Origin of the sequence: Streptacidiphilus sp. ASG 303 (genome assembly GCF_020991365.1) — a bacterium.
GTDB lineage: Bacteria > Actinomycetota > Actinomycetes > Streptomycetales > Streptomycetaceae > Peterkaempfera.
In genome coordinates this window covers 1-57,671 of the sequence record NZ_JAJLRA010000014.1, presented here as the reverse complement: position 1 = coordinate 57,671, position 57,671 = coordinate 1, and the positions used below count along the sequence as shown (strand labels likewise).

The 57,671-nt window shown below is 78.0% G+C and carries 40 protein-coding genes and 1 pseudogene (1 of these 41 running past the window's edge); 26 read left to right on the top strand and 15 right to left on the bottom strand.

The features are described from left to right. From LO771_RS18500 to LO771_RS18460, 7 genes are all read left to right on the top strand, one after another. Nucleotides 1-24, top strand: the final stretch of a protein-coding gene (locus tag LO771_RS18500; RefSeq protein ID WP_230653867.1) for a molybdopterin-dependent oxidoreductase. The gene continues 2,274 nt to the left of window position 1, outside the view; the window shows 24 of its 2,298 coding nt (coding positions 2,275-2,298); the start codon falls outside the window, past its left edge; the stop codon is at nt 22-24. A gap of 139 nt (nt 25-163) precedes the next feature. Then, nucleotides 164-433 (top strand): hypothetical protein, encoded by a 270-nt coding sequence (locus tag LO771_RS18495; protein WP_230653864.1) that lies wholly within the window; start codon nt 164-166, stop codon nt 431-433. 328 nt (nt 434-761) lie between these two features. After that, a complete protein-coding gene (gene pgm, locus LO771_RS18490) occupies nt 762-2,408 on the top strand; it encodes a phosphoglucomutase (alpha-D-glucose-1,6-bisphosphate-dependent) (protein ID WP_230653862.1) in 1,647 nt (548 codons plus the stop codon). After that, the gene (glgA, locus tag LO771_RS18485; protein WP_230653859.1) at nt 2,405-3,652 is read left to right on the top strand and encodes a glycogen synthase; all 1,248 of its coding nucleotides are present in this window, start codon (nt 2,405-2,407) and stop codon (nt 3,650-3,652) included. Before pgm ends, glgA begins: the two co-directional genes overlap by 4 nt. Before the next feature lie 130 nt (nt 3,653-3,782). After that, on the top strand, nt 3,783-5,000 hold the full coding sequence (glgC, locus tag LO771_RS18480; RefSeq protein ID WP_230653856.1) for a glucose-1-phosphate adenylyltransferase: 1,218 nt from the start codon (nt 3,783-3,785) through the stop codon (nt 4,998-5,000). Between the two features lie 198 nt (nt 5,001-5,198). Next, entirely contained in the window at nt 5,199-6,662 is a 1,464-nt protein-coding gene (locus tag LO771_RS31105) for a serine/threonine-protein kinase (RefSeq protein ID WP_304944836.1), read from the top strand. Between the two features lie 266 nt (nt 6,663-6,928). Further along, nucleotides 6,929-8,467 carry an ATP-dependent DNA ligase gene (locus tag LO771_RS18460; RefSeq protein WP_230653853.1) on the top strand — a complete coding sequence of 513 codons (1,539 nt, stop codon included), beginning with the start codon at nt 6,929-6,931 and terminating at the stop codon, nt 8,465-8,467. A gap of 66 nt (nt 8,468-8,533) precedes the next feature. On the opposite strand, the gene LO771_RS18455 is transcribed toward LO771_RS18460, so the two are convergent. After that, nucleotides 8,534-9,739, bottom strand: coding sequence for a spore photoproduct lyase family protein (locus LO771_RS18455; protein ID WP_230653851.1), 1,206 nt, complete (start codon nt 9,737-9,739; stop codon nt 8,534-8,536). 339 nt (nt 9,740-10,078) lie between these two features. On the opposite strand from LO771_RS18455, the gene LO771_RS18450 reads away from it, so the two are divergent. Together LO771_RS18450 and LO771_RS18445 are read left to right on the top strand one after the other, a co-directional pair. Beyond that, complete coding sequence (locus LO771_RS18450) at nt 10,079-10,501, top strand: hypothetical protein (protein ID WP_374228195.1); 423 nt, start codon at nt 10,079-10,081, stop codon at nt 10,499-10,501. Nucleotides 10,502-10,728: 227 nt separating this feature from the next. Then, nucleotides 10,729-11,154: a secondary thiamine-phosphate synthase enzyme YjbQ gene (locus LO771_RS18445; protein WP_230653846.1), complete on the top strand. Its 426-nt coding sequence runs from the start codon at nt 10,729-10,731 to the stop codon at nt 11,152-11,154. Nucleotides 11,155-11,305: 151 nt separating this feature from the next. On the opposite strand, the gene LO771_RS18440 is transcribed toward LO771_RS18445, so the two are convergent. Further along, nucleotides 11,306-11,800 carry a MarR family winged helix-turn-helix transcriptional regulator gene (locus tag LO771_RS18440; RefSeq protein WP_230653844.1) on the bottom strand — a complete coding sequence of 165 codons (495 nt, stop codon included), beginning with the start codon at nt 11,798-11,800 and terminating at the stop codon, nt 11,306-11,308. A gap of 122 nt (nt 11,801-11,922) precedes the next feature. On the opposite strand from LO771_RS18440, the gene LO771_RS18435 reads away from it, so the two are divergent. Together LO771_RS18435 and LO771_RS18430 are read left to right on the top strand one after the other, a co-directional pair. Next, on the top strand, nt 11,923-13,422 hold the full coding sequence (locus tag LO771_RS18435; protein ID WP_308188937.1) for an MFS transporter: 1,500 nt from the start codon (nt 11,923-11,925) through the stop codon (nt 13,420-13,422). A gap of 418 nt (nt 13,423-13,840) precedes the next feature. After that, nucleotides 13,841-17,593 carry a S8 family serine peptidase gene (locus LO771_RS18430; protein ID WP_230653841.1) on the top strand — a complete coding sequence of 1,251 codons (3,753 nt, stop codon included), beginning with the start codon at nt 13,841-13,843 and terminating at the stop codon, nt 17,591-17,593. Nucleotides 17,594-17,846: 253 nt separating this feature from the next. On the opposite strand, the gene LO771_RS18425 is transcribed toward LO771_RS18430, so the two are convergent. Beyond that, nucleotides 17,847-18,473 carry a glyoxalase gene (locus LO771_RS18425; RefSeq protein WP_230653838.1) on the bottom strand — a complete coding sequence of 209 codons (627 nt, stop codon included), beginning with the start codon at nt 18,471-18,473 and terminating at the stop codon, nt 17,847-17,849. An 831-nt stretch (nt 18,474-19,304) separates the two neighbouring features. On the opposite strand from LO771_RS18425, the gene LO771_RS18415 reads away from it, so the two are divergent. The 3 genes from LO771_RS18415 to LO771_RS18405 all read left to right on the top strand — a co-directional run bounded on the left by LO771_RS18415 (nt 19,305) and on the right by LO771_RS18405 (nt 21,677). After that, complete coding sequence (locus tag LO771_RS18415) at nt 19,305-19,679, top strand: amphi-Trp domain-containing protein (protein WP_230653835.1); 375 nt, start codon at nt 19,305-19,307, stop codon at nt 19,677-19,679. A 710-nt stretch (nt 19,680-20,389) separates the two neighbouring features. Next, nucleotides 20,390-21,223 carry a class II glutamine amidotransferase gene (locus tag LO771_RS18410; protein WP_230653833.1) on the top strand — a complete coding sequence of 278 codons (834 nt, stop codon included), beginning with the start codon at nt 20,390-20,392 and terminating at the stop codon, nt 21,221-21,223. Nucleotides 21,224-21,269: 46 nt separating this feature from the next. Next, complete coding sequence (locus LO771_RS18405) at nt 21,270-21,677, top strand: DUF3224 domain-containing protein (protein WP_230653830.1); 408 nt, start codon at nt 21,270-21,272, stop codon at nt 21,675-21,677. A 103-nt stretch (nt 21,678-21,780) separates the two neighbouring features. On the opposite strand, the gene LO771_RS18400 is transcribed toward LO771_RS18405, so the two are convergent. The 3 genes from LO771_RS18400 to LO771_RS18390 form a co-directional block, all read right to left on the bottom strand. Further along, nucleotides 21,781-22,053 (bottom strand): hypothetical protein, encoded by a 273-nt coding sequence (locus LO771_RS18400; protein ID WP_230654052.1) that lies wholly within the window; start codon nt 22,051-22,053, stop codon nt 21,781-21,783. 66 nt (nt 22,054-22,119) lie between these two features. Continuing rightward, the gene (locus tag LO771_RS18395) at nt 22,120-25,149 is read right to left on the bottom strand and encodes an AAA family ATPase (protein WP_230653827.1); all 3,030 of its coding nucleotides are present in this window, start codon (nt 25,147-25,149) and stop codon (nt 22,120-22,122) included. After that, complete coding sequence (locus LO771_RS18390) at nt 25,146-26,315, bottom strand: exonuclease SbcCD subunit D (RefSeq protein ID WP_230653824.1); 1,170 nt, start codon at nt 26,313-26,315, stop codon at nt 25,146-25,148. Before LO771_RS18390 ends, LO771_RS18395 begins: the two co-directional genes overlap by 4 nt. 345 nt (nt 26,316-26,660) lie before the next feature. Between LO771_RS18390 and LO771_RS18385 the strand changes: the two genes are divergently transcribed. The 4 genes from LO771_RS18385 to LO771_RS18370 all read left to right on the top strand — a co-directional run bounded on the left by LO771_RS18385 (nt 26,661) and on the right by LO771_RS18370 (nt 30,757). Beyond that, on the top strand, nt 26,661-27,266 hold the full coding sequence (locus LO771_RS18385) for an NUDIX domain-containing protein (RefSeq protein WP_230653821.1): 606 nt from the start codon (nt 26,661-26,663) through the stop codon (nt 27,264-27,266). A gap of 352 nt (nt 27,267-27,618) precedes the next feature. Continuing rightward, nucleotides 27,619-28,413 (top strand): SGNH/GDSL hydrolase family protein, encoded by a 795-nt coding sequence (locus tag LO771_RS18380; RefSeq protein WP_308188936.1) that lies wholly within the window; start codon nt 27,619-27,621, stop codon nt 28,411-28,413. A 139-nt stretch (nt 28,414-28,552) separates the two neighbouring features. Next, nucleotides 28,553-28,969, top strand: coding sequence for a glyoxalase (locus LO771_RS18375; protein ID WP_230653818.1), 417 nt, complete (start codon nt 28,553-28,555; stop codon nt 28,967-28,969). A 183-nt stretch (nt 28,970-29,152) separates the two neighbouring features. Continuing rightward, nucleotides 29,153-30,757, top strand: a complete 1,605-nt coding sequence (locus LO771_RS18370) for an acetyl-CoA carboxylase carboxyltransferase subunit alpha/beta (protein ID WP_230653815.1) — start codon at nt 29,153-29,155, stop codon at nt 30,755-30,757. 122 nt (nt 30,758-30,879) lie between these two features. Here the strand turns inward: LO771_RS18370 and LO771_RS18365 are convergent, their stop codons facing one another. After that, nucleotides 30,880-32,712 carry a long-chain fatty acid--CoA ligase gene (locus LO771_RS18365; RefSeq protein WP_230653812.1) on the bottom strand — a complete coding sequence of 611 codons (1,833 nt, stop codon included), beginning with the start codon at nt 32,710-32,712 and terminating at the stop codon, nt 30,880-30,882. A gap of 326 nt (nt 32,713-33,038) precedes the next feature. Beyond that, nucleotides 33,039-34,307 carry an APC family permease gene (locus LO771_RS18360; RefSeq protein ID WP_230653810.1) on the bottom strand — a complete coding sequence of 423 codons (1,269 nt, stop codon included), beginning with the start codon at nt 34,305-34,307 and terminating at the stop codon, nt 33,039-33,041. Between the two features lie 223 nt (nt 34,308-34,530). Here LO771_RS18360 and LO771_RS18355 point away from each other — a divergent pair, with 223 nt between their 5' ends. The 3 genes from LO771_RS18355 (at nt 34,531) to LO771_RS18345 (ending at nt 39,713) form a co-directional block, all read left to right on the top strand. Next, nucleotides 34,531-35,367, top strand: coding sequence for an undecaprenyl-diphosphate phosphatase (locus LO771_RS18355; RefSeq protein ID WP_230653808.1), 837 nt, complete (start codon nt 34,531-34,533; stop codon nt 35,365-35,367). 255 nt (nt 35,368-35,622) lie between these two features. Further along, entirely contained in the window at nt 35,623-38,352 is a 2,730-nt protein-coding gene (locus LO771_RS18350) for a glycoside hydrolase N-terminal domain-containing protein (RefSeq protein ID WP_230653805.1), read from the top strand. 341 nt (nt 38,353-38,693) lie between these two features. After that, nucleotides 38,694-39,713: a sigma-70 family RNA polymerase sigma factor gene (locus LO771_RS18345; protein WP_230653802.1), complete on the top strand. Its 1,020-nt coding sequence runs from the start codon at nt 38,694-38,696 to the stop codon at nt 39,711-39,713. Nucleotides 39,714-39,835: 122 nt separating this feature from the next. On the opposite strand, the gene LO771_RS18340 is transcribed toward LO771_RS18345, so the two are convergent. From LO771_RS18340 to LO771_RS18315, 6 genes and pseudogenes are all read right to left on the bottom strand, one after another. Continuing rightward, nucleotides 39,836-40,273 carry an STAS domain-containing protein gene (locus tag LO771_RS18340; protein WP_230653799.1) on the bottom strand — a complete coding sequence of 146 codons (438 nt, stop codon included), beginning with the start codon at nt 40,271-40,273 and terminating at the stop codon, nt 39,836-39,838. Nucleotides 40,274-40,506: 233 nt separating this feature from the next. After that, nucleotides 40,507-43,602, bottom strand: a complete 3,096-nt coding sequence (locus LO771_RS18335) for a S8 family serine peptidase (RefSeq protein ID WP_230653796.1) — start codon at nt 43,600-43,602, stop codon at nt 40,507-40,509. A 134-nt stretch (nt 43,603-43,736) separates the two neighbouring features. Next, the gene (locus tag LO771_RS18330) at nt 43,737-44,795 is read right to left on the bottom strand and encodes a hypothetical protein (protein ID WP_230653793.1); all 1,059 of its coding nucleotides are present in this window, start codon (nt 44,793-44,795) and stop codon (nt 43,737-43,739) included. 104 nt (nt 44,796-44,899) lie between these two features. Beyond that, nucleotides 44,900-45,478: pseudogene (locus tag LO771_RS18325) on the bottom strand (SigE family RNA polymerase sigma factor); the annotation flags it as partial. Nucleotides 45,479-45,970: 492 nt separating this feature from the next. Next, nucleotides 45,971-46,813: a DUF3800 domain-containing protein gene (locus LO771_RS18320; protein WP_374228194.1), complete on the bottom strand. Its 843-nt coding sequence runs from the start codon at nt 46,811-46,813 to the stop codon at nt 45,971-45,973. 59 nt (nt 46,814-46,872) lie between these two features. Then, a complete protein-coding gene (locus LO771_RS18315) occupies nt 46,873-48,432 on the bottom strand; it encodes a glycosyltransferase 87 family protein (protein WP_230653788.1) in 1,560 nt (519 codons plus the stop codon). A 238-nt stretch (nt 48,433-48,670) separates the two neighbouring features. On the opposite strand from LO771_RS18315, the gene LO771_RS31100 reads away from it, so the two are divergent. From LO771_RS31100 to LO771_RS18300, 3 genes are all read left to right on the top strand, one after another. Beyond that, a complete protein-coding gene (locus LO771_RS31100; protein WP_308188935.1) occupies nt 48,671-50,245 on the top strand; it encodes a GAF domain-containing protein in 1,575 nt (524 codons plus the stop codon). A 64-nt stretch (nt 50,246-50,309) separates the two neighbouring features. Then, nucleotides 50,310-51,833, top strand: a complete 1,524-nt coding sequence (locus LO771_RS18305) for an aldehyde dehydrogenase family protein (RefSeq protein WP_230653786.1) — start codon at nt 50,310-50,312, stop codon at nt 51,831-51,833. A gap of 249 nt (nt 51,834-52,082) precedes the next feature. Continuing rightward, nucleotides 52,083-52,418: a DUF779 domain-containing protein gene (locus LO771_RS18300; protein ID WP_230654026.1), complete on the top strand. Its 336-nt coding sequence runs from the start codon at nt 52,083-52,085 to the stop codon at nt 52,416-52,418. A gap of 66 nt (nt 52,419-52,484) precedes the next feature. On the opposite strand, the gene LO771_RS18295 is transcribed toward LO771_RS18300, so the two are convergent. After that, a complete protein-coding gene (locus LO771_RS18295) occupies nt 52,485-53,381 on the bottom strand; it encodes a DMT family transporter (protein ID WP_230653782.1) in 897 nt (298 codons plus the stop codon). Between LO771_RS18295 and LO771_RS18290 the strand changes: the two genes are divergently transcribed. After that, nucleotides 53,380-54,870: a PLP-dependent aminotransferase family protein gene (locus LO771_RS18290; protein ID WP_230653780.1), complete on the top strand. Its 1,491-nt coding sequence runs from the start codon at nt 53,380-53,382 to the stop codon at nt 54,868-54,870. The two genes, LO771_RS18295 and LO771_RS18290, sit on opposite strands and share 2 nt — an antisense overlap. Nucleotides 54,871-55,083: 213 nt before the next feature. After that, complete coding sequence (locus LO771_RS18285; protein WP_230654024.1) at nt 55,084-57,510, top strand: Tex family protein; 2,427 nt, start codon at nt 55,084-55,086, stop codon at nt 57,508-57,510. The last annotated feature ends 161 nt before the right edge of the window (nt 57,511-57,671 follow it).

Genomic DNA, 57,671 nt, shown 5'->3' with positions numbered 1-57,671 from the left:
CACACCGCGGGTGCGGACGCGTGAGCGCCCCACCCGCCCCTGACGGCACAGCAGTTGCGGCCGCACGGTACGGTGACCAATCACAGGGACGGTTGTATGACGGCCGCCCCGCACGGGTAGTCTTCGCCCACGGCCCTGGCGCCTGGTAGGGGTGGGAAGTCTCATGGAACAGATGCATGTGCGCAGCAGGGCCCGCGTGCCGGCCATCCAGTGCGGAGCCGGCGCAACGGGTCGGCGCATCGACCGCCACCTGGCGGTCCTGGGCGCGCCCGCGCTCCCGGCGGTCGACACCGCCGACGCGGCAGGCCTGATAAGGGAGCTCACGCCGCGCGGCGTGAGCACGCCGGCAGCCCCGGGCCGCGGCAGCGCCCGGGTCTCGCTCCTCGCACCGCTCCGGCGGCTGCGGCGCAGCCTCTTCGGAGGCCGCGGCTGACTCCCCGCACCTCGGCGAGGGCCCGGCGGACACCCGTCCGCCGGGCCCTCGCCGTCCTGTGCGCGCCCCTGAGGCGCTGCACACGCCCCCTCCGCGCCGCACCTGGCCCCCGCGGCGCGCCCGGGACCGCCTTCCGCGGCAAAGCGGCCCCCCGCAGGAGTCGATCCTCCCCGGGCTGGGCATGGATCACGGCGCGGGCCGCCCCGCGCCGCGGCCCGGTGCCCCGGCCCCACGCCGCGGCCCGGTGCCCCGGCCGCGTACCGGCCGCGACCGCCGGGCAGGTGCCAGTGACGGACGGCCCCCCGGGGACCCCGAGCGAGGAGACACGATGGTGCACGAGCGGGCCGGGCAGCCGGCGCAGCCCGGAGACCTGGTGGACGTGGCGCGGCTGGTGACGGCCTACTACGCCCTCCACCCCGACCCGGCCGACCCCGCGCAGCGGGTCGCCTTCGGCACCTCCGGCCACCGGGGCTCCTCCCTGAACGCGGCCTTCAACGAGGACCACATCGCCGCCACCAGCCAGGCGATCTGCGACCACCGCGCCGCGCAGGGCATCGACGGCCCGCTCTTCCTCGGCGCCGACACCCACGCCCTGTCCGAGCCCGCCCGGGTCACCGCCCTGGAGGTGCTGGCCGCCAACGGCGTCACCGTGCTGGTCGACTCCGCGGACGGCTACACCCCCACCCCCGCCGTCTCGCACGCGATCCTCGCGCACAACCGCGGCCGCACCTCCGGCCTCGCCGACGGCATCGTGGTGACGCCCTCCCACAACCCGCCCGCCGACGGCGGCTTCAAGTACAACCCGCCGAACGGCGGCCCGGCCGCCTCCGACGCCACCTCCTGGATCCAGGACCGCGCCAACGCCCTCATCGAGGGCGGCCTCAAGGAGGTCCGCCGCATCCCGTACACCCGGGCGCTGGCCGCCGACACCACCGGCCGCCACGACTTCCTCGGCGCCTACGTCGACGACCTGCCCGCCGTCCTCGACCTCGACGCCGTCCGCGACGCCGGGGTGCGGATCGGCGCCGACCCCCTCGGCGGCGCCTCCGTCGCCTACTGGGGCCGCATCGCCGAACGCCACCGCCTCGACCTCACCGTGGTCAACCCGCTCGCCGACCCCACCTGGCGGTTCATGACGCTGGACTGGGACGGGAAGATCCGCATGGACTGCTCCTCCCCGTACGCGATGGCCTCCCTCATCGCGCAGCGCGACGCCTACACCGTCTCCACCGGGAACGACGCCGACGCGGACCGGCACGGCATCGTCACCCCCGACGGCGGCCTGATGAACCCCAACCACTACCTCGCCGTCGCCATCCGCTACCTCTTCTCCCACCGCGACGGCTGGCCGGCGGGGGCCGGGATCGGCAAGACCCTCGTCTCCTCCTCCATGATCGACCGGGTGGCGCAGGACCTCGGCCGGCGGCTCGTCGAGGTCCCGGTCGGCTTCAAGTGGTTCGTCGACGGCCTCTTCGACGGCAGCATCGGCTTCGGCGGCGAGGAGTCCGCCGGCGCCTCCTTCCTGCGCCGCGACGGCGGGGTGTGGACCACCGACAAGGACGGCATTCTGCTGGCCCTGCTCGCCTCCGAGATCACCGCCGTCACCGGCAGCACCCCCTCGCAGCACTACGCCGAGCTCACCGCCCGCTTCGGCGACCCCGCCTACGCGCGCGTCGACGCCCCCGCCACCCGCGAGGAGAAGGCCGTCCTGGCGAAGCTCTCCCCGGACCGGGTCACCGCCGACACCCTGGCCGGCGAACCGGTCACCGCCGTCCTCACCGAGGCCCCCGGCAACGGCGCCGCCGTCGGCGGGCTCAAGGTCTGCACCGACAGCGCCTGGTTCGCCGCCCGGCCCTCCGGCACCGAGGACGTCTACAAGGTCTACGCCGAGAGCTTCCGGGGGCCCGAGCATCTCGCCCGCGTCCAGGACGAGGCCAGGGCCCTCGTCGCCGCAGCCCTCGGCGACGCCGGATGACGGCCGCCGGGGGGAGCGCCGAGGGGGCCCGCGGCGGCGCCGCCCGGCGCCCGCGGGTCGCCCTGCTGACCCGCGAGTACCCGCCGGACGTCTACGGCGGCGCCGGGGTCCACGCCGAGTTCCTCGCCCGCGAGCTGCGGCGCCTCACCGACCTGGAGGTCCACTGCTGGGCCGTCGCCGGGCAGGACGGCCACGCCGTCCACCGCGCCGCCCGCGAGGGCGTCCACCGCCACCCGGTGCCCGCCGACCTCGCCGCCGCCGACACCGCCCTGCGCACCTTCGGCGTCGACCTGGCCATGGCGGACGCCGTCGCCGGCCGCGACCTGGTCCACAGCCACACCTGGTACACCAACCTGGCCGGGCACCTCGCCAAGCTCCTGCACGGCGTCCCCCACGTGGTGACCGCCCACTCGCTGGAGCCGCTGCGGCCCTGGAAGGCCGAGCAGCTCGGCGGCGGCTACGCCCTCTCCTCGTGGGCCGAGCGCACCGCCGTGGAGGCCGCCGACGCCGTCGTCGCCGTCTCCCACGGCATGCGGCGGGACCTGCTGGACTGCTACCCGGCGCTGGACCCGGCCCGGGTGCACGTCGTCCACAACGGCATCGACACCGGCCTGTACCGGCCCGACCCGGACACCGGCGTGCTGCGGCGGCACGGCATCGACCCCGGCCGCCCCACCGTGGTCTTCGTCGGCCGCATCACCCGGCAGAAGGGCGTGCCCCACCTGCTGCGCGCCGCCCGCGCCTTCGAGCCCGGCGTGCAGCTGGTGCTCTGCGCGGGCGCGCCCGACACCGAGGCGCTCGGCGACGAGTTCCACGACCTGGTCACGGAGCTGCGGCAGCAGCGCGAGGGCGTCTTCTGGATCCCCGAGATGCTGCCCCGCGAGGACGTCGTCCAGCTCCTCACCCACGCCACCGTCTTCGCCTGCCCCTCGGTCTACGAGCCGCTCGGCATCGTCAACCTGGAGGCCATGGCGTGCGGCACCGCCGTCGTCGCCTCCGACGTCGGCGGCATCCCCGAGGTGGTCGACCACGGGCGCACCGGCCTGCTCGTGCCCTGCCGGGAGGACGACCCGGCCGGGTTCGAGGCCGGGCTCGCCGCCTCCGTCAACGCCCTGGTCGGCGACCCGGAGCGGGCGGCGGCCATGGGCGCCGAGGGGCGGCGCCGCGCGGAGGAGGAGTTCGGCTGGGACGCGGTGGCCCGGCGCACGGTCGCGCTCTACGAGGAGCTGCTGGCCGGGCGCTGAGGCCGCCGACGGACCCGGGGCGGTACCGGAACCGGCCCCGGGTCCGCCGCGGCGCGGCACGGAACGCCGCGGCACGGCGCGGGAAGGCGCCGCACGCATCGGTGCGGCGCAGGGCGGGAAGGAGCGCAGGATGCGCGGTGGACCATCGGTGCTGGGCGTCGTACTCGCGGGCGGGGAGGGCAAGCGGCTGATGCCGCTGACCGCCGCCCGCGCCAAACCCGCCGTGCCCTTCGGCGGCGCCTACCGGCTCGTGGACTTCGTCCTCTCCAACCTCGTCAACGGCGGCATCACCCGCATCTGCGTCCTCACCCAGTACAAGTCGTCCTCGCTCGACCGCCACCTGGCCACCACCTGGCGGCTCTCCGGCCTCACCGGCGACTACGTCACCCCCGTGCCCGCGCAGCAGCGCCTCGGCCCCCGCTGGTACCTGGGCAGCGCCGACGCCATCTACCAGTCGCTCAACCTCGTCCACGACGAGCAGCCCGACCACATCGTGGTGTTCGGCGCCGACCACGTCTACCGCATGGACCCGCAGCAGATGCTGCAGGCCCACATCGAGTCCGGCGCGGGCGTCACCGTCGCCGGGATCAGGGTGCCGCGCGAGCAGGCGTCCGCCTTCGGCGTGATCTCCACCGCCTCCGACGGGCGGCGCGTCTCCGACTTCCTGGAGAAGCCCGCCGACCCGCCCGGCCTGCCCGGCGACCCCGGCCGGGTGTTCGCCTCCATGGGCAACTACGTCTTCTCCACCAAGGTCCTCGTCGACGCCCTGCAGCGCGACGCCGAGAACCCCTCCTCCCGCCACGACATGGGCGGCGACATCATGCCGATGCTCGCCGGCAGCGGGCAGGCGATGGTGTACGACTTCGACGACAACCACGTGCCCGGCGAGACCGAGCGCGACCACGGCTACTGGCGGGACGTCGGCACCCTGGACTCCTACTACGAGGCCCACCTGGACCTCATCTCGATCCACCCCGTCTTCAACCTGTACAACCGGCAGTGGCCGATCTTCACCCACCCCGCGCAGCTGCCGCCCGCCAAGTTCGTCGCGGGCGGCATCGCAAGCGAGTCCATGGTCAGCGCCGGGTGCATCGTCAGCGGGCAGGTCACCCAGTCGGTGCTCTCACCGGGCGTCGTCGTCGAGGAGGGCGCCGTCGTCCAGGGCTCGGTGCTGCTGGACGGGGTGCGGATCGGCCGCGGCGCGGTGGTCCGCCGGGCGATCCTCGACAAGAACGTCGTCGTGCCGCCCGGCGCCACCATCGGCGTCAACCCCCAGCGCGACCGCGAGCTCTACACCGTCTCGGCGGCCGGCGTGGTGGCCCTCGCCAAGGGGCAGCGGGTCGACTGACCGCGGGCGGGGACGGCCGGGGGCCGGGTTCCGGCCGTCCGCCGCGGCGGCGGCATCCCGGCGGGATGCCGCCGCCGGACCGGGGTAGGGGAGCGGGGCACCGCCGAGGCATGCGGGCCCGCGACTCCCACCGGTTGTTCATCCGGCCCCGGCAGACTCCCGCAGAACCCGGCAGACCCCGGCAGAGAGGACCCCGTGATGACGGCCCAGACCGAGGAGGCGCAGACCCAGGCCCCCACCGCCGGTCTCCCGCCCGCCCCCTACGCCGGCCGCTACCGGCTCCAGGGGCTCCTCGGCAGCGGCGCCACCGCCGACGTCCACCGGGCCGTCGACGAGCGGCTGGGCCGCCCCGTCGCCCTGAAGGTCTTCCGCCCCGAGTGCGGTCCCGAGGCCGGCGCCCGGTTCGCCGGCGAGGCACGGCTCCTCGCCCGCCTCGACCACCCCGGCCTGGTGACGGTCTACGACTACGGGCACTGCGACGGCCGGTCCCACCTCGCCCTGGAACTCGTCGAGGGCCGCTCCCTGCGGGACGTGCTGCGCGACGGTCCGCTGCCGCCCGCCGACGTGGCGCCCTTCGGCGCCGCCCTGGCCCGCGCCCTCGCGCACGTCCACGCCCGGGGGGTCGTCCACCGCGACGTCAAGCCCGCCAACGTCCTCGTCGACCGGGAGGGCTCCCCCCGCCTCGCCGACTTCGGCGTCTCCCGCCTGGTCGACGGCGGCGGCATGACCGCCACCAACAAGGTGGTCGGCACCGCCGCCTACCTCGCCCCCGAGCAGGTGCGCGGCCTCGGGGCCTGCCCGGCCTCCGACGTCTACGCCCTCGGGCTGCTGCTGCTGGAGTGCCTGACGGGCCGCCGGGAGTACCCCGGGCCGCCGATGGAGTCCGCCGTCGCGCGCCTCCACCGCTCCCCGGCCGTCCCCGGCGGCGAGGCCCGGCTCCCCACCCTCCTGCGCCGGATGACCGCCGAGCGGCCCGAGGACCGCCCCGACGCCCGGACCTGCGGCCTCCTGCTCGACGAGGCCGGTACGGCCGAGGCGGAGGCCGCCGTCCCCGCCCCCCGCCGCCCGCACCGGCGCCCCGTGCTCGCCGTCGCCGCCGGGCTCGCCTGCGCCGGACTCGCCTGCGGGGGCGCCACCCTGGCGGCCTCCGGCGGTGCGGACCGGGCGTCCGCTCCGGGCGGGCCCTCCGCCCCGGCGGCCGGCGGGCCGTCCGCGCCCGCCGCCCACGGGTCCGGACCCGCCCGGACCGCCGCTCCCCGCACCCCGGCCCTCCGCACCTCCGCCCCCGGGGGCGTCGCCCCCGTGTCCGCCCGGATCCGCCCCGGAGCCCCCGCGGCGGCCCGTACGGCCTCCAAGGCCGCGGCCTCCGGCGCGGCCAAGGGCCATGCCCGCCAGAAGGGCGGCGGCAAGGCCAAGGGCGCCGAGGGCAAGGCCAAGGGTGCCGAGGGCAAGGGGGAGGGGGAGGGCAAGGGCGGCGGGGGCAAGGGGCACGGGAAGGGCAAGCCGAAGGGGGAGGGCAAGGGCGGCGGGGGCAAGGGGCACGGGAAGGGCAGGCCGAAGGGGGAGGGCAGGCCGAAGGGCGGGGCCGAGGGGCACGGCGGGGGAGTGCGCCCGGGCCCGGGCGGCGGCCCCGTCGGTGTCCGCGGCCACGGCCCCCGCTGACTGCCCCGGTCCCGCCCTCAGCCGCCCGTCCGGGGCTCCGCGCCCTGGGACACCGGCCCCGCGGACCCGCAGGCCCCACCCTCCGCAGACCCGCAGGCCCCCCGCAGACCCCCGAGCCCACCCCCGCGGACACGTCCCCGGCCCCCCGCCCCGCCCGCCGGGTGGCGCGGCGGCCCCGGTGGTGGCCGCGCCCCCCGGCCGGGTAGGGATCCGGGCAGGTCCGCCGGGTCCCCGGCGGCGCCCCGCCCCGTCCCGGAGACCCGCGCATGCTCCTGCACCGCCTGGCCCTCGCCTCCCGCGCCGCCGCCGAGGAGCCGGCCCGCAACGCCAAGACCGCCCTGCTCGCCGCCTGCCTGCGCGAGCTGGGCCCGGAGGAGGCCCCCGCCGCGGTGGCGCTGCTGTCGGGCGAGTCCCGGCGGCAGCGGATCGGGGTCGGCCCGGCCGCCCTGCGGGACCTCCCGCCCCCGGCGGACCGCCCCTCCCTCGGCGTCCGCGAGACCGAGGACGCCTTGGCCGTCCTCGCCGCCGTGCACGGCGCGGGCGCCCAGGCCGAGCGCCGCCGCCTGCTCCACGCCCTCCTCGGCCGCGCCACCGCCGAGGAGCAGCGCCTCCTCACGGGCGCCCTGGTCGGCGAGCTGCGCCAGGGCGCGCTGGACGCCGTGGTGGGCGACGCCGTCGCGAAGGCGGCGGACGTACCGGCGGCCGACGTGCGCAGGGCGCTCATGTTCCGCGGTTCGGCACGGGCCGTCGCCGAGGCCGCCCTCACCGGCGGCGCCCCCGCGCTGCGCGCCTTCGGCCTGGAGGTCGGCCGTCCGGTGCGGCCGATGCTCGCCGCCTCCGCGCCCGACGTCGCCGCCGCCCTGGAGCGGATCAGCCCCGCGGCCCTGGAGTGGAAGCTCGACGGCATCCGGGTGCAGGTGCACCGCGACGGGGACGACGTGGCGGTCTTCACCCGCAGCCTGGACGACATCACCGCCCGGGTGCCGGAGGTGGTCGAGGCCGCCGCCTCCCTGCCGCTGCGCAGCGCCGTCCTCGACGGCGAGGCCCTGGCCCTCGCCCCGGACGGTCGGCCCCGCCCGTTCCAGGTCACCTCCGCCCGCACCGCCTCCCGGCAGGACCCGGAGCGGCTGTGCGCCGAGGTGCCGCTCCACGTCCTCTTCTTCGACCTGCTGCACCGCGACGGCGAGGACCTGCTCGACCTGCCCGGCGGCCGCCGCTGGGACGCCCTCGGCCAGGCCCTGCCGTCCGGACTGCGGGTGCCGCGCACGGTCACCGGCGACCCGGACGAGGCGCACGCCTTCCTCCGCGGCGCCCTGGGGCGCGGCCACGAGGGCGTGGTCGTCAAGGACCCGGACGCCCCGTACGCGGCCGGGCGCCGGGGCGCGGGCTGGATCAAGGTGAAGCCCCGCCACACCCTCGACCTGGTGGTGACGGCCGCGGAGTGGGGGAGCGGGCGCCGCCGCGGCCTGCTGAGCAACCTCCACCTGGCGGCGCGCGGCGGGGAGGCCGACGGGCTGGGCCCGTGGGTGATGCTCGGCAAGACCTTCAAGGGCCTCACCGACGACCTGCTGGCCTGGCAGACCCGGGAGCTGCTGGCCCGCGAGGTCGACCGCTCCGCCTCCACGGTGCACGTCCGCCCGGAGCTGGTGGTGGAGATCGCCTTCGACGGCCTGCAGCGCAGCCCCCGGTACCCGGCGGGGCTGGCGCTGCGGTTCGCCCGGGTGCTGCGGTACCGCGACGACAAGGGACCGGCGGAGGCCGACACCGTCGCCGCGGTGCGCGAGCTGGCCGCCGAGGGGCTGTAGGCACCCCCGGCCCCCGGGCACGGGCCCGGGAGGGTCCCGAAGGACTCGGAAAGGGCTCGGAAGGGCTCAGAAGGCGTAGCGGACGGTGAGCCAGGGCGCGTGGGCGGCCACCAGCTCCCGCATCCGCTGCACCGCCGGGCCCTTCACCCCGGCGCGGTAGCGGACGTTCCACGCGCCGTTCTCCGAGCGCTTGCCCTCCTGGAGCCCCGGCCGCCACAGCACCTCCTCGGCGCGCGGGTGCCAGCCCAGGTTCACCTCGTGCAGCTCGCGGTTGTGGGTCAGCAGGATGACCTCGGCGGCGGCCTGCGCCTTGACGGCGGCCGGGAGCACGTCGTCCATCCGGCGCAGCAGGTCCGCCCAGGCGTCCTCCCAGCCGGGCCGCAGCACCACCGGCGAGAGGTTGAAGTGGACCTCGTACCCGGCCTCCAGGAAGTCCCCGGCCGCGGCGATCCGCTCGGCCACCGGGCTGGTGCGCACGTCGAGCAGCCGGGAGTCCTCCGGCGGCATCACCGAGAAGCGGATCCGGGTCCGGCCGCGGGGGTCGAGGTCCAGCAGGTCCCGGTTGACGAACTTGGTCGCGAAGGACGCCTTGGCCGTCGGCCAGCCGCGGAAGGCCCGCACCAGGTCGGCGGTGTTGTCGCAGATCAGCGCGTCGACCGAGCAGTCGCCGTTCTCGCCGACGTCGTACACCCAGGCGTCCGGGTCGCACTGGTTGGGCTCGGGCTTGGGGCCCTGGCGGGCGACGTGCCGGTCGAGGTGGGCGACGATCCGGTCGATGTTGGTGAAGACGGTGACCGGGTTGGCGTACCCCTTGCGGCGCGGGACGTAGCAGTACGCGCACGCCATGGCGCAGCCGTTGGAGGCGCCGGGCGCGATCCAGTCCGCGGAGCGGCCGTTGGGCCGGGTGGTGAGCGTCTTGCGGACGCCCAGCACCAGCGTCTCCGTCTTCACCCGCACCCAGCGCTCGACGTTGCCCTCGTTGCCGTGCAGGCGGGGGATCCGCCAGTGCGAGTCCACCTCCACCAGCCGGGCCCCCGGGAACCGCGCCAGCACCTGGCGGCCGCGCGGCGAGGCGGCGGCCTCCGGCTCCGCGTAGACCTCCCGCACGTCGAACAGGCGGGCCGCGGCGGCCGGGGCGCGGTGGCCGCCCGCGGGGGCGGGCAGCACGTCCTCCAGCGGGAAGAGGCCCTCGGGCTCGGGGCCCGGGCCGTCGGGCCGGCGGACTCCGGAGCGCGGGCCGTCGGACCGGGGGTCCTCGGACTGGGGTCGCATGCGGGCTCCGGTGGTGCGGGGCGGTACCGCCGGTCAGCCTAGCGGCCGGCCCGTACGGATGGCGGCAGCGCCGGGCCGGGGCACGGGCCCGGATCCGGGGTAGGCGGTGCACGGGCCGGCGCGGACCCGCCGGGCGTGCCCGCGGCCGCACGGCGGACGGCGGCAGGACGCGGACGGCAGGACGCGGCGCGCCGGGGCCGGGCACGGCAGGACAGGGAACGGCAGGGCGTGCGGAGGCGCGCCCGGCGACGACCGGGAGGCGGCGTGGACCAGCGGGACGGGACGGCGGCGGTGGACGGAACGGCGGGGGGCGCGGCGGGCGCGGGCGGCGCGGCGTCCGTGGACGCCGCGCACAGCCGCCCGCCCGGCACCCCCGACGCCGCCGTGGAGGCCGCCGGCCGCTTCTCGGAGGCGCTGGAGAGGCTGGAGCGGGCCCGCGGGGCCCTGTACGACTTCCACCAGCTCGTCGGCCGGGCCGACGCGATGCTCGACGACGTGGTGGCCTCCCTGGAGGCGCTGGGCCGCGACCGCCTCGCCGCCGAGGTGCGCGAACGCCTCGTGGGCCGCAACGTCCTCCAGGGGCGGTGGACCTTCCAGGTCGTCGAGGAGTTCGACGACGGGTACTACGCCCTCTTCCGCGAACTGGAGGAGAGGACCCGTCAGGAGCTCGTCGGCGGACGGCGGCACGTGTACGAGGCCGAGATGAAGCAGCGCCGCCGCACCGCCGGGCACCCCGGCCACGAGGCCGCGCCGGGCGCCTGACCCGCCGCAGCAACGGCCGGACGCCCTCCCGCGACGGGTCGGGCGTCCGGCCGGGCCCGACGGCCGCACGGCACCGACCCGCACGGCACCGACCCGCACGGCACCGACCCGCACGGCACCGACCCGCACGGCACCGACCCGCACCGCACCGACCCGCACCGCACCGCGGCGCGCCCGGACCCGCGGGGCGTGCCGCACCGGCGGCCCCGGACCGGCACGATGGGTCCATGGCCGACACCTTCCTCACCCGCGCCTTCGACCTCACCACCGGCTCCCGGGAGGCGGCGGTGGACATCACCGACCGCTGCGCCGCCTTCCTCGACGAGACCGCCGGCGGCCGCGACGGCCTGCTGAACGTCTTCGTCCCCCACGCCACCGCCGGGATCGCGGTCATCGAGACGGGCGCGGGCAGCGACGACGACCTGCTGGCCGCCCTCCGGGACCTGCTGCCCGCCGACGACCGGTGGCGCCACCGCCACGGCAGCGCCGGGCACGGCCGCGACCACGTCCTGCCCGCCCTCGTCCCCCCGCACGCCACGCTGCCCGTGGTGGAGGGCCGTCTGGCGCTGGGCACCTGGCAGTCCGTCGTGCTGGTCGACACCAACCGCGACAACCCGCGCCGCACCGTCCGCCTCTCCTTCCTCGGGGGCTGACCGGCCGACCGCCGCGCCGCCGGCCCGGCCCTGCTGTGCGGTCCGGCGGGCTCCGGGTGCCCCGCGGACACGGGGAGGGGCTGCGGTGCGCCCGTGTCCGGGCGCGCGACGCCCGGCCTCCCGTGGGACGGGTCGCGGCCGGCGCCGCGGGCTAACTGCGCTGGCGGGCCCGCCGTGCCGTGCCCGCGGGGGCGGGGGAGGGGGTCCCCAGGTGGCCGGTGGCCAGGCTGGTCAGGGCGCGCAGGAACGTGGCGCGGTCCTTCTCCGGAAGGGCGGCGAGGGCCTGTTCGTGGACCGCGTCCACGATCCGCCGGCTGCGCTCCGCGACGCGCGCGCCCTCCTCCGTGACCGCGATGATCCGGGCCCGCCGGTCGGTGGCGGAGGGGCGGCGCTCGGCGAGCCCTGCCTGCTCGAGGGCGTCGACGGTCACCACCATCGTGGTCTTGTCCATGTCGCCGATCTCGGCGAGCTGGGCCTGGGTGCGCTCTTCCTCCAGCGCGTGCACGAGCACGCAGTGCATGCGTGCGGTGAGCCCGATCTCGGCGAGCTCCGCCGCCATCCGGGTGCGCAGCACGTGTCCGGTGTGGTCCAGGAGGTACGACAGGTCCGGCTGGGTGCGGTCGGGCGACGGCGACATGGCGGTCATGGGTCCAGCGTAGTCCACAACTGCATCCGAAAAATATAGTCTGCAACGGGACTATCTGCTACGGTCCTTCTGTCGCGCCGCCCGGCGCGCCGCCCGCACACGCTGCGACAGGAGGGGCCGCCGTGCCTCTGCCCCCTTCCGGATCCCCCCGTCCACCGCGCCGCGGCCTCGCGCTCGGCGTCATCGCCGCGAGCACGCTGATGACGGTGCTGGACGGTTCCGTCGTCACCGTGGCCATGCCGGCCGTCCAGCGCGACCTCGGCCTCGGCCCCGAGGGCCTGACCTGGGTCGTCAACGCCTACCTCGTCGTCTTCGGCAGCCTGCTGCTGCTCGCCGGCCGGCTCGGCGACCTCCTCGGCCGCACACGGGTGTTCGTCGCCGGCACGGCCGTCTTCACCGCCGCCTCGCTGCTGGCCGGCCTCGCCGCGGGACCCGCCGTCCTGATCGCTGCCCGCCTCCTGCAGGGGGCGGGCAGCGCCATGACGGCGGCCGTGGGCCTCGGCATCCTCGCCGCCCTCCACCCCGAGGGCCGCGAACGGGCCCGCGCCCTCGCGGTCTTCGGCTTCACCGGCGCCGCCGGGGCCTCGGCGGGACAGGTGCTCGGCGGGGTGCTCACCGACGTGCTGGACTGGCACTGGGTCTTCCTGGTCAACCTGCCCGTCGGCGCCGCCGTCCTCGCCCTGGCGGGGCCCGCGCTCCCCGCCGACCGCGGGCTCGGGCTCCGCGCCGGGGCCGACCTGTGGGGCGCGCTCCTGATCACCGCGGGCCTCATGGCCGCGCTGTACGGCATCGTCGGCGCCGCGACGTACGGGTGGGCTGCGCCACGCACGCTCGTCCCGGTCCTCGCGGGCGCGGCCCTGGTCGCGGCCTTCCTCCTGCGCCAGTCCCGCGCCCGTACCCCCCTGCTCCCGCTGCGCGTGCTGCGTCCGCGCGCCGTGGCCGGCGCCAACCTCGTCCAACTCCTCCTGGTCGCGGCCCTGTTCGCCTTCCAGGTCCTGGTGGCGCTCTACCTGCAGAACGTCCTCGGCTACGACGCGACCCGCACCGGACTGGCGATGCTGCCCGCCGCCCTCGCCATCGGCGCCGTCTCGCTGGGCGCCTCGGCCCGGCTGATCGCCCGGCACGGGGAGCGTGCCGTGCTGCGTGCCGGGCTCGTCCTGCTGACCGGTGCGCTCGCCCTGCTCGCCAGGCTGCCCGTGCACGCCGACTACGTCCGTGACGTGCTGCCCTCCATGCTGCTCGTCGCCGGGTTCGGCCTGGCGATGCCCGCGCTCACCGCACTGGGCATGTCCGGCGCCGACGCCGGGGAGGCCGGACTCGTCTCGGGCCTGTTCAACACCACCCAGCAGATCGGCTCGGCGCTCGGCGTGGCACTGCTGTCCGCCCTGGCGGCCACCCGCACCGACGCCCTCGTACGCCAGGGCGGCTCCCGTCCCGGCGCGCTCACCGGGGGCTACCACCTCGCCTTCGCCGTCGGAGCGGGGCTGCTCCTCCTGGCGCTGTCGGCCGCGACGGTCCTGCTCCGGCGGCACCCGGCGCCCCGCCCGCCCGCGGCACCGGGGCCCGCGAGCGCGCGCAGGCCCGGCCGGCGGCCCGAACCGGCCGCAGGTCCGGCCTCGTGATCCGGCACCCCGGCCCGACCGCGTGACGACGATCCTCAGGTGAGGCGTTCCGCCACGGCACCCGCGCCCCGGACCGCCGACGCCGTGGCGGACCGCCGACCCGGCGGACGGGCCGCCGTCGCCCCGGCCCGCCCGGCGCGGGACGGCTCCAGCCGCCACGCCCCGCACCACGACCGGGTGCGCCCGCGTCCCCGGACCCCGGTCCACGGCGCGCCGCCGGCGGTCCCGGAGCGCGGGTGCACGGTGCCCCTCGGGCCGGAACGCCGCACCGGCGAGGGGCTTTCGGGCACACTTTCCGTCCGCTCCTCACCGTCCCTTCCCGCACCAGCGGGGCCCGGCACAGACTGACGCGCGATCATGTGCCGGCGCTCCCGGAGGAACGGCCCTCCCCGCCGGCACCGCCGACGAAGGGCCCCCCTTGCCACTTCCCCGCCCCTCCAGGCCGGCGCTGACGGCCGTCGGTGCCGCCCTCGCGGTCCTGGCCGCGATCACGCCGGCCACCGCCGGCGCGGCACAGCCGCCGCCCCCCGGCTCGTCCCCCCCGCCCTCCGCCGCGGCGACCGCACGGCGCGACGCGGCCCCGCACACGGTCACCCTGATCACGGGCGACCGGGTCACCGTGACCCGGACCCCGGACGGGCACGCCACCACGACGGTGGACGCCCCCGGCGGCGGCCCGGCGGGCGCCCACGTGATGACGGTGGGCCGGAGCACCTATGTCTATCCGGACTCGGCGCTGCCCTACCTCGCCTCCGGAGCGCTCGACGAGCGCCTCTTCGACGTCACCGGCCTCATCGAGTCCGGCTACGACGACGCGCACACCGACCAGCTTCCGCTGATCGTCACCTACACCGACGCTGCGGCCCGGTCGCGCAGCCAGGCGGTGCCGCAGGGGGCGCGCCGGACCCGGACGCTGAGCAGCATCCAGGGCGCGGCCCTGGCCGAGAGCCGCTCCCGGGCGGCGGACTTCTGGGGCGCCCTGACCGGCGGCCGGAACGCCGCAGCGGGCCGCCGCACCGCCGCCCCCGTCCTGTCCTCCGGCATCGCCAAGGTCTGGCTGGACGGCAAGGCCAGGGCGCTGCTGTCCGACACCACCGCGCAGATCGGCGCCCCCGCGGTCTGGGCGTCCGGGAACACCGGCCAGAACGTGGACGTCGCGGTCCTCGACACCGGCATCGACGACGCCCACCCGGACTTCTCGGGGCGGATCGCCGCCGAGGCCAGCTTCGTCCCCGGTGAGGACACCACCGACCGGGTGGGCCACGGCACCCACGTCGCCTCGACCGTCGCCGGCACCGGCGCCGCCTCGGCCGGCAGGGAGCGGGGCGTCGCCCCCGGTGCCCGGCTGCACATCGGCAAGGTGCTCGACGACAACGGCACCGGCCAGGACTCGTGGATCGTGGCCGGCATGGAGTGGGCCGCCCGGGAGCAGCACGCCAGGGTCATCAGCATGAGCCTGGGCGGCGATCCCGGTGAGGGCGCCGACCCGCTGGTCCAGGCGGTCGACCGGCTCAGCGCGGAGACCGGGGCGCTCTTCGTCATCGCCGCCGGCAACGCGGGCCCGGCCCCGTTCAGCGTGGGCTCGCCCGGGACCGCGGACGCCGCGCTCACGGTCGGCGCGGTGGACACCTCCGACCGGCTGGCGGGCTTCTCCAGCCGCGGCCCGCGCCGGGGCGACAACGGTCTCAAGCCCGAGATCACCGCCCCCGGTGTCGCCGTGACCGCGGCCCGGTCGCAGTACGCCCCGATGGGCGAGGGCTCCTACCTCACCCTGAGCGGCACCTCGATGGCGACGCCCCATGTCGCCGGCGCCGCCGCCCTGCTGGCCGCCGAGCACCCGGACTGGACGGGCCCGCAGCTGAAGGACGCCCTGGTCAGCACCGCCAGGGCCACCCCGCAGTACAGCCCGTACGCGGGCGGGAGCGGGCGGCTGGACGTCGCGTCGGCCGTGCAGGCCGACGTGTTCGCCACCGCGACGGCGTTCGCCTCGGCGCACTGGCCGTACTCCGCGGGGCAGACCGTCCGCAAGGACGTCACGTACACCAACACCGGCTCCGGTGCGGTCACCCTGGACCTGGCGCTGCAGGCCCCGGGCGTGCCCGCCGGGCTCCTCACGCTGACCTCTCCCCGGGTGACCGTACCCGCCCACGGCACCGCCACGGTGGGCGTGGTGAGCCACCTCGACGCGGCGGACGACGACACCGGCTACAGCGCCGCGCTCACCGCCTCCGGCCCGGACGGCGCGGTGCGCGCCCGGACGCTGGTGGGCGTCAACAGGCAGAGCCGGCGCATCACCCTCTCCGTCCGGGCCCAGGACCGCGACGGCTCCGCCCTGCCCGGCATCCTGGTGCTGAAGGACGTCGCCCGGGACACGCTCCCGAGGGTCGTCCAGATCGACGCGTCCGGCACGGTGGACCTGACCCTGCGTCCGAGCACCTACGCGGCCTGGATGTACGCCGACGTCCGGGGCCTCGACAGCCCCCACTCGCTCAGCCGCGCGGTGCTCAGCGCCCCCGAGGTGGTCGCCGACCAGGACCGGACACTGGTCCTCGACGCCTCCGCGCTGCGCAGGGTCCGCGCCGTCACCCCGCGGGCCGGCACCCAGAGCTTCCTCCGGGTCGACCAGTACCGCTCCTACGGCACGCTGCACCGCTTCGTCGACAGCTACCAGCTCGAACCCTGGCTGTTCGACAGCCTCTGGGCCACCCCGACGCGCAGGGTGACCCAGGGCTCGTACACCTTCGCCACCCGCTGGCGCCTTGTGCAGCCCCCGCTCACCGTCTCGGCCGGCGGGGAGGGCTACGGCAGCGTGCACCTGCAGAGCCTCTCCCCCAAGCCCGCCGAGGGCACCGGCAGGTACCCGCTGGCCTGGGCCGGGGACGGCTCGGCGGCCGAGTTCGCCGGGATCCGGGTCCGGGGCGGGATCGCGGTCGTCCGCCGCAGTGGCACGGTGGCCGCGACCGAGCAGGCCGCCGCGGCCGCCAGGGCGGGCGCACGGCTGCTGCTGATCCTGAACGACGGCTACGGCCCGCTGGACGCCTGGGCCGACCTCCCCATGGAGCAGGCCCCGTCGCTGCCGGTGGCCTCGCTGGACACCGACGACGGCGCACGGCTGCTCCGCCGGATCCGCCACGGCCTGACGGGGCTCGAGCTGTCCGCCCACCCCTATCCGCACTACCTCTACGACCTCGTGCGGCACCACGACGGCGCGATCCCCGCCGACCCGGGCTACCGCCCCGGCCCGGGCGAGCTGGCCCGGATCGACGAGTCGGTGCGCGACACCGGCCCGGGAGAGGCCGTGGACGTCCGCTACGACCTGTCCACCGACCTCTCGTGGGCGATGGGCGCCGCGACCACCCAGGTCCGGGCGCAGGGCGCGTACACGGTCTGGCTCACCGCCGCTCCCGGCGTCGAGTGGGTCACCCAGGTGGCCGTCCCGGACCTCACCGAGACCGGCCGCTCGCTCTCGTACCGGCCCCGCAGCACCACCGCGGAGGCCTGGCTCGCCCCCGTGCAGCACCCCCGGCTGCTGAGCGACAGCGCCATGGCGACCCCGCCCTCGCGGATCGGCGACATCATCGGGGTCTACGCCATGCCGGTCTGGGGCGACTCGGAGGGCCACACCGGCATCGTCTTCGACGGCGGGACGACCCAGCAGACCTCGCTCTACCAGGGCGACCGGCTGGTCGCCGAGGGCGGCTACTACGTCTTCGCCGACGTGTCACCGGACCCGCTGCCGTACCGGATGGTGGTGGACGCCACGCGTGACCTGCCGAACCGGCCCTACTCCACGCGCACGCACACCGAGTGGGCGTTCACCTCGGCGTTCCGCGACTACACCACACAGGTGCCGCTCTCCCTGGTGCAGCTGGACTACGCGGTGGCGACCGACCTGGCGGGGCGGGCCCGCCGGCACACCGCACTGACGGTCACCCCGTCGCACCTGCCGGGCGCCACCGGCACGGGCCGGATCGGGGACGTCACCCTGGAGGCCTCCTACGACGACGGGAGGACCTGGCACCCGGTCCGGCTGCGCCGCACCGGTCCCGACTGGAAGGGCCGCCTGGACGCACCAGCCGGGGCCCGGTGGGCGACGCTGCGGGCGGCGGCCCGGGACACCGCGGGCAACTCCGTGAGCCAGACGGTCGTCCGGGCGTTCGGCCTGAGGTAACCGCCGGAGCCGCACGCCCTCCGGCGGCCGTCAGGGGCGGGGTGCCCGGGCACCCCGCCCCTCGCCGTCCGCCCGGGCGGACGGCCGGGCCGGGGCTTCGCGGGATGCCGCGGCTGCGGGCGGCCCCGGTGCCGTGCACCGTGCCGGACGGGGCCGGTGCCGCCCGGACCGACGTGCGGAGCGGGTGCCCCCGTCCCGGAGGCCGGGGGAGGCACGGCCCCGGCGACCGGGCGGGGCGGGCGGCGGTGGCGCGTCAGGGCGTGGGGGCCGGCGCCGCGGCCTCCCAGGCGAACCCGTCCGGGTCGGTGAAGGGCCCGGCGTCGCCGCCGATCGTGAGCCGGTGCGACCCGGTGCCGTCGGGGGAGACGCCGACGTCCTTGGCCAGGGCGCGGCGCCTGTACAGCGCCAGCTTGACGGGGCTCGACCCGGCGGCGAACTCGGTGTACACGCGGCCGAAGCTCTTCGCCACGGCAAGGCCCCGGTCGACGTAGAACCGCCTGCTCGCGGCCACGTCGGCGACTCCCAGCAGGAGCACGACCTCGTCGATCCGCCGGGTGGCGGGCCCGGTGTCCTTCTTCGCCGAGGTCGCGACCTTCCAGATCGTCCCGTCCGGGGCCCGGACGACACCGCCGTAGCCCCAGAGCGACTTCGCGGCGGGCTTCAGCAGCGTGGCGCCTGCGTCGACGGCGGCGTCGACGAGGCCGTCGACGGTGGACGGCTGGGACACCGTGAGCGCCAGCGTGAACCCGCGGAAGCCGGTGGTGGGCTCCTCCGAGGCCCGCAGGCCTATCCGGGTGCCCAGGCCGAAGGCGGCGGTGTGGAAGCGGTCGGCGGCCGCGGGGTCGGCCACGCCGAGGGTGACGGATGCGATGGAGGTCATGGCCCTCACGCTAGGTGCGGCCCGGTGACCGGCGCTTCTCGATTCCTGACCGATCCCGCCGCCCGTCCCGCCCCGCCCGTCCCGCCCCGCGCAGTCACGTCCCCGCCGTCCCCGCCGTCCCCGCCGTCCCTGCGCACCGCAACGCGCCGCGCCGCCCGGGACCGCCTCGACCGCCTCCCCGGTGACCACGGACCGGGACACCATCTCCACCCTCGGCCCCCCGCACGCCGCACCGCCCGTGGTGGAGGGCCGCCCGGCCCTGGGCACCTGGCAGTCCGTCGTGCTGGTCGACACCAACCGCGCCGGGCAGCGCCGCACCGTCCGCCTCTCCTTCCTCGGCGGCCGGCCGCCGAGCCGGGGCCTCGCCGGCCTCCCGGGAGGCCGGCCCGGCACGCCCGAAGTGCGGCGGGCACGACTCCGGCGCAGTCTGGATACGGACGGGACACCGGGTACGGCCGGACCGTCGGTGTGCGGTTCGTGTCCGGGGCAGGGCCTCGTCGCCGTCCGGCGCCGCGGGAGACGTCCCCGGGAGCCCCGGGCCGCCCTCCGGTCGGGGACGGGCGGTCGTCCGGGACCGCGGCCTCGGCCTCCTGTGCGACGCAGACCTGCGGTCGGTCCGGTCTGCGCCGACCGGCCCGGCCGCGCCGTCCCCTCGCCTTCCCCGCCCGCCGGCCGAAACCCGGTGGAGGCCTCCTCTTCTCTTCCCCGGCCCGTCGGCGGACACCGTCCGCCGGCGCAGGCGGTCGGACTCCGCCGGCGGCCGGTCAGGAACCCCGGCCCGGGACCCGGCTCGGCCGCCGTCCGCCCCGAGGCCCGAAGCGGAGGAGGAACATGAAGGACCTGAAATTCACGCAGAAGCGTCCCGTCTCACGCCTCGAGGCCGCGGAGCGGCTCATGGCGCTCGCGAACGCCCTGAAGGGCGAGGGGGAGATCGAGTGGGACACCGGCCACGGCCGGCTGACCCTGCGCGTCCCGGGCGAACTGCAGAGCGAGGTCGAGATCGAGGTGGGGGAGGGCAAGGTGGAGTTGGAGATCGAACTGGAGTGGTCGACCACGGACCCTCGCCCGGCGCCGCGCAAGGCCGTCGGAGGGAGGGAGGAGAAGGCGGTCCGGCGCAAGGGCTCCCCGCGTGATCCCGCGTCGGGGCGCGCCGGCCCCGGCACCCCCGGGAGCACGTCCGCGAAGCGCCCCGCCGAGCCGTCCTGATCCCGGTCCGCGGTCCGGCACCCGCCCGGCCGCACCGGAGGAGACCCTGCCCCCGGCCCATGGGGGCCGGACGGGCCGATCCGAAAGAGGGGAAGCCGCCATGGGCCTCGCCGTGCACAGGTTCAGAGGCAGGATCAAGGAGATCGCCGGAAAGGCCGTCGGCAGTGAGCGGCTCGAGGCCGAAGGCAGGACGGACCAGGCGAAGGCCGGGATCCGCAGGGCGGCGAGGAACGCCCGTGAGCGCGCCCGGGGCGTCAGGGACTCATTGAGGCGGGGCCGCTCCTGACCCGTGTCCCGGGTGGCCGCGAACGGCGCGCGGCAGACGGGGCATCTCGCGGCCCTTCCTGCAGCGGGTCGGACGGGCCCGGGGCCCGGGGCCACGGACGGCCCGCCGCGCCCCTCGTCACCGGCACCGCCCCCGGTGCCCGGCCGCCCGGGACGGGCGACCCGGGCGCGGCCCGTGCGGGCCGGGCGGCACCGCCCGCCGACCGCGGCCGTCCGGCACCGCCGGGCGTACGCGTGGCGCCCCCTGCCGAGGAGGCCGACAATGGGAGGCCTGGACGGGACCGCCCCCGCGCCACCCGTGGAACGGCGCGGGAGCACGGAAGGCCCCGCCGGGCACGCGGACCGGCCACGGCCCGGCGACGGAGCGGTCACCGGCAGGACCGTCCGGTCCCCCCGCAACACGGCAGGCATCCAGGTGGTGACGTATGTGCCGATGGCTCGCCTACTCGGGCACCCCCGTCCTGCTCGACACCATCCTCTACAAACCCTCGCACTCCCTGATCGACCAGAGCCTGCACGCGAAGCTCGGCGTGGAGACCACCAACGGCGACGGATTCGGTGTCGGCTGGTACACGGAGGGCAACGACTCCCCGGCGCTCTTCAGGGACGTCGGCCCCGCCTGGAACAACCGCAACCTGCGGGAGATGGCGGACCACGTCCGCTCCTCGCTGTTCTTCGCGCACATCCGGGCGTCGACCGGGACGGCGGTGCAGCAGTCCAACTGCCACCCGTTCCGGCGCGGCCGCTGGATGTTCATGCACAACGGCGCCATCGCGGGATTCCACCTTCTGCGCCGCGACCTCACCCTGCTCGTCGACCCGGCGCTGTACGCGGACATCGAGGGGACGACGGACTCCGAGGTCATGTTCCACCTGGCCCTCACCTTCGGCCTCGAACAGGACCCGCCCGCCGCCGTCGCCCGGATGGCGGGGACCGTGGAGCGCGTCGGCCGCGAGCACGGCGTGGAGTCCCCCCTCCAGATGACGCTCGCCGTCACCGACGGCGAGAGCACCTGGGCCTTCCGCTACTCCAGCGGGCACGCGTCCCGGTCCCTGTTCTACAGCAGCCGCGTCGACACGCTGCGCAGACTGCACCCGGACGTCGCGTTCCTGCGGGACGTCTCCGAGGAGACCCGCCTCATCGTCTCCGAGCCCCTCGGCGACCTGCCCGGCGCGTGGAACGAGGTGCCGGAGAGCACCTACGCCGTCGTCCGGCCGGGCGCCGACGAGATGCGCCCCTTCGCCCCCGCGGCGGTCTGACGCCGGCGGGCGGACGCGGGCGTGCCGCGCCGGTACGCTCGGCGGCATGAGAGCTGACGGGACGTTCGCCGTGAAGTCCTTCGCCCCGGCGGAGCTGGTGCCGGACCCGGTGGTGCCGACGGGGGTTCCGGTGGGGGTCGCGACGATGGAGAAGCACTTCGAGGGCGGTGTCGCCGGGCGTTCGGCGACCCTGTTCACCGCGGCGTACGACCAGGCGGCCGGGGTGGGCACCTACGTGGCGATGGAGTCCTTCGAGGGCTCGCTGAACGGTCGGGCGGGCGCCTTCGCCTTCGCCCACTCGGCGACGACGACCGGCGTCGACCGCACCGCGGAGTTCCTCGTCATCGTGCCGTCGAGCGGCACCGGGGAGCTGGCCGGGATCACCGGCACCGGCGGGATCACGGTCGACGCCGACGGCACCCACCGCGTCTGGTTCGACTACGCGGTGGACTGAGGCGCCGGACCGCCCGGCCGTCCTCCCCGCCCACGCCCCGGAGGGCCGGCGCGGTGTCGTCCCGGCGGTCCGGGAGGCGGCGTCGCCCGTCCCGGGGACGGCGTCAGCCCGAGCAGGCGGTGCGCTGGGCCTGCTGCCAGGTGCAGAGCGCGCACAGGGGCGTGCCCGGTTCGGCGGCGGGGTGCCCGGTGGGCTCCCCGCACCGCACGCAGTCGGCGTACGGGCCCGGCCCGGCCGCGCCGTCGGACGGGGCGCCGTCGGACAGGGCGGCGGTGTCCACCGGGGCGGCGCCCGGACAGACCGCCCCCGCGTCCTCCCCGGCGACGGGGACGGCAGCGGGGCCGGCGACGGGACCGGTGGGGTCTGCGGCGGTCACGGGGTGCTCCTCCCGGTCGGGGACGGCGGCCGGGTCACGGCGCGTCCGGGGCGCGGCGCGGCCCGGTCACGGCGCGTCCGGCCCGGTCAGCTCCAGCGTGGACCCGCGGCGGCCCTTGCGGACCAGCAGTTGCGCCGGGACGCGGTGCCGCAGGTCGGCGACGTGGCTGACGATGCCCACCGCGCGGTCCCGCTCCCGCAGCCCGTCCAGGACGTCGAGGACCTCCTCCAGCGCCTGCTCGTCCAGCGTGCCGAAGCCCTCGTCGATGAAGAGCGTGTCCAGCGGCATGCCGCCCGCCTCGTCGGTCACCACGTCCGCCAGCCCCAGCGCCAGCGCCAGCGAGGCGATGAAGCTCTCGCCGCCGGAGAGCGTCGCGGTGTCCCGCTCGGTGCCGGTCCAGGAGTCCACGACCCGCAGGGACAGCCCCGAGCGCCGGTTGCCCGCCGCCTTCCCGTCGCTGTGCACCAGCGTGTACCGGCCGCCGGACATCCGGACCAGCCGGCCGCTCGCCGCCGCCGCCACCTGCTCCAGGCGCGCCGCCAGCACGTACGACTCCAGCCGCATCCGCAGCCGGTTGTCGCTGCTCGTCCCGGAGACCAGCTGCGACAGCCGGGAGAGCCGGGCCTGCTCCGCGAGGGCCGGGCCGAGGGCGGCGGCCCGCCCGGCGAGCAGGCCGCCCAGCCGCCGCAGTTCGGCGCACCGCCGCCGGGCGGCGTCCTCGGCGGCGGCCGCGGCGCGCAGCCGTGCCGTGGCCCGCTCCAGCGCGGCGTCCGCGGCGGCGGGGTCGGCGGGGGGCAGGGCCGCGGCGGCGGCCAGGGCGCCGTCGGCGAGCAGCGCGCGGACCTCGGCCCGCGCCCCCTCCCAGCGCTCCAGGCGCTCCTCGGCCCCGCGCAGCTCCTCGGGGGACGGCAGGGCGTCCTCGGCGGCCGCCGCGTCGGGGAAGCCGGCCCGGACGGCGGCGTCGGCCACCGCGGCGTCGGCCTCCTTGAGCCGGGCGGCGGTGTCGGCGGTCCGCCGCGCGGCGGCGGCGGCCGCGGCCAGCCGGCCCGCGCGGACGGCCAGGGCGGCCTCCCGCGCCGCGACCGACGGCGCGCCGCCGCGCGCCGCGGCCAGCCGCTCCGCGAGCGTCCGCTCCTCGGCGGCCAGGGCGTCCTGGCGGGCGCTGCACGCCGCCTCCCGCCGGTCCGCGTCCTGCTGCTGCTCCAGGCACTCGGCGCGCTGCCGGGCCAGGCGCTCCAGGGCCTGTCCGGCGGCGGCGAGGTCCTCGGCGGACCGCAGCGCCGCGGCCAGCTCCCCCTCCCGGGCGGCCAGGTCGGCGGCGACCGCCTCCGCCGGGTCCTCGCCGGCGAGGGCCGCGGCGGCGGCCGCCTCCTCGCGCAGCGACCGCAGCCGGTCGGCGGCCCCGCGGCCGGCCTCCTCCGCCCGGCGGAAGGCCGCCTCGGCGGCCTGCTCGTCGGCCCGGGTGACGCGGCCCCCGGCGGGCCGGGCGGGCGCCGGGTGCTCCGGCGACCCGCAGACGGCGCAGGGCTCGCCGTCGCGGAGCCGCTCGGCGAGTTCGGCGGCCATGCCGTCGAGGCGTCGCTCGCGCAGGTCCAGCCAGGCCGTGCGGGCCGCGGCGGCCTCCTCCCGCAGCCGGTCCGCCTCCTCCCCGGCCTGCCGGGCCCGCTCCCGCAGGCCGTCCCGGCGCCGGGCGGCGTCCAGCCGCCGCCCGGCCTCCTCCCGCAGGGCGGCGGCCTGCTCGGCGCGGGCCGCGCCCTCGCGGGCGGCGGCCAGCCGGCGGTCCAGCTCCTCCTCCTCGGCGGGCAGCGCGGCCAGCCGCCGCCCGGCCTCGCCCCGCTGCTCGTCGACGGCGCGCTGCTCGGCCTCCAGCCGCCGCAGTCCGGCGGCCACCTCCGCCAGGCGGCGCTCGTCGTCCCGGGCGGCCTCCAGCCGCACCAGGTCGGCCCGCACCTGCCGCTCGGCCTCCTCCATCCGCTCGGCGGGGGCGTCGGCGTCGGCGCCGAGGGCGGCCCTGGCCTGCCGCTCGTCGTGCTCGGCCCGCCGGTGGGCGTCGTCCGCGGTCCGGCGCAGGCGCAGGGCCGACGCCACGGGGGCGGCGGCGCGGGCGGCGGCCAGCCGCAGCCGGTCGGCCTCCCGGGCGGGGGCCTCGGCCTCCAGCTCCGCGCCGCGCCGCTCCGCCTCCCGGTGGCCGCGCTGCTGCTCGGCCAGTCGCCGGACCCGCCCGGCCCCGTCCTGGGCCTCCCGCTGGTCCTCCTCGGCGAGCCGCAGCGCCGACGCGGCCGCCGCCCGCCGCTCCTCCGCGCCGCAGCGCAGCACCGCGGCCCAGAGGGGCGCCCGGCGGGCGAGGTCGGCGACGGCGGCCGGGCCGCCGTCCTCGGGCAGCCACTCCGAGGCGGGCTCGGCGCCCTCGCCCGCGGCCTGGTCCAGCCGGGCGGTCAGCTCCCGCAGGCCGTCGTGGGCGGTGCGCATCCGCTCCTCGCCGGACCGCCGCCGCTCGGCCAGCCACTCCTCGACCCGGCCGAAGCGGCCCGTCTCGAAGAGCCGGCCCAGCAGCTCGCCGCGCTGGGCGGCGTCGGCCCGCAGGAACCGCGCGAAGTCGCCCTGCGGCAGCAGCACCACCTGGCAGAACTGGTCGCGGCTCATGCCGACCAGCCGGGCGACCTCCTCGCCGACCTCCTGGTGGGACCTGCTGGCCGCCCTCCAGCCGGGCGGGTCGCCCGCGCTCCACTCGCGCAGCAGCGTCTGCGCCTTCTCCGTGGTGAAGCCGCCGCCGCGCTTCTTGGGCCGCGGCTGCTCGGGGCGGCGGGTGATCTCCAGCCGGCGGCCGCCGAGGGTGACCTCCAGCACCACCTCGGTCATCCGCTCCGGGTCGGCGTGGTCGCTGCGCAGGCGGGCGCCCTGGCGCGCCCCGTCCTGCCGGGCGCCGGGCACCGAGCCGTACAGGGCGTAGCAGACCGCGTCCAGCACGCTGGTCTTGCCCGCGCCGGTCGCGCCGCGCAGCAGGAAGAGGCCGGAGGCGCCCAGCGCGTCGAAGTCGACCCGCTCGGTGCCCGCGAACGGGCCGAAGGCGGTGACGGTCAGGCTGTGCAGTCTCACCGCGCCGCCTCCTCCCTGCGGTCGGCGTCCTGCCGCACCGCCTCGAACGCCTCGCGCAGCCAGCCGGTCTCGGCCGCGTCGACCTCCGTGCCGGGGCGCACGTGCCGGACGAAGCCCTCGGCGACCTCCAGGTCGCTGCGGCCGCGCGTCCGGGCGGCGTACGAGGGCAGGCCGTCGCCGGCGGGCCCGTCGGGCTCGAAGAGCAGCTGCAGCGTGTGCGGGAAGCGCTGCCGCAGCCGCTCCATGGGATCGGCCGGGCGGCCGGGGTCGGTGAGCGTCACCTGCACCCAGGAGTCCTGGTGCTCCGTCAGGTCCGGGTCGGCGAGCAGGTCCTCCAGACGGCCGCGCAGGCAGGCCAGCGGCCGGGGCACCGGGCAGTCGACGCGCCGGGCGTCCACCGCGCCGTCGGCGCCGAGGTCGACCAGCCACACCGACTTGCGCTGCCGGGCCTCGGAGAAGGAGTACGCGAGGGGCGAGCCGCTGTAGCGCAGCCGCTCGGTGAGCGTCTGGCAGCCGTGCAGGTGGCCCAGGGCCGCGTAGTCCACCCCGTCGAAGACGGAGGCGGGCACGGACGCCACCCCGCCGACCGTGATGTCCCGCTCGCTGTCGCTGGGCTCGCCCCCGGTGACGAAGGCGTGCGCCAGCACCACCGAGCGGGTGCCCGCCGGGCGCGCGGCCAGGTCGGCGCGGACCCGGTCCATGGCGGCCCCCAGCACGGCCGCGTGGCCGCCGCGCGCGACGCCCAGCTCCTCGCGGACCAGGGCGGGCTCCAGGTAGGGCAGCCCGTACACGGCCACCGGGCCGTGCCCGTCCTCCAGCAGCACCGGCTCCGCGCAGCCCGCCGGGTCGGTGTGCAGGTGGATCCCCGCCCGCCGTATCAGCCCGGCGGCCACGCCCAGGCGGCGGGCCGAGTCGTGGTTGCCGCTGATGAAGACCGCCGGCACGCCGAGGTCGGCCAGCCGGTGCAGCACGTCGTCGAAGAGCGCCACCGCCTCCAGCGAGGGCAGCGCCCGGTCGTACACGTCGCCGGCGACCAGCACGGCGTCCACCCGCTCGGTCCGGACCGTCTTCACCAGGTGGTCCAGGAAGGCGCGTTGGGCGTCGAGCAGGCCCTCCCGGTGGAAGGACCGGCCCAGGTGCCAGTCGGAGGTGTGCAGCAGGCGCATGGGAACCGACCCTAGCGGGGGCCGCCGACGGGCGGCGTCCCGGGCGGCTGCCGCGGGGGCGGCGGGGCGCACTCCGCCGCGGCGCGCCCCGCCCTCCCGCAGGCGCGCCCCCGTCCCTGCGCCCGTCCCTGCGGTGCGCCGCCCTCCCGCGGCAGGACCCCGGCCGGACCCGGCCGCCCGGCCGCCGGACCCGGCCGCCGCCCCCGGGCCCGACCGCCGCCCCCTCCGGGCCCGTGTACGGCCCCGAGTGGGCCCGGAACGGACGCCGGGGCTGGTCAACGCCCCGGTCATCCGGGAAGATCACCACACCGGAGGTGTGGAGAGGGCCAGGTCAGGAGGGAACGCGTGGGCGGCATACGGTACAGCGCCGAGATAGCGGACCTCCTCGGCCGCGTCCGCCGCCGGGCGACCGCGGAGTGGCCGTGGCACCCCGGCGAGCCCGTGCCGGGCCGGCTGCCGGTCAAGCAGTGCTGGGGCTGGCTCTTCGCCCCCGACGGCCGCGTCCTCACCCTGGTCAACCCCCGCGACGGCGTGGTGGGCCTGCCCGGCGGCTCGCTGGAGCCGGAGGACCGCGGCGACCCGGCCGCCGCCCTGGCCCGCGAGGCGGCCGAGGAGGCCCAGGCGGTGATCGCCGGGCCCCGCTACCTGGGCTACCTGTACGACCGCGTCGGCGCCACCAACGGCGGCCGCCCCTGCGCCCGGGTGCGGATGGCGGCGGCCCTCCGCTCGGTGGGCCCCACCGCGCCCGACCCGGCCTCCGGGCGCCACTACCGGCGGCTGCTGGTCGCCCCCGGGCTCGCGGTGGAGCTGCTCGGCTGGGGCGAGCCGGGGGTGCGGCAGGCCCGGGAGGCGGTGCGGACGGCGGTGGCGCACCTGCGGGTGCCCGCGCGGGCCGACGAGGCGATAGAGGAGCTGCCGGCGGGCGGCTGCGCCTTCCGCCCCTGCGCCTGACCCGCGGCGCCCCGCGCCCGGCCCGGGGCGTCCGGCCCGCCCCCGCCGCCCGGCGCGCGTCCGCTGCCCGGCCCGCGCCCTGCGGGCCGTCCGCCCCCGCCGCCCGGCGTGCGTCCGGCATCGAGGGCCCCGCCGCGGGGCATCCCGTACACGGCGGCCCGCGCACTCCGCCCTGCGCCCGGCACACAGTTCCGTTCAGGAACGGCGGCCTTTGCGCCCCTTCGGCGGAGCATTTTCCCCCTCAGAGGTGAAGTTCCGAAGATTTCGAGGATGACCATTGTCATGGTCACTGTCTCACCGCGGGCGGCGCTGCTATCAACGGGGTGTCCAATCCGGATCCGTGGAGGCCCCCGTGCGTCCTTACCGAGTCGCGTCCGCCGTCCTGGCGGCTCTGATCCTGTCATTGGCAACCCTCTTCACCGCCCCCGCCGCCGGCGCAGCCGGCATCCAGTACGTCGCCCTGGGCGACTCGTACTCCTCCGGGGTCGGTGCCGGAAGCTACATCAGCGCGAGCGGCAGCTGCTACCGCAGCACCAAGTCCTACCCCTACCTCTGGAACGCGGCCCACGCCCCGTCGTCCTTCGCCTTCGTCGCCTGCTCCGGGGCGAAGACCGACGACGTGATCAGCGGTCAGCTGTCCTCGCTGAGCTCCGCCACCACCCTGGTGAGCATCAGCATCGGCGGCAACGACGCCGGGTTCGCCGACACCATGACGACCTGTGTGCTCTCCTCCGACAGCGCCTGCCTGAGCGCCGTCTCCGCCTCCCGCACGTACATCAACAACACCCTCCCCGGGAAGCTGGACACCGTCTACGCGGACATCCGCGCCAAGGCGCCCAACGCCCACGTCGTCGTCCTCGGGTACCCGCACATGTACAAGATCGGCGGCTCCTGCCTCTTCGGGATCGGCGACACCAAGCGCAGCGCCATCAACGCGGCCGCCGACGACCTGGCCTCGGTCACCGCCAAGCGGGCCGCCGACGCCGGCTTCACCTTCGTCGACGTCCGCGGGATCTTCACCAACCACGAGATCTGCTCCGGCTCCGCCTGGCTCAACAGCACCAAGCTCACGGTCTTCGAGAGCTACCACCCCAACAGCTCCGGCCAGGCCTACGGCTACCTCCCGTCCTTCTCCTCCGCGGCCTGACCCCTCCCGCCGCCCGACGCACCACCACCGGCCCACCGCGTGTCGCGGTGCCGCGCGGCCGCCCGGCCACCCCCGGGCGGCCGCGTCCGCCGTCCCCGGGCCGTTGCCCGGCCCGCGGCGGACCCGGTAGGAAGGCCGCGTGCACCGCGACCTCTTCCACCACGTCGAGATCTGGGTCGACGACCTGGCCGCCGCCGAGCGCCAATGGGGCCCCGTCCTGCTGGCGCTCGGCTGCGAGCCCTTCCAGCACTGGGAGGCCGGGCGCAGCTGGCGCCTCGGCGGCAGCTACCTGGTCGTCGAGCAGTCGCCCGCCCTGCGGCCCGGCGGCCACGACCGCCTGCGGGCGGGCCTCAACCACCTGGCCGTGCACGGCTCCCGGGACGCCGTGGCCGCGGCCCTCGGCGCCGGGTGGACGGTGCGCACCGACACCGGCACCGCCGTCCACCTGCTCGACTCCCAGGGGTTCGAGCTGGAGGTCGTCGTCGGCGCCGACGATGCCGACGGCGCAGACGGGACGGTCGGCACGGTCTGCGCGGACGGTGCGGGCGGCGGCTGAGGGCCGCCGCCCCGAGAGGTCCTGACGGGCCCCGGCGGGACCGCCCCGCGGACGCCTGCGAGCAAGGTCACGTCGACACGGCGCCCCCGCCCCCGGAATCATGGACCGCACCCCGCCGGGGCCGCCCGGCCCCGGGCGGCGACCCCGTGGACGGGCCCCGAGCGACGGAGTGGTGACTGGCGCATGGACGGTTCCGCCCGCCCCGCGGGGGCGCCCTCGGTCCGGCTGATCGGGTCCGTCGTCGACCCCGGCACCTGGCGCAGCTGGGACGAGCCGGTCACCGCCCTGCCGCAGGACCCCGCCTACCGCGCCGACGTGCTGCGGGCCCGTGCCCGCACCGGCCTGGACGAGTCCGTGGTCACCGGCGAGGGCGCCGTCCACGGGCACCGGGTGGCGCTGGTCGCCTGCGAGTTCGGCTTCCTGGCCGGGTCCATCGGCGTGGACGCGGGCGAGCGCCTGGTACGGGCCGTGGAGCGGGCCACCCGCGAGCGCCTGCCGCTGATCGCCTCGCCCGCCTCCGGCGGCACCCGCATGCAGGAGGGCACGGTCGCCTTCCTGCAGATGGTGAAGGTGGCCGCCGCCGTCACCGACCACAAGGCGGCCGGGCTGCCGTACCTGGTCTACCTGCGCCACCCCACCACGGGCGGGGTGCTCGCCTCCTGGGGCTCGCTGGGCCACCTCACCGCCGCCGAACCGGGGGCGCTCATCGGCTTCCTCGGCCCGCGCGTGTACGAGGCGCTCAACGGCGAGCCGTTCCCCGAGGGCGTCCAGACCGCGGAGAACCTGCTGGCGCACGGCCTGGTCGACGCCGTCCTGGAGCCCGGCCTGCTCGCCGGGGCGGCCGCCCGCGCCCTGCGGGTCCTCGACGCCGGCAACGCCGCCGCCCGGCCGCGGCCCGCCGCCCCGCCCGCCGCGGAGCCCGGACCCGGGACGGCCGCCCCGCCGCCGGCCTCCGTGCCGTCCGCCCCCGCGCCGTCCGCCCCCGCGCCGTCCGCTCCTCCCGCGCCGTCCGCGTCCGCGCCGTCCGCCGCCGAGTCGATCCGCCGCTCCCGTCGCCCCGACCGGCCGGGCCTGCGCGCGCTGCTGGCCGCCGCGGCCGAGGACGTGACGCCGCTGAGCGGCACCGGTGCCGGGGAGCGCGACCGCGGCCTGCTGCTGGCGCTGGCCCGCTTCGGCGGGCGGCCCTGCGTCGTCGTCGGCCACGACCGCGAGGCCCGCACCCGCAGCGGCCCCTTCGGCCCGGCGGGGCTGCGGGAGGCGCGGCGCGGCATGCGGATCGCCGCGGAGCTCGGACTGCCCCTGGTCACCGTCGTCGACACCCCCGGCGCGGCCCTGTCGCCCGCCGCCGAGCAGGGCGGCCTCGCCGGGGAGATCGCCCGCTGCCTCGCCGAGCTCACCGCGCTGCCGTGCCCCACCGTCTGCCTGCTGCTCGGCGAGGGCGCGGGCGGCGGCGCGCTCGCGCTCCTCCCGGCCGACCGGGTGGTCGCCGCCCGGCACGCCTGGCTCTCCCCGCTGCCGCCCGAGGGCGCGTCGGCGATCCTGTACCGCACCACCGCCCGGGCCGACGAGGTCGCCGCCCGCCAGGGCGTGCGCTCCCACGACCTGCTGGCGGCGGGGATCGCGGACCGTGTCGTGGCGGAGGAGCCGGACGCCGCCGACGCGCCGGCGGCGTTCCTCGCCCGGACGGGCGCGGCCGTGGCGGAGGAGCTGGCGTCCCTCGCGGACCTGGACGCCGCCGCCCGCACGGCCGCCCGGCGGGACCGCTACCGCCGCCTCGGCCTGCGCTGACGTCCCGTCGGATCCGTGGACCCGTCGCATCCGTCGGGCCGCCGGATCCGCGGGGGTCGCCGGGGCCGCCGCGCCGACGGAGCGGCGGGCCGCGCCGCGGGACCGGCGGGGGAGGGGCCCGGTCAGGCGGTGTACAGCTCCTCGATGTCGGCCGCGTACGCCTTGACGATCGCGCCGCGCCGCAGCTTCAGCGAAGGCGTCACCAGCCCCCGCTCCTCGGTGAACTCCTCGGGGATGATCCGGAACGCCCGGATCGACTCCGCCCGCGACACCGCGGTGTTGGCGGTCACCAGCAGCCGCTGGATCTCCTCCTGCAGGTCCGGGTCGCGCAGCACCTGCCGGGGCTCGGCCTGGGGCTTGTGCCGCACCCGCTGCCAGTGCGCCAGCGCCTCCGGGTCCAGGGTGACCAGCGCCCCCGCGTACGGCCGGTCGTCGCCCACCACCAGGCACTGGGAGACCAGCGGGTGGGCGCGGACCCGCTCCTCCAGCACGCCGGGGGCGATGCTCTTGCCGCCGCTCGTGACGATGATGTCCTTCTTGCGGCCGGTGATGGTGAGGTAGCCCTCGTCGTCCAGTTCGCCGAGGTCGCCGGTGGCCAGCCAGCCCCCGCGCAGCACCTCGGCCGTGGCGCCGGGGTTGTCGAGGTACCCGGCGAAGACCGTGCCGCCCCGGACCCACACCTCGCCGTCCTCGGCGATCCGCACCGTGCAGCCCGGCACCGGGCGCCCCACCGTGCCGTACCTGACGCGGCCCGGCGGGTTGACCGTCACCGCCGCGGTGCTCTCGGTCAGCCCGTAGCCCTCGACCACCGTGATGCCGGCGCCCGCGAAGAAGAGGGCGACCTCCCGGCTCAGCGCCGAGCCGCCGCACACCGCGTGCCGCATCCGGCCGCCCAGCACCGCCCGCACCCGCGCGTAGACCGTCATGTCGTACAGCTGGTGCTGGAGCCGCAGCGCCGCGCTCGGCCCGGCCCCCTCGCCCAGCGCCCGCCGCTCGGCGGCCTCGGCCCAGCGGACCGCCACGTCGGCGGCCTTGGCGAAGAGGTCGCCCCGGCCGGCCTCCTCCGCGGCCTGTCTCGCCCGGCGGTGGATGCGCTCGAAGATGTAGGGGACGGCCAGCAGGAAGGTGGGCCTGAAGGAGGCCAGGGCCGGCAGCAGCTGCTCCGGCGACGTCTCCGCCTGGTGGCCGAGGGCGATGCCGCCGCGCAGCGAGGCGACCTGCACCATCCGCGCGTAGACGTGGGCGAGGGGCAGGTACAGGAGCGTGGAGGCCTGCTCGCCGCCCCGGCCGGCGAACACCTCGCTCCAGCCGGTCACCAGGTTGTCGCACTCGGCGGCGAAGTTGGCGTGGGTGAGCACGCACCCCTTGGGACGGCCGGTGGTCCCGGACGTGTAGATCACGGTGGCGGCGGAGCCGGGGGTGACCGACCTGCGGTGCCGGTGGACCAGCTCGTCGGCGACGGCGACGCCGTCGCCCATCAGCTCGGTGGTGCAGCCGCTGTCGAGCTGCCAGATCCGCCGCAGCGACGGGAGGGAGTCGCAGACCGCGCCGACCGTCATCGCGTGGTCCTCGTGCTCGACGACGCAGGCGACCGCCCCGGTGTCGGCGAGGATCCAGCGGACCTGCTCGGGCGAGGAGGAGGGGTACACGGGCACGGGCACGGCGCCGACCGACCAGAGGGCGTAGTCGAAGAGCGTCCACTCGTAGCGGGTGCGCGACATCAGCGCGACCCGGTCCCCGAGCCGGATGCCGTTGGCGAGCAGGCCCTTGGCGAGGGCCAGGACCTCGTCGCGGAAGACCGCCGCGGTGACCTCCAGCCACTCCCCGTCCCGGGCGTGCTCGCGGCGGCGGAGCTGGACCAGGTGGGGGTCCTCCTCGGCCACCAGGTAGACGGAGTCGGCCAGGCCGCCCGTCCGCGGTGCCTCGACCAGGGGCGGGACGCCGAACTCGTGCATGCTGCCTGAATCCCCTTCCGGAGCCAGTGGGGTTACCGCAAGTTACCCCCGGCTCCGGTGCGCTGCCCAGAGGGCGTCCGACCATCCGGTCGGCCCCGGCATATCGAGGCGAAGACGGCATAAGGGCGGAGCGGAGTGCCTGCTTCGCCTGCCTTCGCGGCTTTCCGGCCCGCGGCCGGCCGCCGGGCTCCCCGACCTCTGCACGGGGGTCGCGAGGAACCTCCACGCGATGTGCACCCCGCCCGCCGGGACCCCGGCGGGTGGGACGCCGGACGTCCGGACGGCCTCCGCCGGCCCCGGACGGGCGGCCCCCGGGCCGCCCCGCGTCAGCGGCGGACCGCCCGCCGCACCCCGTACACGGCCGCCCCCAGCGCCAGCACCCCCGCGCCCGCCGCCACCGACGCGCCCGGCAGCGCGAGAGCGAGCAGCAGGCAGCCGGCCAGTCCGACCGGCGGCACCGCCCGCGGCGGCCGCCCCTCCCGCGGACCCAGCCGCCACGCGGACGCGTTCGCCACCGCGTAGTAGGCGAGCACCCCGAACGACGAGAAGCCGATGGCGCCGCGCACGTCCGCGACGGCGGCCACCGCCGCGACCACCGCGCCGACCGCCGCCGCGGCGCGCCGCGGCACGTGCGCGCCCGGGTGCACCGCCGCCAGCGCGTGCGGCAGGTGCCGGTCGCGGGCCATCGCCAGCACCGTCCGCGAGACGCCCAGGACCAGCGCCAGCAGCGACCCCAGGGCCGCCAGCGCCGCCCCCGCCCGCACGGCCGGCGCCAGCGCCGGCGCCCCGGCCGCCCGTACCGCGTCCGCCAGCGGCGCGGCCGACGCCGCCAGCCGCTCCGGGCCCAGCACCGCGAGCAGCGCCGCGGCGACCGCCGCGTACGCCGCCAGGGCGATCCCCAGGGCCAGCGGCACCGCCCGCGGGATCGTCCGCCCCGGGTCGCGCACCTCCTCGCCGAGGGTGGCGATCCGCGCGTAGCCGGCGAAGGCGAAGAAGAGCAGGCCCGCGGCCCGCAGCACCCCGCCGGGGGAGGAGTCCGCGCCCGGCAGCAGCCGCCCCGCGTCCGCCGCGCCCGAGGCCAGGCAGGCCGCGGCCACCGCCGCCAGCACGGCCAGCACGGCGGCGACCACCGCCCGGGTGAACCAGGCCGCCTTCCGCACCCCCGCGCAGTCCAGGGCGGTCACGGCCGCCACCGCGGCCACCGCCACCGCGTGCGCCTGCCCCGGCCACAGGTAGGAGCCGGCGGTCAGCGCCATGGCCGCGCAGGAGGCCGTCTTGCCCACCGTGAACGCCCAGCCCGCCAGGTACCCCCAGAACGGGCCCAGCCGCTCGCGCCCGTACACGTACGCCCCACCGGACTCCGGATGGCGGGCGGCCAGGCGGGCGGTGGACGTCGCGTTGCAGTACGCGACCACGGCCGCGGCGGCCAGGGCGGGCAGCAGCGCCGAGCCCGCCGCGGCCGCCGCCGGGGCGAAGGCCGCGAAGACGCCCGCCCCCAGCATCGCGCCCAGCCCGACCACCACCGCGTCGCGAAGTCCCAGGCCGCGCCGGAGCGCTCCCTCCTGCGCCGCCGCCTCCCGCGGTGTCCCGTCCACGCCTGCTCCCGCCCGGGTCCCGGCGGCCCCCGCGGCCGCCGGAGGGGCACCCTAGTAGGGCGTGCCGGGCGGCGGCCGGTGCGCGGGTGTTCACCCGGTACCCCTACGCTGTGCACGTTCCGGTCCGCACCCTCTCCCCGGTCGCTCGCCGACACCCGCCAGGGGGGACCTCGCACGCAGTCCGGCGCCCGTCACGTCACACACCGCAGGGATGGATATTTCAGTGAGCGCGATCAGTGTCGGCCAAGCCGTGGTCCTGGGGGTCGTGGAGGGGGTGACCGAGTTCCTGCCGGTCTCCTCCACCGGCCACCTCAAGATCACCGAGGGGCTGATGGGCATTCCGGTGGACGACGCCTCGGTGGTCGCCTTCACCGCGGTGATCCAGGTCGGCGCGATCGCCGCCGTCCTCGTCTACTTCTTCCGCGACATCGTGCGGTTCGTCTCCGCCTGGGGCCGCGGCATCGCCAACCGCGAGCTGCGCCAGGAGCACGACTACAAGTTCGCCTGGTGGGTGATCTGGGCCACCGTCCCGATCGTGGTGGTCGGCCTGGCGGCCAAGCCGCTCATCGAGGGGCCGCTGGCCTCGCTGTGGGTGGTGGCGGGCTCGCTGATCGGCGGCAGCGCCGTGATGTGGGTGGCCGAGCAGATGGCGCGCTTCAAGCGCGGCGAGGCCGACGTCACCTTCAAGGACGCCATGTACGTCGGCAGCTCGCAGATCCTCGCGCTGCTCTTCCCCGGCTTCTCCCGCTCCGGCGCCACCATCTCCACCGCGCTCGTCCGCGACCTGGACCGGGTGGCCGCCACCCGCCTGTCGTTCTTCCTCGGCCTGCCCGCGCTGACCGGCGCCGGCCTGTACGAGCTCAAGGACGCGCTCGGCGCCGGGGTCGGCACGGCCCCGCTGGCCGTGGGCACGGTGATCTCGTTCGTGGTGGCCTACGCCTCGATCGCGTGGCTGCTGAAGTTCGTCGCCAAGCACTCCTTCAACGTCTTCGTGGTCTACCGCATCCTGGTCGGCCTGCTGCTCTTCGGCCTGCTGGGCACGGGTGTGCTGAACGCCTGACCCCCTGCGGCACGGGCCCGGCGGACCACGGCGGTCCGCCGGGCCCCGTCGTGTCCGGGCGCCTGCGGGTCCTCGGACCCGGGGCCGGGGGGTGGGCGCGGGGGCGGTCCCGGGGCGGGGATGTCCGTGGAGGCGGGGTGAACACCCGTCCACCGGACCAGAACATTCCGCCGGAAGGCGGCAACCTATCGTGGACATGGCGACCACTGAGAGGCGAGCCACCCCCACCTGCCGCTCATGAGAGGACCAGCCGCCATGTCCCCCCACGAAGCAGCTCGGACGTCGTCGTCCCGTGCGGCCTCCAGGACCCCGGCGGACCACGGCGGGCACGCCGCCCCCGGCGTGCCCCGGCTGCCCGTCCCCGCCCGGCCCGCCCCGGCCGCCCAGTCCGGCTCGGCTGTCCGGACCGTCCCCGATCGGACCGCCCCGTCCGCCCCCGCCCCGTCCGCCCCCGCCCGGCCGGAGGCCGTCCCGGCCCGCGGCGCCCACGGCATCCACGACACGGCCCCCGCCGCCCGGTGGGAGGACTGCCACCTCACCGGGAACGGCCGCCACGGCGCCCTGGTGCACGGCGCGACCGCCGACGAGACCGTCGTGGTCACCCACCACGCCATGGTCCGTCCCCGCGCCGCCGCCTCCCGCGAAGCGCCCCTGCCGGACCCGGCCGCCGCCCTGCGCCAACTCCAGGACGCGCTGGTCGCGGGAGTCCGCCGGGCCCCGGCCGCCCCCGCCGCCACCACGCAGGACGGCCCCGCCCCCGCCGCCACCACGCAGGACGGCCCGGACGGCCCCCGGCCGTTCCACCCCGCCTTCGCCGTCCGCTGGCACCGCGCCGACGCCCGCCCCGCCACCCACTACCGCCGCCGGCTCGACTTCCGCACCGGCGTCACCTCCGCCGCCTGGCGGGAGGACCCCGGCGAGGGCGAGTGGTACTCGTCCTGCTTCACCTCCCGTGCCGACGACGCCGTCGTCCAGCACCTCGCCGCCCCGCCCGGCCGCACCGTCGAGGCCGTCGTCGACCTCGACGGCCGGCTCCCCGGCTCGCCCCCCGAGCTCCGCCTCGCCGTCCGCTCGGTGTACCGACCCGGCCCCCTCGCGGCCCCCGCCGCCCCCGGGACCCCGGCCTCGCCGCCCGCCCCGCGCGACTCCGCCCTGCTGCGGCTGCGCGCCCGCTACCCCGACAGCGAGACCGGCTACCGCGGCGCCACCCGGGTCGTCGCCGTCGGCGGCGAGGTGGTCTGCGACGGCCCCCGCATCCGGGTCACCGGCGCCCGCGAGCTCCTGCTGGTCACCCGGACCGCCCGCGGGCCCGTCACCGCCGACTGCCCCGAGCTGGCGGGGCTCGACACCGGGATGTACGCCATCCCCGACGACCCGGCCGCCCTGCTCGCCCGCCACGTCCGGCTGCACCGCGAGGCGTACGACCGGGTCGCCCTCGACCTGGGCGGCGACCCCGCCGAACGGGCCTTGCCCGTGGCCGAGCTGCTGGAGCGCCAGGCCGCCACGCCCGGCCGCCTCACCCCCGCGCTGCTGGAGCTGCTCTTCGCGGCCGGGCGCCACCACCTGCTCTCCGCCGCCGGCCACCGGCCGCCGCGGCTGTGCGGCCTGTGGACCGGCACGTGGGACGCCGAGGGCGCGGGCGACTTCGCCGCGGGCCCCCACCTCGGCCTGCAGACCGCCTCCGCCGCGGCCGCCGACCTGCCCGAGGTCTCCCTCGCCCACGCCGGACTGGTCCTCGGGCAGCTCGACGACTGGCGGAGCAACGCCCGCCGGCTCTTCGGCACCCGCGGCGCGGTCGCCCCCGCCCGCACCGACGGCGAGGACGGCCTCCTGGGCCCCGGCGGCGACCCGTGGGAGCACCCCGTCTGGACCGCCGCCGCCGACTGGCTGCTCCTGCCCCTGCTGGAGCACGCGGAGACCACCGGCGACGAGGGCTTCCTGCGCGGGCGGCTGCTGCCCGCACTGATCGACACCGCCGTCTTCTACGAGGACTTCCTCACCCGCACCGGCCCCGACGGCCGGGTCGTCGTCGTCCCGTCGTGCCCGCCCGGCGTCCTCCCCGGGGAGCCCGGCGACCGACCCGGGGAGGCCGAGGCCGGCGGCAGGGGGCCCGCGGTGTCGGTCAACGCCACCGCGGACATCGCCGCCGCCCGGCACGCCCTCACCACCGCCGCCGCGCTCTGCACCCGGTACCGGCCCGACGGCATCACGCCCGAGCGCACCACCCTGTGGCGGCAGCTCGCCGCCCGTCTGCCCGACTACCGGGTCGACGGCGACGGGGCGCTGTCCGAGTGGGCCTGGCCCGCCCACCTGGACGTCCGCGACCGCCGGGGCACCGGCCACCTCCACCCCGTCTGGCCGCTGGACGAGATCACCCCCGAGGACACCCCGGCGCTCGCCGCGGCCGCCCGCACCGCCCTGCGGCTGGGCGGCGACGGGGACGAGTCCGGCCACGGCCACCTGCACCGGGCCCTGGCCGCCGCCCGCCTGGAGGACGCGGCCCTGGCCGCCCGGCACCTCTCCCGCCTCCTGGACCGGGACTTCTTCTTCCGCTCCCTGATGAGCAGCCGCCGCCCCTACCGGGACGCCCTCGGCGCCGACGTCGCCCACGGGCTGCCCGCGCTGCTCGTCGAGATGCTGGTGCGCTCGCGCCCCGGGCGCCCGGACGGCGCGGCCCGGCTCACCCTGCTGCCCGCGCTGCCCGACACCCTCCCCACCGGCACCCTCACCGGGGTGCGGACCCGTTTCGGCGCCACCGTCACCGAACTGGCCTGGGACCTGGGCGCCGGGAGGGTCCGGGCGGTGCTGCGCGCCGACGCCGACCGCACGGTCGCCCTGCGCGTCGGCCGCCCGGCGGCCGCGATCCGGGTCGCCGGCGGGCCGCCGCTGCCGCGGGGCGCGAACGGCGCCGTGCGGATCGGGCTGCGGGCGGGGGAGGAGACCGTGGTCACCGCCGAGGCCGCGGTGCCGCGGCAGGTCCGGTGACCGGTCCGGCGGGGCGGACCCCGCCCCGGCCGGACCGTCCCCCGGCCGGACCGTCCCCCGGCCGGACCGTCCCCCGGCCGGACCGTCCCCCGGCCGGACCGTCCCCCGGCCGGACCGCCGCCCCGTCCCGGGCCCCCGCTGCTACGCCTTCCCCCCGCCCGTCCGCCTCCTTCCGCCGTCTCCCTCCGCCGCCTCCCCCCGGTCGCACCGCGCGCCGCGCGCCGCGCCCGCCCTCGGCCGGGCCCGCGCTCCCCCCGGTCACCCGTCCGGCGGCGGCCCGTTGTCGGTGGGCGCGCGTAGGGTGCGTGGTGCCGGTCCCCGAGGCGACAGAGGTGTCCCCGATGAGCGACCCCACCACGACGACGGCCCTCGCGGCGGCCCCCGCGGCCGATGCCGAGGCGCCCGGCCTGGACGCCCTCCTGGAGCACCACCGCCGGGAGCTGACCGGGTACTGCTACCGCATGCTGGGCTCCGCCTTCGAGGCCGAGGACGCGGTGCAGGAGACGCTGGTCCGCGCCTGGCGGTCCCACGACCGCTTCGAGGGGCGCTCCTCGCTGCGGTCCTGGCTGTACCGGATCGCCACCAACGTCTGCCTCGACATGGTCCGGGGCCGCGAGCGGCGCGCCCGGCCGATGGACCTGTCGTCCCCCGCCACGGCGGACACCGCACTCGCCCCCGGCCTGCCCGAGGCGGCCTGGATCGGCCCGGTGCCCGACGGTCGCGTCCTGGAGTCCGGGGGGGACCCGGCCGAGGTGGCCGTGCAGCGGGAGACGGTCCGCCTGGCCTTCGTCGCCGCCCTCCAGCACCTCGCCCCCCGGCAGCGGGCGGTGCTCATCCTGCGGGAGGTGCTGCGCTGGCGGGCGTCGGAGGTGGCCGAGCTGCTGGGGACGAGCGTCGCCTCCGTCAACAGCGCCCTCCAGCGGGCCCGCGCCGCCGTCGCCGACGGCCGGGTCGCCCGGGACGCCCCCGCCGCCCCCGCCGACGGGGCGCAGCGCGCCCTGCTGGCCCGCTACGTCGACGCCTTCGAGCGGTACGACCTCGAAGCGCTGACCGCGGTCCTCCACGACGACGCCACGCTCTCCATGCCGCCCTACGCGCTCTGGCTGCGCGGGCACGCCGACATACGGGCCTGGCTCCTCGGGACCGGGCACGGGTGCCGCGGGTCGCGGCTGGTGGCGACGGCGGCCAACGGCTCCCCGGCCTTCGGCCAGTACCGTCCCGGCGGGCCCGGGGGCTCGTTCACGCCGTGGGCCCTGCAGGTGCTGGAGACCAGGGACGGCGTGGTCACCGGGCTCACCTCGTTCCTCGACACCGCGGCGCTCTTCCCGCTCTTCGGCCTGCCCGACCGCCTCGAGCCGTGAGCCGGTCCTGACGCGACTCCGCCCCGACCCGGCCCGGTCCCTGACGCGGCCCGGTACCCCGGCCCGGCACGCTCCACGACGCGGGGTCCCCGCATCGGGCGGGTGCCGCGGCCGACGGAGCGTCAGCATCCGGGCGGCGGAGAGGGGCGGAGTGCCAGGACCTCGTCCAGACCGGTCAGCGCCAGCAGGGCCCGCAGCCGTCCGCCCGCTCCCCGCAGCCCGATCCGCCGGCCCCGGCGCGCGGCGGTGAGGCCGAGCCGGGCCAGCGCCTCCAGCGCCATCGCGTCCGGGGCGTCGAGTCTGCCCACGTCGCAGACGACCCGCGCGGCGCCACCGCACAGCAGTCCCTCCAGCCGCGCGCACAGGCCGGGCACGTCGGCGGCGGTCAGCGGTCCGGCCAGGACCAGGACGGCGGTGTCCGCCCGCGGCGCCTGCCCCGGGCCGGGCGCCGGGCCGGAGTCCGGTGGGACGTGCGGTGAGGGGCCCGGGGGGACGTGCGGTGAGGGGCCCGGAGGGACGTGCGGGGAGGGGCCCGGGGGAGCTCCCGCGGATGCGTCCAACGCCGTCCTCCTGCCCTGGTCCGCGCCGGGCGGCGCGGGCGGGGCCGCGCCGCCGCACCCGGCGGCGGCCGCGGTCCCCACGAGGGGGAGACGCCCCGGGCGGGCGGAACTCATCCCGCCCGGGGCGCCCGCCCGGGACGCCGCCCCGGAGCAGCGCCCCGGGCGCGGCGGGGGAGGCCGCTCGGGGCCACCGCTCCGGGACACCGCTCGGGGACACCGCTCCGGGGCCCCCGTCAGTCCGCGGCCACCTCGACCTCGGAGTAGCCCAGCACCCGGGCGCCGTCGTCCCACACCACCGAGCCCAGGTAGCGGCGGCCCGGCTGCAGGCCCGACCAGTCCAGCCGGAAGCCCGGCCGGTCGCCGGTGCCCACCGCCGCCGAGGCCGGGACGAGGACGGCGTTGCCCGCCGGCCCGTCGCCCAGCAGCCAGCCGGCCACGGTGGCGTCCGCCGCGCCCCCGCCGCCCGGCGCGGCGCGCAGGTCGGCGAAGAGCACCCACGTCCCGGCGGCCGGGCTGCGGACCTGCACGGTCTCGGAGCCGCCCCCGGGGACGGCGGAGGTGGTCCACAGGGTCAGCGCCCCGGTCGCGGACCGCCGGTAGAGGTACAGGTCCACGTCCGCACCGCCCGGGGCGGCGGCGGTGAACCGCAGCAGCCGCGTCCCGGCCGGCACGGCCGCCGTGCGGACGGCCGTGTGGTCCCCCGCCGCCGGCCGGGCGGTGTCGAAGGCGGCGCCCGTCGCGCCGTGCAGCGCCTCCACGGTCACCTCGGCGGGGGAGAGCCCGCGCACGCGGGCGTTGAGGGTCCCCGCGTAGCCGGCCTGCGGCTGGAGCAGTACGGAGCCGCTGCGCCCCGCCGCCGACGCCTCGGGCGCGGGCGCCAGCGCCACCGGCCGCACCGCGACCGGGCTGCGCACCGCGTGGACGCCGTCGGTCCAGGTGAGGGAGCCGAACGCCCAGGTGTCCAGCGGCGCCGTCGTCCGGGTCAGCACGACCTTGTACCGGGCGCCCTCCCCGGCCCCCACGGCGAGCACCGGCGGCGAGACCGACGCGGTGAAGCCGGGCGGCGCCTCGACCCGGGCGGTGTAGACCGCGTCGGCGGCGCCGACGTTGTACACCTTGCGCACCACGGTCCGGGTGCCGGCCAGCGCCCCCACCGCGACGGAGGGGGAGTTGAGGTCGGAGGCCTGGATCCGCTCCACCCCGTCGCAGCCCTCGGCGCCGGTGCCGGCGGGCAGCCGCTGCCCGACGGCGCAGACGTACTTCTGCCAGTCCTTCCAGTCCGCCCGGTAGACCAGCCCGGGGTCGAGGGCCGCGTCCGGGTCCACGTGCCCGGCGCCGTAGGCGAACGGGGTGGCGGGCCGTCCGCCGGCGTCCGGGATCGGGGCGCCCCGGTTGTCCGTCCGGTACGCGGTGGTCATCAGCGCCGACTTCACCTCGGCGGGCGACCACTTCGGGTGCCGCGACAGCAGCAGGGCGGCGATGCCCGCGACGTGCGGGGCGGCGACCGAGGTGCCGGACATGGTGCCGAAGCCGTTGCCGTCGGCGCTGTCGGGGGCCGTGCCGGCGAGCACGTCGACGCCGGGCGCGGTCAGGTCGGGCTTGAGCAGGTCGCCGCCGCCCGCGACGGCCGGTCCGACCGCGGAGAACGGCGCCATGGCGGGGGCGGGCGCCGACCACGCCTCGGAGGCGGAGAGGGCGGCGGTGGCGCCGGGGGTGCGCGCGTAGGCGGCGGCCCGGTCGCCGTCGGCCCGGTCGAGGTGCACCGTCGGCACGTGGTGGAAGTCCGCCTCCAGGGTGTCGCCGTCGGCCGTGTTGCGCAGCACCATGCCGACGCCGCCGGCCTCCCGCACCGCGCGGGACTTGTCGGTGCGGTCGTTGCCGCCGCGCTCGCAGACCACGATCCGGCCCGCGGTCCGCCCCGGGTCCAGCGAGCCGGACCGGCACTGGGCCGCCAGGGCCGGGTCGGCGCCGTCCGCGGCCGCCGCGGCGGCGTCCGCCAGCGGCGCGGAGGGGACGGCGGCGCCGGTGCCGACACCGGTGAGGGTGCTGCCGTCGCCGAGGGTGAGCACGGTCCGGTACCGGCGGTCGTGGGTGGAGGCGGCGACCGTCGTCACCCAGGGCGCGTCGTGCGCGACCGTGCCCGCCCTGCCGGTGTCGGAGTTCCCGGCCGCGGCGGCGACGAACACGCCCGCGTGGGCGGCGTTGTAGAAGGCGGCCTCCACGGAGTTCACCACCGAGGAGGTGGAGCCGGACACCGAGTAGTTGAGGACGTCCACGCCGTCGGCGACCGCCTGGTCGACGGCGGCGACGGTGTCCGCGGTGGCGCAGGCCTGGTTGCCGTCGGCGTCGACGGTCCAGCAGGCCTTGTAGACCGCGAGCCGGGCGGCCGGGGCCACGCCGCCCGCCTCGCCCGCCGGGGTGCCGTTCACCACGGCCTCCACCCCGGCGTCGCCGGCGGCGGTGGAGGCGGTGTGGGTGCCGTGGCCGCCGTGGTCGCGGGGCGAGAGGTACTCGGCGGCGACCGGGGTGACGCCCTGGTGGTAGTAGCGGGCGCCGATCACCTTGTTGCTGCAGGAGACCGGGGCCTCCTCCCCGGGGTCGCAGGAGCCCTTCCAGTGGCGCGCGACCACCTCCGCGTCGGGGCGCGGTTCGGGCAGCGGGGCGAAGAGCGGGCTCTCGGGGGTGAAGCCGGAGTCCACCACCCCGATGACCACCCCCTCGCCGGCGTGCGCGGCGCCCCCGAACCGCCGCTCCCACACGCCGCCCGACCCGGACAGGCCGAGGAGGCCCGCGGTGGAGACGCTCTCCACGGGCAGCAGTTCGCTGCGCTCCAGCGAGGCCACCCCGTCGGCGGCGGCCAGTTCTGCCGCCTGACGGCCGGTCAGGTACGCGGCGAAGCCGTCGAGGGCGTAGTCGTAGGAGTACACCGGGCGGACCCCGGGCACCCGGGCCAGCACCCGGCCGCGCCGCTCGCGCAGCCGCTCCCGGTAGGCGCGGACGGCGGGCGAGCCGGTGTCGAGCCGCGCGCCGGGCTGCGGCCGGGTGGCGGGCAGCCCGGCGGTGCCGCCGCCGTAGGAGGCGACGGGCGCGTCGGCGAGCTGCACGACGTACAGGCCGTCGGCGTACGGGCCGTCGGCGGGCCGCCCGCCGGCCGGGCCGCCCGGCGCGGGCGCCCCGGCCGCGGCCGGTTCCGCGGGGGCCGGGACCGGTGCGGAGGGCTCCGGCGGTCCGGCGGGGCGGCCCGGGGCCGCCCCGGTGAGGGCGGCCGCGGCCGCCAGGACGATGCCCAGGACCAGGCCGGTCGGCCGGTTCCTGCGACGAGGTGTCACGGTGGGGTCCCCCCTGGGATCCGATGGGTCGTGGTGGAGCGGGTCGGGGCGTGGTGGGCCGGGAACGGGAGCGGGACGGAGCGGGGCGGGCCGGGTGCGGGCCCGGGTGCCCCCGCCCGCGGCCCGGCGGCGGTTCAGCGGAACACGCCGTGCACGGACGCCGATCCGGCGGTGCCGTCCACCGCGGAGGCGGAGGCCGTCCAGCGGTCCTGCCCCGGGTCCCGCGCCCCCCGCGCGTGGTCGAACCTGACGGCGAAGACGTACGCGCCCGGCTGCAGCACCGTGCCGCCGCGCAGGGTGAAGCGGTAGACGATCTCGCTGCCGCTCTCCTCGACCGCCGTGCCGACGGCGTCCGGGCCGGGCCCGGTCCAGGTGGTCGGCGCGGCCACGCCCGCCGTGCGGGCGATCCGCACCTCCACCCGGAGGGACCGGAGGGCCCTGTCCGTCGTCACGGTCACGTCGCCCTGCTCCCAGGTGTCCGTGGAGTGCGGGTCCACCGCGCCGGCCGCCCGCAGGAAGCGGTCCTCGACGGCGGCCCCCGAGGCGTCCGGCGCCGGCACCGACCCCGGCGCCGCCGGGTCCGCCGCTCCCGGGTCGGCGGTCCCCCAGGCAGGCGCCTCCAGGGGCCCGCCGTCCGGGACGGTGCGGACCGGGAGCGGGGCGGACGCCTCCGTTCCCGTGCCCGGGCCGCCGTCCCGGACCTGCCGGCCGTCCGCCGGCGGGCGAGCGGCGCCGCCGGTCCGGTCGGGCGCGGGGCCCGTCGTGCCGCCGCCGGGGGCCGCGCTCCGCGTCACCGGTGCGGCGGGCGGCGGGGCGAGCGGCCCGTCGGAGATGCGGATGGAGGGCCGGTCGTCGAACCGGGCCTCCGCCGCCGCCCAGGCCGCCGCCCCGCCGGCCAGCAGCAGCGCGCCCAGCGCCGCCGCCGCGCCGGAGGCGCGCCCCGGCGGCCGGCGCGTCACCCACCGGTCCGGCGCCCACCGGTCCGGCTCCCCCGGCCGGTCCCGCTCCGGCTCCCGGCGCGCCGGGGAGGAGGCGCACAGGGGGGCCTCCTGCGGACGGCCCTCCCGCTGCGCCTGCCGCACACGCCGCAGGATGTACTCCCGGTCCGGGGCGTGCCGAGAGGCCTCGGCGTGCAGCGCGGCGTGCAGCGCCCCGTCCCGGTCGGCTCTGCCTCCGTGGTCCCGCCCCGGCATCACTCCTCCTCCCGGCCGCCGCCGCCGACGGCCGCCGGCGACCGCCGGGCGCGGCGCCGCGCCGCCGCCCGCCGCGGCGCCGACGGGTCGCCGCCCGCCCCGCCGCCGGCCGCGCCGCCCGGTCCGCCGCCGCGGCCGGGGGCCGCCGCGCCCGCCGGGACCCGCGCATCGTACGGGGCGTCGGCCGCGGCCGGCCTCAGCAGCGCCTCCAACTGCGCGGCGCCGCGCGAGGTCTGGCTCTTCACGGTGCCGACCGAGATGCCGAGCACCCGCGCGGTCTCCTGCTCGGACAGGTCGAAGGCGTGCCGCAGCACCACGCACGCCCGCTTGCGGAACGGCAGCCGGTCCAGGGCGGTGCGCACGTCGAGCACGGCGGGCACGTCGGGGTCGTCGGAGCGGTCCCGCCACAGCGCGGCCGCCACCCCGACGCGCCGCCGCTCCCTGCTGAGGGAGCGGATGCGGCTGCGGGCCAGGTTGGCGACGATCCCCCGGGCGTAGGCGGCAGGGCAGTCGGCCGCACGGACCCGGTCCCAGTGGCGCCACACCTCGACGAGCGCGTCGGCGGCGAGGTCGTCGGCGGAGTCGGGGTCGCCGGTGAGCAGGTGGGCGAGGCGGGAGAGCTCCGCGTGGTGGCGCTCGAAGAACGCGTGGAACTCCTCCGCGCCGGCTGTGTCCTGGGGAATGTCCGCCCTCCCTCCGTGCCCGCCCGCGGTGGTGGGCCGCGGACCCGGGCCGGCCCTCGCCCGCCCTGCCCGGGGCCGCCGGGACCGCGTGCGGCCCGGCGGCCGTCCGGGCCGGACGGCCGTACGGGCCGCCGAACTCCGTTGCGGCGAAAGGGGGTTCGGCTCCCGGTCACGGGTTGGACGAGAGTAGCAGCGATGCCGCGCCCGGCCCCAGCTCCCGGGCGGGTCCGCCACGCCCTGCCCGGCCGTCCGGCAGGGCATCCCCGCCGTCTCCGGCGACACCCCGCCGGCGGAGGCGCTGCGCGCGGCGGGGTGAGGGCGGCGGCGCCGCAGCGCCCCCGGCCCGCCGTCGTCCGGCGTCGCGGTCGCCCGGCGGCCCCGGCGGCCCCGGCGGCCCCGGCCGACAGGCCGACGGCGCCGCCGGGCGGTCGGTCCGTCAGTCCATCGGACCGTCAAACTGTCGGTCCGTCGGTCCGTCGGTCCGTCGGGCCGTCAGGCCGTACGGCCCAGGCCGTCCGTGCGCTGGAAGATCCGGCCGGGCCGGTCCGCGGGGGCGGCGGCCGGGCCGAGGGGGTGCTCCCGGCCGCGCCGCCGGTAGACCCGCTCGCCGAACAGCCAGAAGTGCAGGTCCATCAGCTGCGGCGGCCACAGGACCAGACCCGCGCCGCCGATCCGCCCCGCCTCGTTGCGCCGGGCCAGCCGGGCCAGGGGCTCCAGCAGCTCCAGTCCGGCCGGGCGCCCGGCCACGGCGGCGGTGGTCGCCGCCGCGACCAGGTCGGCGAGCTGGAGGTGCGGCACCAGGTGGGAGGGGGCGGTGAGGATCGGCAGCACCACCCGCTCCGGGACGACGTGGGGCGTGCCGGACTCGGTGAGCTCTTTCGCCGCCCGCAGCCACGACCCGCCGGCGTGCCCCGGCTCGTCGGCGACGACCACGCCGAGCGCGTCCCGCTCGGCCAGGAAACGCTCGATCCGCTCGTAGAGGTAGGCGAGGACCGCGGGCTCCACGCGGTCCCGCATGGGCCAGTCCAGGTGCCCGCGGTCCCAGACGACGACGGCGGAGCGGATGCCGTGGTCCGCGGCCAGCTCGAGCATCCCGCGGCGCAACGCCGGGCGCAGCCGCCCCCCGGCGCCGCGCCAGAACTGCGGCGCGGCCCGGCCCGGGTTCCACTTCAGCTCGACCCCCTCGGGCACCCCGAGCTCCGCGCACAGCCCCGCCAGGTCGGCGGCGTAGGGGCCGAGCGCGTCCTCTGGCACGAACACCGCCCCCAGGGCGACGAGTTGGCCGAGCCCGGCGCGGGGCACCTGGTCGGTCTTGCTGTCGTCCACGAAGACCATCCACACGGCGCCTCCCCGGGGTGCGGTTCCCCAGGGGTTATCGCCGGTCGCGGGCCCCGCTACGCCTCGGCCGGCCCGGCCGATCCGACGGCTCCGGCCGCCACGCCCGCTCCGGCCGCCACGCCCGCTCCGCCCGCGACGCCCGCTCCGCCCGCGACGCCCGCTCCGCCCACGCCGGCCCCCCGCGGCCGCGACGCCCGCCACAGCCGCACGCAGGAGAGCACCGCCGCCGCCAGCAGCAGCGCGTTGCGCACCACGACCACCCCGGCGGCCGGCCCGTCCCCCTCGATCATCCTCCAGAAGTACAGGGGGTAGTCCAGGGTGGTCGCCGCCGTCGCGAGCAGCAGCAGGCCCGCCACCGGACGCTGGCTCGTCCCCCGCACCGTCAGGCAGACCGCGGCCAGCCCCACCAGCCACACCAGGTACTGCGGGCTGACCACCCGGCTGGTGACGGTGAAGAGCAGCACCGCCGTCAGCGCCGCGTCGTACGGGGTCGCCGCCGTCCAGCGCCGCGCCCGCAGCCGCCACAGCAGCAGCCAGCCGAAGGCCGCGCAGGTCAGCGCCAGCGACACCTCCGCCACCAGGGACACGTACGGGCCCTGGAACTCCACCGAGCCGTAGCGGGTCTGCACCCGGCCCGGCCAGCCCAGCAGCCGCGCCGCCTGCAGCGCGCTGCCGCCCAGCGACTCGATCTCCACCCCCCGGCGGTGCTGCGCCGTCAGGAAGCCGAAGGCGCCGCGGAACGCCACCGCCGCCAGCACCGCCAGCACCGCCGCCGAGGCGAGCAGCGCCAGCCACGCGTCGCGGGTGGAGCGGCCGCGGGGGGTGCCCAGCACGGTCAGGGCCGGCCACACCTTCACCATCGCGCCCACCCCGGCCAGCGCGCCGCCCAGGCCGGGCCTGCGCCGCTGCGCCAGCAGTGCGGCCACCGCCACCGCGGTCACCTGCACGTCGTACCGGATGTAGGGGAGGTCGAGCAGCAGCGGCAGGCCCAGCGCCCACAGCCAGGCGCCGGCGCGGCTGCGGCCCGGGCGGCGGCCGGCCCGCAGCAGCGCGCCCTGCACCGCCGCGTCGGCGGCCAGGCTCAGCGCCACGAAGCCCGCCAGGTAGCCGAGCGGCCCCAGCAGTCCCGGACCCAGCATCACCAGGGCCGCCCCGGGCGGGTACTGCCAGGAGACGTCGCCCACCGGGAAGTGCCCGGCGAGCAGGCCCTCGTACCAGCGGTGGTAGAGGTCCACCACCTCCACCGGCTGCTGGACGCGGCCGGTCGCCACCAGGCCCAGCATCACCAGCCGGCTGGAGGCCCAGTAGCCGGCCAGCCCGGCGACGTCGTGCGGCCAGCGGTCCGGCCGGTACCAGCGCGCCCGGGCCGGCGGGACCGCGCCCGCAGGCCCCGGGAGCGCCGGGCCCGCGCCCGGCGTGTCCGCGCCGTGCGTCCCCGCGCCGTGCGTCCCCGCGTCCGCGGGGCCGGGCCGGGCCGCCGCCGTGCGGGGCGCCCGGGTGCGGGGGCCCGTCGGGCTCCCGCCGGTCCGCCCGCCGTCCGCGGCCACCGCGCCGGCGGGAGCCGGGCGGTCCGGCCCCCCGTCCTGACGCCCGACCGCTGCCCGCGTCTCCGCCACCGTCGCCTCCGTACCGGCCCACCCGATCCCCTGACAAGCCGCGAATATAGGCAGGACGTGCCAAAAGGTCCGGTCCCCGCTCCGGACGGTCACCCCTTCGTGGCCGCCATCCGCAGCCGCCGCCGCACGCACCGTGGCCGACCGGCCCCGCCCGCACTACGCTGCGCCACGGAGGAGCGCGCCCACCCGCCGCCCCTCCGCCCAGCCGCCCGCCAACCGGCCGAACGGGGTGATGGCCGTGCCCAGCCCGTGGATCGCCTGGCCGCAGGGAGCCGATCCGGCCGCCGTGCGCCGCGCCGCCTCCGGCGCCCATGAGTCCTTCCTGTGCACCGGCCGTGCCCCCGGCATCCGCACCGTCGTGCTCGACTCCTGGCGCCGCTGCGCCCGCAGCGGCGTCGACCCGGAGCGCGCCTCGCCCTCCGTCGCCCTCACCGACGAGCAGCTGCGCCTGCGCCGCCGGGACCACCCGCTGGCCGCCGTCCTCCCGCTGGTCCGCGACCTGCTCGTGGACCCGGCCGCCGACGCCGGACAGGTCGTCGCCCTCGCCGACGCCGCGGGGCACCTCCTCTGGGTCGAGGGCCACCCCGGCCTGCTGCGCCGCGCCGAGCGGATGGGGTTCGCCCCCGGCGCCTGCTGGCGGGAGGAGGAGGCGGGCACCAACGCCCCCGGCACCGCCCTCGCCCTCGACCACCCCGTGCAGATCTTCGCCAGCGAGCACTTCTCCCGGGCCGTCCACCCCTGGAGCTGCGCCGCCGCCCCCGTGCACGACCCCGCCACCGGCAGGGTCCTCGGCGTGCTCGACGTCACCGGCGGCGACCACGTGGCCTCCCCGCAGGCCCTCGCCCTGGTACGGGCCGCCGCGGCCGCCGCCGAGGGCGAACTGCTCCTGCGCCACCGCCAGGGCGCCGCGGCCCCCGCGCCCCGGGGCCGGACCCGGAGCGCCCCCCGCGCCGCCGCCCCCCGCGCCGCGGCCCCCAGCCCCCCGGCCACCGGCGCCGCGGCCCCCAGCCCCCCGGCCACCGGCGCCGCGGCCACCGGCCCGGGTGCCGCCCCGGGCACCGCCCGGCTCCAGGTCCTCGGCCGCGACCGCGCCCTGCTCACCACCCCCGACGGCCGTACCCGCGAACTCGCCCCCCGCCACTCCGAGATCCTGCTGCTCCTCTCCCGCCACCCCGGCGGCCTCAGCGCGGACGCCCTCGCAGCCCTGCTCCACGAGGAGGAGTCGGCCCGCGTCACCGTCCGCGCCGAGATGTCGCGGCTGCGCCGCCTCGTCGGCGACGCCCTGCTCGGCTCCCGCCCGTACCGGCTCACCGCGCCCCTCGCCACCGACGCCGACGACGTCCGCCGCCTGCTCGCCCGCGGCGCCCACCGCCAGGCGCTGCGGCACTGCCCGGGCCCGGTGCTGCCGCGCTCCGGTGCGCCCGGCGTCGTCGAGGAGCGCGAGGCCCTCGCCGCCGGGCTCCGCGCCGTCCTGCTGCGGCACGCCGGACCCGAACTGCTCGCCGAGTGGGCACGGCGCCCCGAGGGGCGGACCGACCCCCGGGTCCTGGAGGCGGCACTGCGGGCCCTGCCGCCCGGCTCGCCCCGCCGCACCCTGATCGCCGCCGACCTCGCCGCGCTCGCCGCCCCGCCGCGCCCCCGCCCGGCGTCCGGCGCCCCCGCCGCCCCGTCAGCCGCGGTCCCCCGCCCCCGGGGCTCCGCGCCGCCGCCTCCCGCACCGCCGTCCCCGAAGGCGCCGTCCCCGAAGGCCCCGTCCCGCCGCCGGGCGGCACCGCCGCGCACCGCAACCCTCCCGCAACCCCCCCGCGGCTAGCGTCGCCCCGCAGCGCCGTCCCCGGGCGGGCCGGGGGCGTGCCACAGCGCGAGGAGGCGCACCCATGACGGTCTACCAGCCGCCCGGCCGACCCGGCAGCCCGGCCACCTACCGGTCCCGGTACGAGAACTGGATCGGCGGCGCGTGGGTCCCGCCCGTGAAGGGCCGGTACTTCGAGAACCCGAGCCCCGTCACCGGGCAGACCTTCTGCGAGGTCGCCCGCAGCAGCGCCGAGGACGTCGAGAAGGCCCTCGACGCCGCCCACGCCGCCGCCCCCGCCTGGGGCCGGACCTCCCCGGCCGAGCGCGCCCTCGTCCTCAACCGGATCGCCGACCGCATCGCCGACAACATCGAGATGCTCGCCGTCGCCGAGAGCTGGGAGAACGGCAAGCCCGTCCGTGAGTCCCTGGCCGCCGACCTGCCGCTGGCCGTCGACCACTTCCGGTACTTCGCCGGGGCGATCCGCGCCCAGGAGGGCGGCCTCTCCCAGATCGACGACGACACCGTCGCCTACCACTTCCACGAGCCGCTGGGCGTGGTCGGCCAGATCATCCCCTGGAACTTCCCGCTGCTCATGGCGGTCTGGAAGCTCGCCCCCGCCCTCGCCGCCGGCAACGCGGTCGTCCTCAAGCCCGCCGAACAGACCCCGGCCTCGATCCTGCTCCTCATGGAGCTGGTCGCCGACCTGCTGCCGCCCGGCGTCGTCAACGTCGTCAACGGCTTCGGCGTCGAGGCGGGCAAGCCGCTGGCCTCCAGCAGCCGCATCCGCAAGATCGCCTTCACCGGTGAGACCACCACCGGCCGGCTCATCATGCAGTACGCCAGCGGCAACCTCATCCCGGTCACCCTGGAACTGGGCGGCAAGAGCCCCAACATCTTCTTCGAGGACGTCGCCGACCAGCGCGACGCCTTCTACGACAAGGCCCTGGAGGGCTTCACGCTCTTCGCCCTCAACCAGGGCGAGGTCTGCACCTGCCCCAGCCGCGCCCTGGTCCAGTCCTCCATCTACGACCGGTTCATGGGCGACGCCCTGGAGCGGGTGACCTCGATCCGCCAGGGCAACCCGCTGGACACCGACACCATGGTCGGGGCCCAGGCCAGCAACGACCAGCTGGAGAAGATCCTCTCCTACCTCGACATCGGCCGCGCCGAGGGCGCCAAGGTCCTGGCCGGCGGCGAGCGGGCCGACCTCGGCGGCGAGCTGTCCGGCGGGTACTACGTCACCCCGACCGTCTTCGAGGGCGACAACAGCATGCGGATCTTCCAGGAGGAGATCTTCGGCCCCGTCGTCTCCGTCACCCGCTTCGACGGCTTCGACGACGCCCTGCGGATCGCCAACGACACCCTGTACGGGCTCGGCGCCGGCGTGTGGAGCCGCGACGGCTCGCGCGCCTACCGGGCGGGCCGCGCCATCCAGGCCGGGCGGGTGTGGACCAACTGCTACCACGCCTACCCGGCGCACGCCGCCTTCGGCGGGTACAAGAACTCCGGCATCGGGCGGGAGAACCACCGCATGATGCTGGACCACTACCAGCAGACCAAGAACCTGCTGGTCAGCTACTCCGACCAGGGCCTCGGCCTGTTCTGAGCCCCGCGCGGTGCGGGGCCGTCCCACCCCTGGCGGCCCCGCACCCCGCGGCCCGTACCGTGCGGCCCGCACCCCGCGGCCCGCACGGTGCGCCCCCGCACCGCACCGCCCCGCCCGACCCCGCCGGAGACGGAGACACCCGTGGCCCCCGACCCCGCAGCCGCACCCGACCCCGCAGCCGCACCCGGGCTCCGGACACCACCGGCGGCCCCGGCCGCCCGGGTCGCCCTCACCCCCGCCGCCGCCGACCTGCTGCGCGAACTGCATGCCGAGCACGGCCCGCTGATGTTCCACCAGTCCGGCGGCTGCTGCGACGGCTCCGCGCCGATGTGCTACCCGGCCGGGGAGTTCCTCACCGGCGGCAGCGACGTCCACCTCGGGGACCTCGACGTGCCCGGCGCCGGACCGGTCCCCTTCTGGATGGCCCGCGCCCAGTACGCGTACTGGCAGCACACCCACCTCACCGTCGACGTCGTCCCCGGCCGCGGCGCCGGCTTCTCCCTGGAGGCGCCCACCGGCCTGCGCTTCCTCATCCGCTCCCGCCTGCTCACCGACGGCGAGCTGGCCTCCCTCGGCCTGCTCTGACCGGGGGCCGGCCGGAGCCGTGCCCCGGCCGCGGACGGCGGTCCGGACCCCGCCGGGCGTGGTGGGTCAGCTGCGCGCACGCTGGGTCACCGCGATGCACAGGAGGACGACCACCGCGGTGAACGGCGCGGCGGGCGACACCCGCTCGCCCATGAGCAGTACGGACCAGGCCAGGGTGACGAGCGGTTGGGCCAGCTGGAGCTGACTGGCCCTGGCGACCCCGACGGCGGCCATGCCGCGGTACCAGACGACGAAGCCGCCGAACTGTGAGACCGCGGCCACGTAGGCCATGCCCGCCACCGCCCTGGCGGTGAGGTGCACCGGCTCGGACGGCCAGGCCAGCAGGGTCGTGGCGAGGGTGGCCGGCAGCGCCGCCACCACCCCCCACGCGATGACCTGCCACCCCGGCATGCGGCGTGAGAGCCGGCCGCCCGCGGCGTATCCGACGGCGCACACGAGCAGCGCCCCGAACAGGTAGGCGTCGGCTGCGGTCGGCTCGCCGTGGCTCTGCTGCAGGGTGAAGCCGGCGACGGCGACCGCTCCGGCCACCGCGCCGCACCAGAAGAGCCGCGAGGGCCGCTCCCCGGTGAGCGCGGCCGCGACGACGGCGGTGGCCAGCGGCAGCAGGCCGACGACGACGGCGGAGTGGGCGGTCGAGGAGGTCCGCAGCGCGAGGGTGGTCAGCAGCGGGAAGCCGATGACGCACCCCCCGGCGACGGCGGCGACGCCGGGCCAGTGCCGTCGTTCCGGGACCGGGACGCGGCCGACGGCCAGGCAGGCCCCCGCCACGAGGGCGGCGAGGACGCCCCGCAGGCCGGTGGCCGTCCAGGGGCCGAAGCCGTCCAGCGCCCAGGCCGTGGCGGGGAAGCTGAAGGAGAAGCCGAGCACTCCCAGCGCGGCGAGGACGGTCCCGCGGTCCACTGCTATCCACCGGGCGGGAGTAGCGCTATTTTCTGCTGTCATGAATGACGATAGCAGTGTGGCGCACCTCCTGGGTGTCCTCCGCAGCGAGCTGGAGCGCTATCCGGAAGGCGGCAGGCTTCCCTCCAGCCGGTCCCTCATGGAGCGGTACCGGGTGAGCCCGGTGACCGTGTCGCGCGCGACCGCCGCACTGGTCGCCGAGGGCCTGGTGGTCTCCCGCCCCGGGGCGGGCGTCTTCCGCGCCGGGCCGCAGGCCGGGCCCCGGCCGCCGGGGGACCTCTCGTGGCAGGAGGCCGCCCTCAGCGCCGACGCGTCGCCCGGCCCGGCGGGCGACGGGCCGCCCTCCCCCCGGCGCGCGGACGCCTCCGGCCTGCTGGCCACGCTCGCCGTGCCGCCGCCCGGCTCGATCGACCTCAACGGCGGCTACCTGCACCCCTCCCTGCAGCCCGAGCGCGCCCTCGCCGGAGCCCTGGCCAGGGCGGGCCGCAGGCCGGGCACCTGGGAGCGGCCGCCGGTCGAGGGGCTCGCTGACCTCAGGGCCTGGTTCGCCCGGGACATCGCCGGACCGGACTCCCTCCTCGGCGGTGCCGACGTCCTCGTCACCGCGGGCGGCCAGAGCGCGCTCAGCACCGCGCTGCGGTCCCTCGCGGCCCCGGGCGCACCGGTGCTCGTCGAATCGCCCACCTACCCGGGCATGCTCGCCGTCGCACGGGCCGCAGGGCTGCGGCCGGTCCCCGTCCCGCTCGACGCGGACGGGGTGCGCACCGACCTGCTGGAGGACGCCTTCCGTGCCACGGGGGCGCGGGTGTTCGTCTGCCAGCCCCTCTTCCACAACCCCACCGGCGCGACCCTCCCGCCCGAACGGCGCCGCGAGGTCCTCCGGATCGCACGCAGGGCGGGGGCCTTCGTCGTGGAGGACGACTTCGCCCGCCGCCTGGTCCACGCCGACGCCCCGCCCCTTCCCCGGACGCTCGCGGCCGAGGATCCCGACGGGGTGGTCGTGCACGTGCGCTCCCTCACCAAGGCCGCCTCGCCCAGCCTGCGCGTCGGAGCCCTCACTGCCCGCGGACCCGCCATGGAACGGCTGCGGACGACCCAGGTGATCGACAACTTCTTCGTCCCCCGCCCCCTGCAGGAGACCGCCCTCGAACTCGTCGGCTCGCCCGCCTGGAGACGCCACCTCCGCACACTGGCCGACGCCCTGCGCAGCCGGCGGACCGCCGTGGCCGAGGCCCTGGGCCGGGAGCTCCCCGCGCTGCGGGCGCAGGTCCCGCACGGCGGGTACCACCTGTGGCTGCGCCTGCCCGCCGGGACCGACGAGACCGCCCTCGCCGCCGCCGCCCTCCACGCCGGCGTCGCCGTCACCCCCGGCAGGCCGTACTTCCCCGCCGAGGCGTCCGCACCGCACCTGCGCCTGAGCTACATCGGCGCCGTGGGCGACGACCAGCTCCGGGAGGGCGTCCGCCGGCTGCGGCGGGCGTACGCACAGGTCTGCTCCCCCCGCGCCGGGGAGCCCGCCGGCCCGGCCTGAGCACCCCGGCGGGGCGGCGCGGTCCGCCCGTCCCGGCCGCCGGCGGCCCGGCCGCCCCGCCGCCCGGCCGTCCGGGCCCCGGCGCGGCGTGCACGGCCGCCGGCCGCCGCCCCGCCCGGGGCGCCCTCCCCGGCGCTGTCGGCCCGGCCTGCCAGAATGCACCCGAGGCACAGCGACCAAGGGTGGTTCCCGACCGTGACGACCGTGACGACCATGTCCATCGAGCAGAGGATCGCCGAGGAGCTCGGCGTGCGCGAGGGGCAGGTGACCGCCGCCGTCGGCCTGCTCGACGGCGGCGCGACCGTGCCGTTCATCGCCCGCTACCGCAAGGAGGCGACCGGCACGCTCGACGACGCCCAGCTGCGCGCCCTGGAGGAGCGGCTGCGGTACCTGCGCGAGCTGGAGGAGCGGCGGGCCGCCGTCCTGGAGTCCGTCGAGGCGCAGGGGAGGCTCGACGACGCCCTGCGCGAGCGGATCATGTCGGCCGACTCCAAGGCGCGCCTGGAGGACGTCTACCTCCCCTACAAGCCCAAGCGGCGCACCAAGGCGCAGATCGCCCGCGAGGCCGGGCTGGAGCCGCTCGCGGACCTCCTGCTGGCCGACCCCTCGCAGGACCCGCAGGCCGCCGCCGCCCCGTACGCGGACCCGGAGCGCGGCGTCGCCGACACCGCGGCCGCCCTGGAGGGCGCGCGCGCGGTCCTGGTCGAGCGGTTCGCGGAGGACGCCGACCTGATCGGCGAGCTGCGCGAGCGGATGTGGGCCCGCGGCCGCCTGGTCGCGAAGGTCCGCGAGGGGAAGGAGCAGGAGGGCGCCAAGTTCGCCGACTACTTCGACTTCTCCGAGCCCTTCGTGAAGCTGCCGTCGCACCGCGTCCTGGCGATGTTCCGGGGCGAGAAGGAGGAGGTCCTCGACCTCGTCCTGGAGCCGGAGGAGGAGCCCGCAGGACAGGCTGCCCCGGCGGAGCGCACCGGTCCCGGCGACTACGAGCAGCGCATCGCCCGGCGGTTCGGCGTCGCCGACCGCGGCCGCCCCGCCGACCGCTGGCTGCTGGACACCGTCCGCTGGGCCTGGCGCACCCGCATCCTCGTCCGCCTCGGCATCGACCAGCGCACCCGGCTGCGGCAGGAGGCCGAGGACGAGGCCGTCCGCGTCTTCGCCGCCAACCTCCGCGACCTGCTGCTCGCCGCGCCCGCCGGGACCCGCGCCACCATGGGCCTGGACCCGGGCTTCCGCACCGGCGTCAAGGTCGCCGTCGTCGACGCCACCGGCAAGGTCGTCGCCACCGAGACCGTCCACCCCCACGAGCCGCAGCGCCGCTGGGACGACGCGGTCGCCGCCCTCGCCCGCCTCGCCCGCACCCACCGGGTCGACCTGGTCGCGATCGGCAACGGCACCGCCTCCCGCGAGACCGACCGGCTCGCCGCCGACCTGATCGCCCGCCACCCCGACCTCGGCCTGACCAAGGTCATGGTCTCCGAGGCCGGCGCCTCGGTGTACTCGGCCTCCGCCTACGCCTCCCAGGAGCTCCCCGGGCTCGACGTGTCGCTGCGCGGGGCCGTCTCCATCGCCCGCCGCCTCCAGGACCCGCTCGCCGAGCTCGTCAAGATCGACCCCCGGTCGATCGGCGTCGGCCAGTACCAGCACGACCTGTCCGAGGTGAAGCTCTCCCGCTCCCTCGACGCCGTCGTCGAGGACTGCGTCAACGCCGTCGGCGTCGACGTCAACACCGCCTCCGCGCCGCTGCTCACCCGCGTCTCCGGCATCAGCGCCGGACTGGCCGAGAACATCGTGCTGCACCGCGACGCCCACGGCCCCTTCCGCACCCGCAAGGACCTCAAGGGCGTCGCCCGGCTCGGCCCCAAGGCGTTCGAGCAGTGCGCCGGCTTCCTGCGCATCCCCGGCGGCGACGACCCGTTGGACGCCTCCAGCGTCCACCCCGAGGCGTACCCGGTGGTGCGCCGCATCCTCGGCGCCACCGGCGGCGACCTGCGCTCCCTCATCGGCAACGGCGCGCTGCTGCGCTCGCTGAGGCCGGGGGAGTTCGCCGACGCCACCTTCGGCGTGCCGACGGTCACCGACATCCTCCGCGAGCTGGAGAAGCCGGGCCGCGACCCGCGCCCCGCCTTCCGCACCGCGGTCTTCAAGGAGGGCGTCGACAAGCTCTCCGACCTGCTGCCCGGCATGCTGCTGGAGGGCGTGGTCACCAACGTCGCAGCCTTCGGGGCCTTCGTCGACGTCGGCGTCCACCAGGACGGCCTGGTCCACGTCTCCGCCATGTCCAGAACCTTCGTGAAGGACCCGCGCGACGTGGTGAAGCCCGGCGACGTCGTCCGCGTCAAGGTGCTCGACGTGGACGTGCCGCGCAAGCGGATCTCGCTGACGCTGCGTCTGGACGACGAGGCCGCACCGGCCGCGGGCGGCGGGGGCGGGCAGCGCCCGCAGCAGGGCGGCGGCCGGGACGGCGGAGGGCGGGACGGCGGCTCCCGCGACGGCGGCGGGCGTGACGGCGGCGGGCGGCGCGGGCCGCGTCCGCCCCGGCAGCAGCGCGGCGGGGGCTCCGGCGGCGCGCCCGCCGGCGGCGCCATGGCCGACGCGCTGCGCCGGGCCGGACTCGCGGGCCCGGAGCGCCCGGGCCGCTGATCCGGCCCGCCACCCGGCGGCCCCCCCGTGCTCCAACCCGTTCCGCCACCGTCGGGCCGGCCCGGCCGCCCCCCCCAGCCCCGCCGGCCCGGCCGCCCGCCGGTCTCCCCGCTCTGTCCAGTAGGCACGCACCGCCAGCCTCGTTCTCCCCCCACCCGCCG

What these genes read in the sequence shown, in the direction of transcription:
- LO771_RS18495 (WP_230653864.1), top strand. Translation starts at nt 164, where the DNA reads ATGGAACAGATGCATGTGCGCAGCAGGGCCCGCGTGCCGGCCATCCAG.
- pgm (WP_230653862.1), top strand. Translation starts at nt 762, where the DNA reads ATGGTGCACGAGCGGGCCGGGCAGCCGGCGCAGCCCGGAGACCTGGTG.
- glgA (WP_230653859.1), top strand. Translation starts at nt 2,405, where the DNA reads ATGACGGCCGCCGGGGGGAGCGCCGAGGGGGCCCGCGGCGGCGCCGCC.
- glgC (WP_230653856.1), top strand. Translation starts at nt 3,783, where the DNA reads ATGCGCGGTGGACCATCGGTGCTGGGCGTCGTACTCGCGGGCGGGGAG.
- LO771_RS31105 (WP_304944836.1), top strand. Translation starts at nt 5,199, where the DNA reads ATGACGGCCCAGACCGAGGAGGCGCAGACCCAGGCCCCCACCGCCGGT.
- LO771_RS18460 (WP_230653853.1), top strand. Translation starts at nt 6,929, where the DNA reads ATGCTCCTGCACCGCCTGGCCCTCGCCTCCCGCGCCGCCGCCGAGGAG.
- LO771_RS18455 (WP_230653851.1), bottom strand. Translation starts at nt 9,739, where the DNA reads ATGCGACCCCAGTCCGAGGACCCCCGGTCCGACGGCCCGCGCTCCGGA.
- LO771_RS18445 (WP_230653846.1), top strand. Translation starts at nt 10,729, where the DNA reads ATGGCCGACACCTTCCTCACCCGCGCCTTCGACCTCACCACCGGCTCC.
- LO771_RS18440 (WP_230653844.1), bottom strand. Translation starts at nt 11,800, where the DNA reads ATGACCGCCATGTCGCCGTCGCCCGACCGCACCCAGCCGGACCTGTCG.
- LO771_RS18425 (WP_230653838.1), bottom strand. Translation starts at nt 18,473, where the DNA reads ATGACCTCCATCGCATCCGTCACCCTCGGCGTGGCCGACCCCGCGGCC.
- LO771_RS18415 (WP_230653835.1), top strand. Translation starts at nt 19,305, where the DNA reads ATGAAGGACCTGAAATTCACGCAGAAGCGTCCCGTCTCACGCCTCGAG.
- LO771_RS18410 (WP_230653833.1), top strand. Translation starts at nt 20,390, where the DNA reads ATGTGCCGATGGCTCGCCTACTCGGGCACCCCCGTCCTGCTCGACACC.
- LO771_RS18405 (WP_230653830.1), top strand. Translation starts at nt 21,270, where the DNA reads ATGAGAGCTGACGGGACGTTCGCCGTGAAGTCCTTCGCCCCGGCGGAG.
- LO771_RS18390 (WP_230653824.1), bottom strand. Translation starts at nt 26,315, where the DNA reads ATGCGCCTGCTGCACACCTCCGACTGGCACCTGGGCCGGTCCTTCCAC.
- LO771_RS18370 (WP_230653815.1), top strand. Translation starts at nt 29,153, where the DNA reads ATGGACGGTTCCGCCCGCCCCGCGGGGGCGCCCTCGGTCCGGCTGATC.
- LO771_RS18365 (WP_230653812.1), bottom strand. Translation starts at nt 32,712, where the DNA reads ATGCACGAGTTCGGCGTCCCGCCCCTGGTCGAGGCACCGCGGACGGGC.
- LO771_RS18350 (WP_230653805.1), top strand. Translation starts at nt 35,623, where the DNA reads ATGTCCCCCCACGAAGCAGCTCGGACGTCGTCGTCCCGTGCGGCCTCC.
- LO771_RS18345 (WP_230653802.1), top strand. Translation starts at nt 38,694, where the DNA reads ATGAGCGACCCCACCACGACGACGGCCCTCGCGGCGGCCCCCGCGGCC.
- LO771_RS18330 (WP_230653793.1), bottom strand. Translation starts at nt 44,795, where the DNA reads ATGCCGGGGCGGGACCACGGAGGCAGAGCCGACCGGGACGGGGCGCTG.
- LO771_RS18320 (WP_374228194.1), bottom strand. Translation starts at nt 46,813, where the DNA reads ATGGTCTTCGTGGACGACAGCAAGACCGACCAGGTGCCCCGCGCCGGG.
- LO771_RS18305 (WP_230653786.1), top strand. Translation starts at nt 50,310, where the DNA reads ATGACGGTCTACCAGCCGCCCGGCCGACCCGGCAGCCCGGCCACCTAC.
- LO771_RS18290 (WP_230653780.1), top strand. Translation starts at nt 53,380, where the DNA reads ATGAATGACGATAGCAGTGTGGCGCACCTCCTGGGTGTCCTCCGCAGC.
- LO771_RS18295 (WP_230653782.1), bottom strand. Translation starts at nt 53,381, where the DNA reads ATGACAGCAGAAAATAGCGCTACTCCCGCCCGGTGGATAGCAGTGGAC.
- LO771_RS18285 (WP_230654024.1), top strand. Translation starts at nt 55,084, where the DNA reads ATGTCCATCGAGCAGAGGATCGCCGAGGAGCTCGGCGTGCGCGAGGGG.